This window comes from Halosolutus gelatinilyticus (genome assembly GCF_023028105.1).
GTDB lineage: Archaea > Halobacteriota > Halobacteria > Halobacteriales > Natrialbaceae > Halosolutus > Halosolutus gelatinilyticus.
This window is the reverse complement of record NZ_CP095491.1, coordinates 1,786,184-1,843,037: the sequence shown is the minus strand read 5'-3', so window position 1 is coordinate 1,843,037 and position 56,854 is coordinate 1,786,184. Positions and strand designations below refer to the sequence as shown.

General features: G+C 62.6%; 51 protein-coding genes and 2 tRNA genes (1 of these 53 only partly in view). 17 read left to right on the top strand and 36 right to left on the bottom strand.

The annotated features are described in order from the left end of the window. The 5 genes from MUH00_RS09140 to MUH00_RS09120 form a co-directional block, all read right to left on the bottom strand. A protein-coding gene (locus tag MUH00_RS09140) for a cation:proton antiporter domain-containing protein (protein WP_247003785.1) crosses the window boundary here: on the bottom strand, window positions 1-891 show its start. Its footprint begins 984 nt before the window's first position; only the first 891 of its 1,875 coding nucleotides appear in the window; it begins with the start codon at window positions 889-891; the stop codon falls past the left edge of the window. Between the two features lie 246 nt (window positions 892-1,137). Then, entirely contained in the window at window positions 1,138-3,117 is a 1,980-nt protein-coding gene (locus MUH00_RS09135) for an AMP-dependent synthetase/ligase (protein WP_247003784.1), read from the bottom strand. Between the two features lie 136 nt (window positions 3,118-3,253). After that, window positions 3,254-5,209 carry an AMP-dependent synthetase/ligase gene (locus MUH00_RS09130; protein ID WP_247003783.1) on the bottom strand — a complete coding sequence of 652 codons (1,956 nt, stop codon included), beginning with the start codon at window positions 5,207-5,209 and terminating at the stop codon, window positions 3,254-3,256. 95 nt (window positions 5,210-5,304) lie between these two features. After that, window positions 5,305-6,237 carry an MBL fold metallo-hydrolase gene (locus MUH00_RS09125; protein WP_247003782.1) on the bottom strand — a complete coding sequence of 311 codons (933 nt, stop codon included), beginning with the start codon at window positions 6,235-6,237 and terminating at the stop codon, window positions 5,305-5,307. 147 nt (window positions 6,238-6,384) lie between these two features. Next, entirely contained in the window at window positions 6,385-7,308 is a 924-nt protein-coding gene (locus MUH00_RS09120) for a cation diffusion facilitator family transporter (RefSeq protein WP_247003781.1), read from the bottom strand. A 238-nt stretch (window positions 7,309-7,546) separates the two neighbouring features. Between MUH00_RS09120 and MUH00_RS09115 the strand changes: the two genes are divergently transcribed. The 3 genes from MUH00_RS09115 (at window position 7,547) to MUH00_RS09105 (ending at window position 8,820) form a co-directional block, all read left to right on the top strand. Further along, entirely contained in the window at window positions 7,547-7,960 is a 414-nt protein-coding gene (locus tag MUH00_RS09115; protein ID WP_247003780.1) for a fluoride efflux transporter FluC, read from the top strand. Continuing rightward, on the top strand, window positions 7,957-8,361 hold the full coding sequence (locus MUH00_RS09110) for a fluoride efflux transporter FluC (RefSeq protein WP_425603049.1): 405 nt from the start codon (window positions 7,957-7,959) through the stop codon (window positions 8,359-8,361). The genes MUH00_RS09115 and MUH00_RS09110 overlap by 4 nt, the downstream gene beginning before the upstream one ends. Before the next feature lie 78 nt (window positions 8,362-8,439). Next, the gene (locus MUH00_RS09105; RefSeq protein WP_247003779.1) at window positions 8,440-8,820 is read left to right on the top strand and encodes a hypothetical protein; all 381 of its coding nucleotides are present in this window, start codon (window positions 8,440-8,442) and stop codon (window positions 8,818-8,820) included. Between the two features lie 161 nt (window positions 8,821-8,981). Here the strand turns inward: MUH00_RS09105 and MUH00_RS09100 are convergent, their stop codons facing one another. From MUH00_RS09100 to MUH00_RS09080, 5 genes are all read right to left on the bottom strand, one after another. Further along, complete coding sequence (locus MUH00_RS09100) at window positions 8,982-9,437, bottom strand: response regulator (RefSeq protein ID WP_247003778.1); 456 nt, start codon at window positions 9,435-9,437, stop codon at window positions 8,982-8,984. A gap of 423 nt (window positions 9,438-9,860) precedes the next feature. Beyond that, window positions 9,861-10,331, bottom strand: coding sequence for an Lrp/AsnC family transcriptional regulator (locus MUH00_RS09095; protein ID WP_247003777.1), 471 nt, complete (start codon window positions 10,329-10,331; stop codon window positions 9,861-9,863). A 178-nt stretch (window positions 10,332-10,509) separates the two neighbouring features. Further along, window positions 10,510-11,613, bottom strand: coding sequence for an SDR family oxidoreductase (locus MUH00_RS09090; protein WP_247003776.1), 1,104 nt, complete (start codon window positions 11,611-11,613; stop codon window positions 10,510-10,512). A gap of 270 nt (window positions 11,614-11,883) precedes the next feature. After that, window positions 11,884-12,810 carry a hypothetical protein gene (locus MUH00_RS09085; protein ID WP_247003775.1) on the bottom strand — a complete coding sequence of 309 codons (927 nt, stop codon included), beginning with the start codon at window positions 12,808-12,810 and terminating at the stop codon, window positions 11,884-11,886. Between the two features lie 159 nt (window positions 12,811-12,969). Continuing rightward, the gene (locus MUH00_RS09080) at window positions 12,970-14,175 is read right to left on the bottom strand and encodes a potassium channel family protein (protein ID WP_247003774.1); all 1,206 of its coding nucleotides are present in this window, start codon (window positions 14,173-14,175) and stop codon (window positions 12,970-12,972) included. Between the two features lie 236 nt (window positions 14,176-14,411). On the opposite strand from MUH00_RS09080, the gene serS reads away from it, so the two are divergent. The 3 genes from serS (at window position 14,412) to MUH00_RS09065 (ending at window position 16,707) form a co-directional block, all read left to right on the top strand. Beyond that, on the top strand, window positions 14,412-15,791 hold the full coding sequence (gene serS / locus MUH00_RS09075) for a serine--tRNA ligase (protein WP_247003773.1): 1,380 nt from the start codon (window positions 14,412-14,414) through the stop codon (window positions 15,789-15,791). Between the two features lie 158 nt (window positions 15,792-15,949). Continuing rightward, the gene (locus MUH00_RS09070; protein ID WP_247003772.1) at window positions 15,950-16,096 is read left to right on the top strand and encodes a hypothetical protein; all 147 of its coding nucleotides are present in this window, start codon (window positions 15,950-15,952) and stop codon (window positions 16,094-16,096) included. Between the two features lie 161 nt (window positions 16,097-16,257). Next, window positions 16,258-16,707 (top strand): MaoC family dehydratase, encoded by a 450-nt coding sequence (locus MUH00_RS09065; protein WP_247003771.1) that lies wholly within the window; start codon window positions 16,258-16,260, stop codon window positions 16,705-16,707. A 138-nt stretch (window positions 16,708-16,845) separates the two neighbouring features. On the opposite strand, the gene MUH00_RS09060 is transcribed toward MUH00_RS09065, so the two are convergent. Then, window positions 16,846-19,032, bottom strand: a complete 2,187-nt coding sequence (locus MUH00_RS09060; protein ID WP_247003770.1) for an elongation factor EF-2 — start codon at window positions 19,030-19,032, stop codon at window positions 16,846-16,848. 343 nt (window positions 19,033-19,375) lie between these two features. Between MUH00_RS09060 and MUH00_RS09055 the strand changes: the two genes are divergently transcribed. From MUH00_RS09055 to MUH00_RS09045, 3 genes are all read left to right on the top strand, one after another. Then, complete coding sequence (locus MUH00_RS09055; RefSeq protein ID WP_247003769.1) at window positions 19,376-20,131, top strand: DUF5781 family protein; 756 nt, start codon at window positions 19,376-19,378, stop codon at window positions 20,129-20,131. A 171-nt stretch (window positions 20,132-20,302) separates the two neighbouring features. Further along, window positions 20,303-21,001, top strand: coding sequence for a DUF7504 family protein (locus MUH00_RS09050; RefSeq protein WP_247003768.1), 699 nt, complete (start codon window positions 20,303-20,305; stop codon window positions 20,999-21,001). A 286-nt stretch (window positions 21,002-21,287) separates the two neighbouring features. Continuing rightward, the gene (locus tag MUH00_RS09045) at window positions 21,288-23,159 is read left to right on the top strand and encodes a hypothetical protein (protein WP_247003767.1); all 1,872 of its coding nucleotides are present in this window, start codon (window positions 21,288-21,290) and stop codon (window positions 23,157-23,159) included. On the opposite strand, the gene MUH00_RS23180 is transcribed toward MUH00_RS09045, so the two are convergent. Both MUH00_RS23180 and MUH00_RS09040 read right to left on the bottom strand, forming a co-directional pair. Then, window positions 23,146-23,235: a DUF7503 family protein gene (locus tag MUH00_RS23180; RefSeq protein WP_425603051.1), complete on the bottom strand. Its 90-nt coding sequence runs from the start codon at window positions 23,233-23,235 to the stop codon at window positions 23,146-23,148. The genes MUH00_RS09045 and MUH00_RS23180 overlap by 14 nt on opposite strands. Window positions 23,236-23,441: 206 nt before the next feature. Beyond that, window positions 23,442-23,951 carry a response regulator transcription factor gene (locus MUH00_RS09040; RefSeq protein ID WP_247003766.1) on the bottom strand — a complete coding sequence of 170 codons (510 nt, stop codon included), beginning with the start codon at window positions 23,949-23,951 and terminating at the stop codon, window positions 23,442-23,444. A 375-nt stretch (window positions 23,952-24,326) separates the two neighbouring features. Here MUH00_RS09040 and MUH00_RS09035 point away from each other — a divergent pair, with 375 nt between their 5' ends. Next, the gene (locus MUH00_RS09035; RefSeq protein WP_247003765.1) at window positions 24,327-26,345 is read left to right on the top strand and encodes a hypothetical protein; all 2,019 of its coding nucleotides are present in this window, start codon (window positions 24,327-24,329) and stop codon (window positions 26,343-26,345) included. A gap of 22 nt (window positions 26,346-26,367) precedes the next feature. Here MUH00_RS09035 and MUH00_RS09030 read toward each other — a convergent pair whose 3' ends face one another. Next, window positions 26,368-26,976: a 30S ribosomal protein S7 gene (locus tag MUH00_RS09030; protein ID WP_247003764.1), complete on the bottom strand. Its 609-nt coding sequence runs from the start codon at window positions 26,974-26,976 to the stop codon at window positions 26,368-26,370. Between the two features lie 2 nt (window positions 26,977-26,978). Next, window positions 26,979-27,407, bottom strand: a complete 429-nt coding sequence (locus MUH00_RS09025) for a 30S ribosomal protein S12 (protein ID WP_247003763.1) — start codon at window positions 27,405-27,407, stop codon at window positions 26,979-26,981. Between the two features lie 328 nt (window positions 27,408-27,735). Here MUH00_RS09025 and MUH00_RS09020 point away from each other — a divergent pair, with 328 nt between their 5' ends. Further along, window positions 27,736-28,389 (top strand): hypothetical protein, encoded by a 654-nt coding sequence (locus MUH00_RS09020; protein ID WP_247003762.1) that lies wholly within the window; start codon window positions 27,736-27,738, stop codon window positions 28,387-28,389. A 79-nt stretch (window positions 28,390-28,468) separates the two neighbouring features. Here the strand turns inward: MUH00_RS09020 and MUH00_RS09015 are convergent, their stop codons facing one another. After that, on the bottom strand, window positions 28,469-29,980 hold the full coding sequence (locus MUH00_RS09015) for an aldehyde dehydrogenase family protein (protein WP_247003761.1): 1,512 nt from the start codon (window positions 29,978-29,980) through the stop codon (window positions 28,469-28,471). Window positions 29,981-30,273: 293 nt separating this feature from the next. On the opposite strand from MUH00_RS09015, the gene MUH00_RS23330 reads away from it, so the two are divergent. Beyond that, window positions 30,274-30,546, top strand: coding sequence for a DUF8011 family protein (locus MUH00_RS23330; protein WP_486606282.1), 273 nt, complete (start codon window positions 30,274-30,276; stop codon window positions 30,544-30,546). Window positions 30,547-30,619: 73 nt separating this feature from the next. Here MUH00_RS23330 and MUH00_RS09010 read toward each other — a convergent pair whose 3' ends face one another. The 6 genes from MUH00_RS09010 to MUH00_RS08985 are packed head-to-tail and all read right to left on the bottom strand — an operon-like array spanning window position 30,620 to window position 38,808. Then, window positions 30,620-31,051, bottom strand: a complete 432-nt coding sequence (locus MUH00_RS09010; protein WP_247003760.1) for a NusA-like transcription termination signal-binding factor — start codon at window positions 31,049-31,051, stop codon at window positions 30,620-30,622. A gap of 3 nt (window positions 31,052-31,054) precedes the next feature. Beyond that, window positions 31,055-32,242, bottom strand: coding sequence for a DNA-directed RNA polymerase subunit A'' (gene rpoA2, locus MUH00_RS09005; RefSeq protein ID WP_247003759.1), 1,188 nt, complete (start codon window positions 32,240-32,242; stop codon window positions 31,055-31,057). Further along, entirely contained in the window at window positions 32,235-35,165 is a 2,931-nt protein-coding gene (locus MUH00_RS09000) for a DNA-directed RNA polymerase subunit A' (RefSeq protein WP_247003758.1), read from the bottom strand. The genes rpoA2 and MUH00_RS09000 overlap by 8 nt, the downstream gene beginning before the upstream one ends. 4 nt (window positions 35,166-35,169) lie before the next feature. Further along, complete coding sequence (rpoB, locus tag MUH00_RS08995) at window positions 35,170-36,999, bottom strand: DNA-directed RNA polymerase subunit B (RefSeq protein ID WP_247003757.1); 1,830 nt, start codon at window positions 36,997-36,999, stop codon at window positions 35,170-35,172. A 6-nt stretch (window positions 37,000-37,005) separates the two neighbouring features. Further along, the gene (locus MUH00_RS08990) at window positions 37,006-38,580 is read right to left on the bottom strand and encodes a DNA-directed RNA polymerase subunit B'' (RefSeq protein WP_247003756.1); all 1,575 of its coding nucleotides are present in this window, start codon (window positions 38,578-38,580) and stop codon (window positions 37,006-37,008) included. Beyond that, window positions 38,581-38,808, bottom strand: coding sequence for a DNA-directed RNA polymerase subunit H (locus tag MUH00_RS08985; RefSeq protein ID WP_247003755.1), 228 nt, complete (start codon window positions 38,806-38,808; stop codon window positions 38,581-38,583). A 300-nt stretch (window positions 38,809-39,108) separates the two neighbouring features. Here MUH00_RS08985 and MUH00_RS08980 point away from each other — a divergent pair. Both MUH00_RS08980 and MUH00_RS08975 read left to right on the top strand, forming a co-directional pair. Continuing rightward, window positions 39,109-39,181 (top strand) — tRNA-Asp (locus MUH00_RS08980). 430 nt (window positions 39,182-39,611) lie between these two features. Continuing rightward, window positions 39,612-39,684: transfer RNA gene (locus MUH00_RS08975), tRNA-Asp, on the top strand. 144 nt (window positions 39,685-39,828) lie between these two features. On the opposite strand, the gene MUH00_RS08970 is transcribed toward MUH00_RS08975, so the two are convergent. Further along, window positions 39,829-40,140: a hypothetical protein gene (locus MUH00_RS08970; RefSeq protein WP_247003754.1), complete on the bottom strand. Its 312-nt coding sequence runs from the start codon at window positions 40,138-40,140 to the stop codon at window positions 39,829-39,831. A 96-nt stretch (window positions 40,141-40,236) separates the two neighbouring features. Further along, on the bottom strand, window positions 40,237-40,398 hold the full coding sequence (locus MUH00_RS08965) for a hypothetical protein (RefSeq protein WP_247003753.1): 162 nt from the start codon (window positions 40,396-40,398) through the stop codon (window positions 40,237-40,239). A gap of 286 nt (window positions 40,399-40,684) precedes the next feature. Here MUH00_RS08965 and MUH00_RS08960 point away from each other — a divergent pair, with 286 nt between their 5' ends. After that, window positions 40,685-42,796: a bacterio-opsin activator domain-containing protein gene (locus MUH00_RS08960; RefSeq protein ID WP_247003752.1), complete on the top strand. Its 2,112-nt coding sequence runs from the start codon at window positions 40,685-40,687 to the stop codon at window positions 42,794-42,796. 258 nt (window positions 42,797-43,054) lie between these two features. Here MUH00_RS08960 and MUH00_RS08955 read toward each other — a convergent pair whose 3' ends face one another. The 9 genes from MUH00_RS08955 to gap form a co-directional block, all read right to left on the bottom strand. Further along, window positions 43,055-43,810: a protein-L-isoaspartate O-methyltransferase family protein gene (locus tag MUH00_RS08955; protein WP_247003751.1), complete on the bottom strand. Its 756-nt coding sequence runs from the start codon at window positions 43,808-43,810 to the stop codon at window positions 43,055-43,057. 104 nt (window positions 43,811-43,914) lie between these two features. Continuing rightward, entirely contained in the window at window positions 43,915-45,405 is a 1,491-nt protein-coding gene (locus MUH00_RS08950; protein WP_247003750.1) for a fluoroquinolone export ABC transporter permease subunit, read from the bottom strand. A gap of 25 nt (window positions 45,406-45,430) precedes the next feature. Next, on the bottom strand, window positions 45,431-46,285 hold the full coding sequence (locus MUH00_RS08945; RefSeq protein ID WP_247003749.1) for an ABC transporter ATP-binding protein: 855 nt from the start codon (window positions 46,283-46,285) through the stop codon (window positions 45,431-45,433). A 61-nt stretch (window positions 46,286-46,346) separates the two neighbouring features. Further along, on the bottom strand, window positions 46,347-47,000 hold the full coding sequence (locus MUH00_RS08940) for a protein-L-isoaspartate(D-aspartate) O-methyltransferase (RefSeq protein ID WP_247003934.1): 654 nt from the start codon (window positions 46,998-47,000) through the stop codon (window positions 46,347-46,349). A 614-nt stretch (window positions 47,001-47,614) separates the two neighbouring features. Further along, complete coding sequence (locus MUH00_RS08935) at window positions 47,615-48,268, bottom strand: HVO_0476 family zinc finger protein (RefSeq protein WP_247003748.1); 654 nt, start codon at window positions 48,266-48,268, stop codon at window positions 47,615-47,617. A 44-nt stretch (window positions 48,269-48,312) separates the two neighbouring features. Continuing rightward, entirely contained in the window at window positions 48,313-48,894 is a 582-nt protein-coding gene (locus MUH00_RS08930) for an LURP-one-related/scramblase family protein (protein ID WP_247003747.1), read from the bottom strand. A gap of 289 nt (window positions 48,895-49,183) precedes the next feature. Further along, entirely contained in the window at window positions 49,184-50,134 is a 951-nt protein-coding gene (locus tag MUH00_RS08925; RefSeq protein WP_247003746.1) for an aminopeptidase, read from the bottom strand. Window positions 50,135-50,253: 119 nt separating this feature from the next. After that, complete coding sequence (locus tag MUH00_RS08920) at window positions 50,254-51,471, bottom strand: phosphoglycerate kinase (RefSeq protein WP_247003745.1); 1,218 nt, start codon at window positions 51,469-51,471, stop codon at window positions 50,254-50,256. Window positions 51,472-51,520: 49 nt separating this feature from the next. Next, on the bottom strand, window positions 51,521-52,594 hold the full coding sequence (gene gap / locus MUH00_RS08915) for a type I glyceraldehyde-3-phosphate dehydrogenase (protein WP_247003744.1): 1,074 nt from the start codon (window positions 52,592-52,594) through the stop codon (window positions 51,521-51,523). 288 nt (window positions 52,595-52,882) lie between these two features. On the opposite strand from gap, the gene MUH00_RS08910 reads away from it, so the two are divergent. After that, window positions 52,883-53,950, top strand: coding sequence for a type II glyceraldehyde-3-phosphate dehydrogenase (locus MUH00_RS08910; protein WP_247003743.1), 1,068 nt, complete (start codon window positions 52,883-52,885; stop codon window positions 53,948-53,950). Between the two features lie 116 nt (window positions 53,951-54,066). After that, on the top strand, window positions 54,067-54,465 hold the full coding sequence (locus MUH00_RS08905) for an Hsp20/alpha crystallin family protein (RefSeq protein WP_247003742.1): 399 nt from the start codon (window positions 54,067-54,069) through the stop codon (window positions 54,463-54,465). A gap of 45 nt (window positions 54,466-54,510) precedes the next feature. Here MUH00_RS08905 and MUH00_RS08900 read toward each other — a convergent pair whose 3' ends face one another. From MUH00_RS08900 to MUH00_RS08890, 3 genes are all read right to left on the bottom strand, one after another. Then, complete coding sequence (locus MUH00_RS08900) at window positions 54,511-55,383, bottom strand: ATP-grasp domain-containing protein (RefSeq protein WP_247003741.1); 873 nt, start codon at window positions 55,381-55,383, stop codon at window positions 54,511-54,513. A gap of 277 nt (window positions 55,384-55,660) precedes the next feature. Beyond that, entirely contained in the window at window positions 55,661-56,191 is a 531-nt protein-coding gene (locus MUH00_RS08895; protein WP_247003740.1) for a 50S ribosomal protein L16, read from the bottom strand. Window positions 56,192-56,375: 184 nt separating this feature from the next. Continuing rightward, a complete protein-coding gene (locus tag MUH00_RS08890; protein WP_247003739.1) occupies window positions 56,376-56,606 on the bottom strand; it encodes a MarR family transcriptional regulator in 231 nt (76 codons plus the stop codon). Window positions 56,607-56,854 lie beyond the last annotated feature (248 nt).

The following is a 56,854-nucleotide window of genomic DNA, read 5'->3' as shown; positions in this document are numbered from 1 at the left end:
GTCGAAATCGAGCAACGCCGCGAGCGCGATGAACACGAACGAGAGAACGATCAACGTCACGTCGCCTTTGAACGCCTCGATCTCCTCCTCGTAGGGGAGACCGGCGTTCCCCAGCACGAGGCCGGCGGTCGCGGCCGCGGCCACCCCCGCTTCCGAGTACACCCAGTCAGCCGCACCGAAGGCGACGACGGCGCCGGCCAGGGTCAACAGTCGAGCGTTCTGCGGCGCGTCGTCCGGCGACATATCCACGTACTGCAGGACGGCCCAGACGATCGCCGCGACGACGACGCCGACGAATAACCCGACACCCAGGCGACTGACGAAGTCCTGGACGTACGTATCGACGTGGATCTCTGCCGACGCCAGCGCCTTGAACACGACGATGGCCGCGATCGCCGCGGTGACGTCGTTGACGATCCCTTCCGTTTCGAGGGCGGCTGCCACCCGATCCCTGACGGGGACGACGGCCAGGATCGGCGTGACCACGGTCGGTCCCGTCGCGACGAGGAGCGCACCGATCAACAGCGAGATGCCCCAGTCCGCGCCGATCAGGTAGTGGGTGGCGACCGCCGTCCCGACGAACGCGATCGCCGCGCCGAGGGTGATCAGCCGGATCACCGCCGACGGCGCCTGGCGAAGCTTATCGATTTTGAGGTGAAACGCCCCCTCGAAGACGATGATCGCGACGCTCACGCCGACGATCGTCGAGAGCGCGTCGATCCCGCCGAGGTTCTCGAGGGTAACCACGCCCAGTCCTTCGGGACCCAGCACGATGCCCGCGGTGATGAGAAAGAGGACGCTCGGGACGCGAAAGCGAGCCGCGAGTAACTGGGCGCTGACGCCGAGACCGATAATCGCGGCGACGACGAGGAGGAAGTCGGTACTAGCCATCGCGCTTCCCTTGTGACTCGCCCTCGCGGGCGCGGTGGCGACCGATCGTCAGTTCGGCTAGCGGCATCCGTTAGTTGAACGATCGTCTCCAGTCGGTTAAGCGCACCTTTTTGTGCGGGCGAGAAGCGAAGCGTCTTGCGATCGTCGGTGTCCGCTTCCGCCTCGGCCGTCCTCGTCGTCCAACCCCGGCGACGCGAATCGCCGCGTCGGCCGCCGTCTCGGGGCGCAGTCGATCGATCGAGGGCGTCAGTCCGCGACGTCCGCACTCGCTTCGTCGACCGATCGCTCGTCGTAGACGTCCGCGACCTCGTCCGCGTACGCCTCCAGGATGACCCGCCGCTTCTTCTTCAGCGTCGGCGTGAGCATGCCGTTCTCCTCGGTGAACTCATCGGGGACGAGGCGAAACTCCTTGATCGTCTCGTGAGCTTCGAAGCCGTCGTTGACCGCGACGACCGCCTCGCCGATTCGATCGCGCGCCCACTCGTGGTCGCAGACGGCTTCCGGATCGTCGGGCAAGTCGACCCCCGCCTCGGCGGCTCGTCGTTGGAGCGTCCCGACGTTGGGGACGACGAGCGCGCTGACGAACTTCTCGCCGTCGCCGACGACCATCGCCTGCTCGACGACGTCGCTCGCGGCGAATGCGTCCTCGATCGGCGCGGGCGCGACGTTCTTCCCCGTCGAGAGGACCAACAGTTGTTTGGATCGCTCGTGGAAGGTCAGATAGCCGTCGGGCCGAACGGTGACGATGTCGCCGGTGCGAAACCATCCGTCCTCCGTGAACGCATCGGCCGTGGCCTCCGGGTTCTCCCAGTACCCGTCGGTCGCGTTCGGCCCCTTCACGAGGAGTTCGCCCGTCTCGCCGAGCGTATCTACCGTCGACCCCTCCGGAACCACCGTCTCGTCGACCCGGATCTCGCAGTCGACGATGGGCGGTCCGATCGTGCCGACCTTCGGCTCCTCGGGCGGGTTCGTCGTGACAACCGGCGAGGTCTCGGTGAGGCCGTAGCCCTCGTAGATCGGCAGCCCCATCCCGTGATAGAGCGTACAGAGCTCCTTCGAGAGCGTCCCGCCGCCGCTGACGAGGAACTCGACGTTGCCGCCGAGCGCATCCTTGACGGTGCTGAACACGAGCGCGTTCGCGATCGAGTGCTTGACAGCGAGCGCCACCCCAGGTCGCTTCGATCGGTGGTACTCCCGGCCGACGTCGGTCGCCCACTCGAAGATGCGCTCCTTGATCGGAGACTCGCTCGCCTGCTCGCGGATCGCGTCGTAGATCTTCTCGTAGACGCGGGGCACGCTCGTCGCGGTGGTCGGCTGTACGAGGCTGAAGTCCTCCTGGAGCGTGTCGACGCTCTCGGCGTACCCGACGGTGCTCCCCGCGGCGAACATCACGAAGTGGCCGCACGTGCGCTCCATGACGTGGGCGAGCGGCAGGTACGAGACGCTCGTCGTGTTCTCGTCGATCGAGGGCACGCCGGCGGCCTTGTCCGGCCGCGGCCCGTACCGTCGGTAGATCTGGTTGACGTTCGACCGGAAGTTGCGGTGGGTGAGCCGGACGCCCTTCGGCTGGCCCGTGGTCCCGCTCGTGTAGATAATGCTCGCGAGGTCGTCCGCGTCGATCTCGTCGAGTAGCGCCTCGTAGCGCTCCGGATCGAACGCCGCCGCGCCTCGCTCGTAGACCTCCTCGAGCGTCAGCACGTCCTCGCGATCGGCGTAGCCGTCGAGGTCGTCCATCGAGACGACGAACTCGAGGTCGAGGTCGTCCTCGACCTCCAGTACGCGTTCGACGAGATCTGCGTTTTCGACGATCACGCCCGTTGCGCCGGGATCGTCGAGCAGGTACCGCACCTGGTCGGGCGAGGAACTCTTGTACACCGTCGTCACGACGGCACCAATCGAGAGCAGCGCGAAGTCACACTGCGCCCACTCCATCCGGGTATCCGCGAACACCCCCACTCGATCGCCCCGGTCGACGCCGAGGTCGCGAAAGCCCGCCGAGAGCGCGCGGACGATCTCACCCGTCTCCCGGTAGGTCACGCTCGCGTACGCGCCGTCCGGCGCCGGGTCGAACGCCGTCCCCGCGAGCGTCCGATCGTAGACGCCGCCCTTGTACCGTTGGGCGACCGATTCGGCGTTTCGCTCGACCGTCGTCGCGAACATCCGTCCGAGCGATTCCATTCGCAGCACCTCGTTCGAGAACTCCCGTTCGGCCTGTTCCCATCCCATGGCTTGACGTACCATGGGACGCGCGGATTATGAATGGATGGGATCTATCACGATCGATGGCGAAGAAACGGACGGCGTCCGTTTCTTCGCGCCTCGGCGATCAACGGTCGATTCTTGTACCTCGGCGATCGCAGCCCTACGCGTCCGCGTAAATCCGATCGACGCGGTCCTCGAACCGATCGAGGATGACCCGGCGTTTCTTCTTCATCGTCGGCGTGAGCATCTCGTTCTCCTCGGTGAACTCCTGTGGGACGAGTTCGAACCGCTTGATCGTCTCGTGGCTCTCGAAGTTCTCGTTGACGCGATCGACCTCCTCCTCGACGTACTCGCGGACGGTGTCGTCGTCGCACATCGCCTCGGGGTCGGTCGGCACGTCGATTCCGTTTTCGGCGGCCCAGTTACGGATGCGCTCGGTGTTCGGGACCAGCAGGGCGCCGACGAACTTCTCGCCGTCGCCGACGACCATCGCCTGCTCGACGACGTCGCTCGCGGCGAATGCGTCCTCGATCGGACCGGGCGCGACGTTCTTCCCCGTCGAGAGGACGAGGATCTGTTTAGCCCGATCGCGGAACTCGACGTAGCCGTCCGGGCGCAGGTGGACGATGTCGCCGGTGCGGAACCACCGGCCCGACTCGTCCGCCGTGAACGCGCCCTCGGTCGCGCCGGGCCTGTTCCAGTAGCCCTCGGTCACGTTCGGTCCTCGCACGAGCAGTTCGCCCACCTTGCCGGGGTCGTCGAACGCGTCCTGGTCGGCGACGGACTCGTCGATCCGCACCTCGACGCCGGGAAGCGCCGGCCCGATCGTGCCGACCGTCGGCTCCTCGGGCGGGTTGACGGTGACGACCGGCGAGGTCTCGGTGAGGCCGTAGCCCTCGTAGATCGGCAGCCCCATCGCGTGGTAGAGCGTGCAGAGCTCCTTCGAGAGGCTGCCGCCGCCGCTGATCAGGAGGTCGACGTTGCCGCCCAGGGCCTCCCGAACGGTCGAAAAGACGAGTTTGTCCGCGAGCGATCGCTTCGCCTCCAGAATCGGTCCCGGATCGTCGGCCCGCTGGTACTCGACGCCGACGTCGGTCGCCCACTCGAAGATGCGCTCTTTGATCGCGGATTCGCCCGCCTGCTCGCGGATCGCGTCGTAGATCTTCTCGTAGACGCGGGGCACGCTGGTTGCCGTGTTCGGTTCGACCGCGCCGAAGTCCTCCTTCAGCGTCTCCGTGTTCTCGGCGTAGGCGACGCAGGCGCCGCTCGCGAAGATCAGGAAGTGCCCCGACGTCCGCTCGAAGACGTGCGCCAGCGGCAGGTAGGAGACGGTCTGCGTGGTCTCGTCGATCGCCGGCACGTCTTCGGGCTTGTCGGGTCGCGGGCCGTACCGCTTGCGGATCTGGTTGACGTTCGACCGAAAGTTGCGGTGGGTAAGCCGGACGCCCTTCGGCTGGCCCGTCGTCCCGCTCGTGTAGATCAGACTCGCCAGATCGTCCATCTCGGGGGCGTCGACGCGCTCCAGGTAGGCGTCGAGGTCGAACGTCTCGTCGCCCCGATCGTACACCTCGTCGAGCGTCAGCACGCCCTCGCGATCGTCGTACTCGTCGCCGAGGTCGTCCATCGAAACGACGAACTCGAGGTCGAGGTCGTCCTCGACCGCAAGGACTCGCTCGAGGAGGTCCTCGTTCTCGACGACGACCCCCGACGCGTCCGGATCGTCGAGGAGGTACCGCACTTGATCCGGCGAGGAACTCTTGTAGACGGTCGTCACGGCGGCGCCAGCCGAGAGCAGCGCGAAGTCACACTGCGCCCACTCCATCCGGGTGCTGGCGAAGATCCCCACCCGCTCGCCCCGGTCGACGCCGAGATCGCGAAATCCCGCGGAGAGCCTTCGGGCGATATCGCGCATCTCGGCGTACGAGATCGTCCGGAACTCCCCCGGCGACGCCGCCGGCAGCACCGAGTCGGTCAGCGATCGATCGTAGACGCCGCCCTTGTACTTCTGCGCCGGCCGGTTCGGATGACGCTCGGCCGCGTCCTCGAACATGCGCCCGAGCGTCGTCTCCCCGATCACCTCGTCCTCGTACTCTCGTTCGGCGTCCCGCCAGTCCATATCCGTGTGGCAGTAGCTCCCGTGCGATAAAACGTGATGAAACTGGTTTCATTGATAATCAGGTTTACTGCGCCTCTCGACGGATCGAGCGCCGGTTACGTCGCGTTCCGAGGCTCCCGATCGAGATATCCGAGAACGCCGCGAGTGTTTAGCACCGCCTCCGCGCGGGCCTTGCGCTCGCCCCAGACGTCGATCAGGTCGGCGTTCTCGGCGAAGTGCTCGATCACCGCGTCGTCGTCCTGGAGTTCGTCTCGCGCTTCTTCGACCGCGTCGACCCACTCGGAGAGCACCGTCGCGTACTCCTCGAGGGCGCGATCGAGGTCGTCGCCAACCTCCCGGGGTCCGAAGTGCGTGTAGAGAAGGACGTCGGGGTCGATCTTCCCCAGCGTCTCGAGGTCCGCCAGACACTGCTCGAGGTCGAAGTTCGACGGCGGTGACGTCTCTCGGATCTCCTCGGTCTCGGGAACCCAGATCCCCGCCGCGTCGCCGGTGAAGACGGCGTCGTTCGCCGGGTCGTAGAAGACGACCTGGTGGAACGCGTGACCCGGCGCCTCGTGGACGCGCAGTTCGTGCTCCCCCAGGTCGATCGCGTCGCCGTCCTCGATCTCGACGACGCGCTCCTCGGGCAGAGGCTTCGGTTCCACGTAGAACGCCCACTGGTCGCCGACGGCGGCTTTCGTCCCTGCGACCAGTCGCTCCGGGTCGATCAGCAGGCCCGCACCCGGCGCCGGGACGTGGATCTCCGCGTTCGGACACGCCTCGGCGAGGAAGCCCGCGCCGCCGGCGTGGTCGAGGTGGATGTGCGTGACCGCGATGACCTCGAGTTCGTCCCGATCGATGCCGAGGTCCTCCAGCGCCTCGAGAATGTATTCATAGTTGGTCCCGATGCCGGTCTCGACGACGGCCGGTCGATCGTCGTCGAGCACGTAGGCCGCGCCGTACTCGCCCGTGTCGTACATCCCGGTATCGACGTAGTACAGGTCCGAACAGTCACCGGCCGTCACCTCGCGGACGTCTCCGAGTTCCATACCCGTAGGCACTCGCGCGACGAGATAAAAGGTGTGTCCGGTCGCCCGCTCCGGATCGACCCTCGCGGTCGAGGGGTGACTCGCCGTCGACTTCCCGTCGCGATCGCGCCGTCGCCGTCCGCCGAGTTGCTATCGCCGGTCGAGTCGTTACCGCTCGTCGGGTCGATCGGACTGGTCCTTCCACTCGCCGATACCCGAGGGATCGAGGTGAACGTGCGCGTCGCCGACGTCGTCGAGTGCGCGAAGGCGACTCACCAGTTCGGACTCGAGGTCGTGGGCCCGCCGGAAGGGCATGTCGCCGTCGACCTCGACGTGCACCTCGACCTCCAGGCTGGTGCCGTCGTAGAAGACCGCCAGATCGTGGACGCCCTGGACCCGGGGATGCTCGCGGAGGACCGCCGTGACCTCCGCTCGTTTTCGCTCGGGCGGCGCGGCGCCGATGAGGTAGGCGACGTTCTCGCGGCCGATCTCGACCCCCTGGTAGACGACGAGCAGGCTGACGAGGCCGCCGGCGATCGGGTCGAGTAGCGGCTGGCCGAGCAGGACACCGATGATCCCGACGACGGCCGCGAAGGAGGTGTAGATATCGTTCAGGCAGTCGGCCGCGAGCGCCTTGAGCGCGGTCGATCCGACCGTCTCGTTGACCCGGATCGTGTACCGGTAGACCGCGTACATGTCGACGATCGCGAACGCGAGTGCCCCGAGCAACAGGGGGCTGAAGACGACGTCAACGCCGTAGACGATGCCGCTGGCGGACTCGTACAGGAGATTCAGCCCCAACAGCGCGATCACCGCGCCGACGAACAGCGCCGTCAGGGGCTCGATTCGCTCGTGGCCGTGAGGATGGGTGTCGTCGGGCTCGTCGTAGGAACTCCGGCCCCAAACGAGGACGACGATGCTCGCGATCAGGTCCGCGATCGAGTGGGCCGCGTCCGCGAGGAGGGCGACGCTCCCGAACGCGAGGCCCGCGACGCCCTCGACGACGATTTTGGCGACGTTCCCGACGACGTTGACCCACGAGGCTCTCGTGAACCCGTCTCGGCCCGCTCCCCCGGCCGCGGTGCCCGCCATTGCCAGGTTTAGATGGAGTCTAACCTTGGGTCTTTTCCTTTTTCGATCGTGCGCCGATCGGCAACGCGAAGGGTCGTGCCACGACATCGGATCGATCCGAAACGATAGCACGGGATGGCGAACGCTTCGCAACCCTCATTGGGATCGGTTGCGAAGGCGACGATATCCGGGCGATGGGGCCCGCCCGACCCAACCGTCGGCGCCGCGGCCGGCTGACGGTCCCTGTCCTGAGACAGCCATGGCAGCCGACCACCCCCTCGTTCGACTGGAAACGCTCGCACTGATCGGCATCGGCGGCTTCGCCGGGTCGAATCTGCGCTACTTCGCGACCGGCGTCCTCGCCGACGTGCCGGCGGTACTGCTCGTCAACGTCCTCGGGAGCGTCGTCCTGGGCTTTCTCGTCTACGAGGCCCAGTACACCGGGATCGTCGATCGAAAGTCCCGGCTCGTCCTCACAACTGGTTTCCTCTCCTCGCTGACGACCTACAGCACGTTCGCGGTCCAGACCGCGCTGGCGGCGGAGCCGCTGTTGCTCGTCGCGATCGTCGTCGGGAACTACGGCCTCGGGTTCGCGGGCGTCGTCGCGAGCCGCGGGCTGGCCAGACGGGTCAGCGGTTGGGGGCCGACGCCGACCGGAGGTGAGACGGCGTGATCGCTCCGGCTGCGGCGGTGCTCGCGATTGTCGCCGAAACCGCCGCGTTCGACCCCGAGCCGGCCCACGTGGTCGGCACCGGCGGCGCGATCGGCGCCGTCTGCCGCCACTGGGTCTACCGGCAGTTCTCGAGCGAGGGGTATCCGTGGCCGACGCTCGCGGTAAACGCGATCGGCAGTTTCGTCCTGAGCGCTGCGATCTTCGCCGGCCTGAGCGGCTCGTCGCTCCAGTTGCTCGGCGTCGGCGCCTGCGGCTCGTTCACGACGTTCTCGTCGTTTTCGGTCGAAACCGTCCAGTTGTACGAACGCGGCGATCGGCGCCTCGCGATCCTGAATGCGGCGGGCAATCTCTGCCTGTCGCTCGCGGCGATCGGAGTCGCGTGGATCGCGATTGGGTCCTGACCCGCGCCCGACGATCGGCGCGGACGTTCCGTGCTACCTTGCCCCAAATATTAAATCTTCGATATTGTATGACGACCCATGGCAGATCGTGCCCCCTCAACGCCAGAACAGGCCGTCGATAGATGGGATACTGTGTTCGACGCGCTACGAGCCGAGCCCCGACGACGGCTCGTCGACGCACTGCTCGAGGTGGCACCCGACGAACCGGTTCGCCTGCCGGAGGCCGCAGTCAGTCCGATCCGACCCGTCGACCCCGACGCGCTGTGGATCCAGTTGCACCACCACCACCTGCCGCTATTAGCCGACGCGAAGTACGTCCGCTGGGAGTCGGCGCCGCTGCGCGCGTACCGCGGTCCCCGATTCACCGAGGTCGCGTTCGTCTTCGAGTCCATTCACGAAAACGCCGATCAGGTCCCCCAGCAGTTGGACGGCGGGAGCCCGATCCCCGACGGGTACTGACGAGTCGGGCCGTCCGCAGCCGCTGCGAAGGGAGCCGACCGCCCGTACGCCGGTACGCTTCCGGTACGTTCGCGGGAATGTTCCCGGAGGCTGCGGGCCGCACCGCGACGTGCGTCAGGAGCGGCTTCCGGGCGAGCGATCGCTCGCAGAAGAACGGACCCTCATCGCGGAATCGAGGGAAGCTGCACCGAATGGAACCAGAACTGTTCGATCCCCTCAACCAGCGAGACGAACTCGCCCGGGTCTGTCGGTTTCGTGACATAGGCGTTCGCGTGCGCGTCGTAACAGCGGGCGATATCCCGCTCGTCGTCCGAGCCCGTGAGCATGATCACGGGAAGCCGCCGCAGTTGCGGATCGTCCCTGATCGCTTCGAGGACGTCGCACCCGTCTTTCCCCGGCAGATCCAGATCGACGAGGGCGAGGTCAGGAAGGGGCGGCGACTCCACCGTACTTCGACGCTTCAAGAAGTAGAGGGCCTCGTACCCGTCGGCGACCGTGTGGAGCACGGCCTCGCAGTCGATCATCTCGAAGGACTCTTCGATGAGGCGGACGTCGCCAGGATTGTCTTCGGCGATGAGGACGTGGACCGGGTCAGCGGAACGCTGTAGGTGGGACATTTCAGGTATCAACCGTGCGATTGTCGGCGATGTGATCTGCCGCTGCGCCGTCCCCACCACCGACACCGAGCGCTCGACAGGTTCGGAACCAAAACGAGGGGACCGACGATCCGACGGGTACTCCGATCGCCCGGTGCGGGAAGACGGGCTCGATTCCATCGGACAGCGGCGGAGGGGCCGTCGATCGGGTACCGACTTCCGGATCGACCACAGTCACCAGGGATACTGTCCAACTATCCCCGCCCCTTCTCATGTGTCTCTTCATTAAGACGCTGTTGTGAAAGGCTGCGTCCCATATAAGATATCACCCTAATCATCTAGTATACACTCACTGAATCGAGACAATATTGCGCCATTCTTCATCCTATGGAGTGAACATTACCGCAAGTAACTCGATGAAATATCTTCAGAACGGGAGACAATTTATTGTCCGTCGACTTCCTCGGCCCCGAAGTGATTGAACGGTTTTACGGAGGTGTTTCTGAGGAACCACTCGTCGCTGATGTCACACCCGGTCGCTTCGAGTTCGCTCGCGATGGCCGTGATAGCCTCGCTATCGCTACCGACGACCTCGACGGCCAGGTTTTCGCGTCCTGAAAGGATTTCGTTCACTCGGATGACCCCTTCGGTATCGAGCGCGGCGTCGGCGAACTCGCGCCGATCGGAGATCGGGACCGAGCACACGAAGATGACGTGGAGTTGATAGCCCGCCCGTTCGTAGTCGATGTGCGGGTAGTAGCCGTCTATCACGCCGCGTTCTTCGAGGCGTTCGATGCGATTCCGGACGGTGTTCGGCGCGACCCCCACCTCGTCGGCGATAACCGCGGCGCTGTTGTTCCGAGCGTCGTCCTGGAGCATATGGAGAATTCCCCGATCGACGTCGTCGAGTTCCATACTACACCCAGCGACGTGATACCGATAAAAGAAGTTGGTTATGCGTCTCAACAGGCGTTCCGTCACCGCCCGGCGTGCGACCAGTCTGATTCCGTTCGGGTTCGGGGCGTCGATGGCCCGGATCCGCGGAGCTCCCGACAGCACGTCCCCCGAACGGTTCGCGCCCCGCCGAGACCGGTTACGTCCGGATCTGCCGGGCGATCCGTCGATCGTCCGACCGGGAATCTGCATCGTCCGCTTCGTCGCCGTTCCTGAGCATCCTGTATCCCGCGTACGCCGCCGTCGCCGCGAGCCCCACGCCGAGGGCGACCGATCGCGGCACCTCCCGGCGCTGTCGAAGGCTGGTGTAGAGGCTCGACTCGGCGACGCGGCCGTCGTAGCCGCCGCGTTCCCGAAGTTCGCCGGCCGGTTCGTCGAGGCCGCTTCGATCGGCGATATCGCGCGGCGGCTCGTCCTTTCGCTGCTCGCGGTAGAAGACGGTCTCCATGAGTTTGTCCATCAGCCGCGAGGCGGCCTCGCCGAGGACCGTCATCTGCTTCCCGCCGGCGCCGACGGTCACCTCGCGCTGGGGGTGTTCCGCGGCGTGGAGAATCGCCCGGGCGACCGTCTCCGGCGCGTAGACCGGCGCCGGAAGGGTCGCCGCCTCGTCCATGTGGTTTTTGGCGTGCTCCGGGAACGGCGTGTCGATCGCGCTCGGTTTGACGAGCGTCACCGACACCGGCGCGTCCTCCCGCTCGAGTTCCATCCTGAGGGCCTCGGTGAAGCCCTTGACGGCGTGTTTCGACGCCGAGTAGCTCCCCTGCAGGAGGATCGCGCGCTCGGAGACGATGCTCCCGATGTTGATGATGGCTCCGCCGCGGTCCGGCTCTCGGTCGCGGTCACGCAGGTGCTCGGCGGCCTCCAGCGACCCGTACAGCAGACCCCACACGTTGACGTCGAACTGATCGCGCATCTCCTCGATCGGAACGTCGTCGAGCCTGCCGTAGATGGAGACGGCCGCCCCGTTAACCCACGTGTCGAAGCCGCCGAACTCCTCCTCGGCGACCCGCGCGATCTCGCGTACGTCGTCGCGATCCCGAACGTCGGCGACCACGTGCGTCGCTTCGCCGCCCTCGGCGGCGAGTTCGTCGGTCAACTTCCGCAACGCGTCCTCGCTCCGAGCGGCGGCGACCACCGTCGCGCCGCGATCGGCGGCCATCCGCGCGGTCGCCAGTCCGATGCCCGACGACGCGCCGGTAATCACGATCACCTGTTCGTCGAGGGGCTTCAGTTCGTCGGTCATGGTTCGTCACCTCGCTACGACCACGACGGGCTTGCGTTCGACGCCTGTATGCGCGTGGCTCGGAAGCGAGAAAGCACCGCGAAAGCGTCGGCAGAAATCGTCGCCGCGAGACGATCGTCGAGTTCGACTTCGATACCCGGTCAGGCCTGGCCAGTTCCTCGAACGACGCGGCGGCCGTCCGGGTTCCCCTTCGAGATGAGCGCGTCGCCGCCTTGAATCTCGGCGTCGGCGTCGCCGACCAGCAGCCAGCCCTCCCTCAACGCGACGCCGTCAGTGAAACGACGGCGGTGCGTTGAGTTCCGCCACGTACTCGCTACCGTCGTATCGGACGACCCACTCCCCGTATCCGTCCTCCCGGTCGATCGCGGGTTCCGAGAGAAGTCGTTCGCACAACGATACGAATGCGTCGTCGCTCTCGCTCCCGGCGTACCTGTGTTCCGCGATCGCCTCGTCGACGACGTCCCGCTCAGTCTCCGACAGTCCGCGCAACTCGTATCGGTACCGGTCTCGGAGCCACCGCAAGAATTCGTCGTCCGTCGATGCGACGCGGTCGGCCTCGTAGTGGTAGGTGTACCCCCGTCGGTCCGTGACACCGGTGACGTCGATCGAGTACCGTCGGCCGTTTCGAACGATCGCGTCGTAGTCGGGTTCCGAAACGAGCATCGACGCGTTCGCCTCTCGTTCGTCGTAGAGGATGTGAACCGACACGTTATCCCGCTCCCCGGTCTCCGTCGGGAGTTCGTCGGCGAGGTTCGCTCCGTCTACCGCGGGAAGTCCGTCGTATTCGACCGCGTTGGCGCTATCGTTGGACGACGTCTCCGCCGATCCGATCAGGACCTCGACCGCCGTCAGCGTCCGTTCGACGGTCTTCGTCAGCAGGAGCTTATAGTAGGTTCCCTCGTACTCGATCGGCGGTCCGACCAGCGGGGCGACGACCGGCTGTGCAGGTTCCACGACCGGGCGCGGAAAACGACTGTGGAAGTCTGCCGTCCCGTTTTCGATCGTCTCGACGATCGGTCGAAACCTGTCGGACGTGGCGCCGGACGGGATCGACCTGACCGTTCCGGAGAGCAGGTCGGAATCGGTCGCCTCCCGCATCTCCAGCGACGGGCCGTGCCACCCGCAACCGGCCAGCGTTGCAGAAACGACGGCGGCAACGCCGCCGAGCACCTGTCTTCGTCGTAGCGACGGCCCCATTTGATAGACCGCACGTGATCGGCCACGTACAAGTGTTTTCTGTCTGAACTGGTCCGGCAGAAACGTCGCCGGGCGCGGCATCTCACAGGTGCCAACCGATCGGCCGGGGCGATCGGAATCGGGCGTCGGTGTGCCCATCGAAGACGGTGTTCCGGAGCCTCAGACCTGCGCCAGTTCCTCGAACGCCGCGGCCGCCGTCCTCGTCCCCTTGGAGATCAGCACGTCGCCGCCCTGGATCTCCGCGTCGGCGTCGCCGACCAACAGCCAGCCGTCCTCCGGTCGACGGATCGCGATCACCGACATCGTCGTGTCGGTATCCGGCAGGCCGTCGACGATCGCGACGCCGTCTAAGTCGCTGCCCGACTCGACCGCGACGCGGGTGATGATCTCGTCGCTCTCCTCGACGGCCATCCCGACGACGGGGTGGACCTCGATGTCCCGGAGGACCCCCTCGCTGATGTCGACCGCCGCGTCGCTGATGACCTCCGTCGAACTGCCGAGGTGGATCAGCCCGCGGAGGGTAACCGGATCCGCGGCGTCGGCGGCCGCCCGGAGCGTCCACGCCTCGAACCGCGATTCGAGCGCGTCGACCTCGACCTCCAGATTGCGGACCTCCTCGGCGAGCGCCTCGCTGTCGAACAGGACGGCGCTGTAGGCCAGGTCGACCGCCAGCTCCGAGAGGTTCTTCATGTGGACGATCGTGTCCACCGCTCGTTCCAGGTCCTCGATGTCGGGCGCGGCCGCGGTCGGCGGTTCGTACTCCGAACCCGTCAGCGTCTCGTAGACGTCCGGTATCGAAACGTCGGGCCCCCGAAGCAGCGCCACGTCCTCCGATCGGATGACAGTCTTCGGACCGGGGTTCAACAGCCAGTCGTCGCCCCGGCGGAGCGCGATCACGCGCACCCCGGTCTCCGATTCGAGGTCGATATCCTGGAGCGTCCGATCGGCGTACGGCGAGTCGGCGGCGACGACGCCGCGAACGAGCGTTTCGACGGCGTCCGGCAGCGCCGCCCGCATCGCCTCCGGCAGACCGATGTCTTCGAGGACGACCTTCGCGATGTCGCCGGCGGCGTCGCTGATTCCGTCCGCGGCGGCGACGATGCCGAGTACCGGCGCGAGCCGTTCGGCGTCGTCCGGGCTCCGAGTCGCCATCATCAGTCCCATCCGCGCTCGCATCTCGAGGACGTCCATCTGCTCTTCGAGCCGGAGCACCTCCGCGGCGATGTCCTCGCTCGAGTGGAGCACAGCCGAGTAGGAGAGGTCGATCAGCAGCTCCGCCGTGTCCTTCATCTCGACGAGCACGTCCTTGACGTTGACGGGCTCGTACTCGATCGGTACCGACGCCTCGCCCTCGAGCGGGTCCATACCCTAACAGAGCCATGCTCGGCAAAAAAGCGTTTCCCGCCCTGATTGCAAGTAGCAGGACGTGGGACCGCCGGTTCGATCTCGTTCAGAGACGATCGGCGGATAGCGAGCGGTGTTCGTAACGCTCGCAAGAGACACGGACCCCCTCACTCGCGATCAACCGACCGACGGGCGCCGATTTACTGCGACGATAGCTTCCGACACGGTTTTGGACGGGCGCAAAGAACGCACGAGCAATGATCGATCGGACCTATCTGCGCGAGAACACCGAGGTACTTCGAGACGCCCTCGAGAACCGAGGTGCCGACGTCGACCTCGACGAACTCATCGATCTGGACGAGCGCTGGCGGGAACTGAAAGCCCGCGGCGACGAACTGCGCCACGATCGCAACCAGGTCACCAAGCGGATCGGAAAACTGGTCGCCGCGGGGAAAGACGAGGAGCGCCAGGAGGCAATCGAGCGATCGAAGGACCTGAAATCGGAGATCGAGGACGTCGAGAGCGAGGCCGCCGAACTGAAGGCGGAACTGGATCAGCGCATGCTCGAGATCCCCCAGATCCCTCACGAAAGCGTTCCGCTGGGGATCGACGAACGCCACAACGTCGAGGATCGCCGCTGGGGCTTCGACGACCTGCGGGAGCTGCCGGCGGCGGTCACCCCGCACTACGATCTGGGGGAAGAACTAGACATCATCGACGAGGCCCGCGGCGCGAAGACGACCGGAGCCGGCTTCTACTTCCTGAAAGGCGACGGTGCGCGCCTCGAACACGCCCTGATCCAGTTCATGATGGACATCCACCGCGAGCAGGGCTACGTCGACCTCTTCCCGCCGGTGCCCGTCAAGAGCGAAGCCATGCGGGGCACGGGGCAGTTCCCGAAATTCACCGACGACGCCTACCGCCTGGGCGGGAGCAACGACGAGGAGTACGAGGACGACGACCTCTGGCTCTGTCCCACCGCCGAGGTGCCCGTCACCAACATGTACGCCGACGACATCCTCCTCAAGGAGGATCTCCCGCTGAAACACCAGGCCTACACTCCGAACTTCCGGCGCGAGGCCGGCGAGCACGGCACCGAAACCCGGGGCATCGTCCGCGTCCACCAGTTCAACAAGGTCGAACTCGTCAACTTCGTCGAACCCGAGGAGAGCTACGATCGACTCGAAGGACTCCTCGACGAAGCCGAGGTGGTCCTGCGCCGGCTCGGCCTTCCCTACCGCATCCTCGAACTCTGTACCGGCGATCTCGGCTTTACGGCGGCGAAGACCTACGACATCGAAGTCTGGGCGCCCGCCGACGACATGGACGACGGCCCCGAGGAGGGCGGCCGCTGGCTCGAGGTCTCGTCGGCCTCGAACTTCGAGGACTTCCAGGCCCGCCGCGCCGGCCTGCGCTACCGTCCCGAACGCCACGAGAGCGCCGAATACCTCCACACGCTGAATGCGTCGGGGCTCGCGCTGCCGCGCGTGATGGTGGCCATCCTCGAGTACTACCAGAACGAAGACGGCACGATCACGATCCCCGAGGCCCTGCGGCCGTACATGAGCGGCCAAGAAGTCATCGAGGGCCACGAGAAGGTCGGCGAGGCCGCGCTCGGATCGGGCGATCGGGACTAACGGCCCCGCGATCGCGGACTCGAAGCGGGGTCTTCGGAACGCGCCTGGTCGAGCGATCGCCGGAATCGAACCGCGCGTCGGACACCGGCCGAACCGCAAGAGCGTCCCCTCGTAGAATCCGCCGAAAGCGTTACGTATTCTTACTCTGTACCTCGATCATGTATCTCAGTATCCGGCAGAAACTAACCGCCTCGAGCATCGGACTGCTGTTCGCTATCGGCGTCCTGCATCTGTTTCCGTATTGGCTCGCGCTGGTCGCGTTCGGAGCGATGATTCCGTTTTTCACCAGGGTGCTCGCGGCCTGAGCCGCTCGCGGTCGGGGCGGCATGCAAGCGGCGGCCGCCGGCGATCGGCAGCCGATCCGCGGTCGACGGGGCGATCGTTCGATCCGGCCCTCGCGAGTTAGAAACGTGCGGTCGACGCCGAACCCGCAAGAGGTTATACGAAGCCGCGACCCTCATCGACTATGACCCGCTACTACGAGGACGTCGAAGTCGGAGAGACGATCGACTGCGGGAGCTACGAGGTCACGAAGGAGGAGATCGTCGAATTCGCCGAGAAGTACGACCCCCAGCCGTTTCACCTGGACGAGGAGGCCGCGAAGGACTCCTTTCTGGGCGGACTCGTCGCCAGCGGCTGGCAGACCGCCTGCCTCTGCATGCGACAGAACGTCGACCACATGCGCGATCGGCGGTTCGCCGGCGCGCGCGGCGTCGACGACCTCCGGTGGATCCGGCCGCTTCGACCGGGCGATACGCTCTCCGTCGAGACCGAATTCGTCGCGAAAGAGCCGAACGAGACGTACCCCGCGATCGGGAACGTGACGCTGGAGACGATCGGGCGAAACCAGCGCGACGAACCCGTCATCTCCTACCGCGCGCTGGGGATGATGGAGCGGCGAGAACCGATCGAGTGACGGACTGGCAGCGGTTACGGGTATTGGCGGTGAGAAATACGGTGACATACACCGTTTGCATCCGCGAGCGTCGAAGACGCGAACGGTCTTTTTTGCTCGAGTGGTCAGCCGAAGGCTGACCCGAGAGAAAAAAGGTCGTTAGATGTAGTCGATCGACGGCGGCAGTTCGAGCTTCATGCCCTTGCGCTCGCGGATCTCCATGATCTTCTCGCGCTGGAGCGAGTCGGCCATGACCTCGAAGCCGGCGTTCTCAGTGTTCCAGGACGCGCGACCCTCCGTCGCGGAGCGGATGTCGGAGGCGAAGCCGATCATCTCGTCGACGGGCGCGATACCCTCGACGACCATGAGGTCACCCTCCTGGTACATGTCGTCGACGCGGCCCCGTCGACCCTGGATCTCGCCGGAGGCGGCGCCCATGTGGTCGTTCGGCACGTCGATACGGACGTCCTGCATCGGCTCGAGCAGCTTGATCTGGCCGTCGATCAGCGACTTGTGGACGGCCTCGCGGGTCGCGGGAATGACCTGCGCCGGACCGCGGTGGATGGTGTCCTCGTGGAGCCTGGCGTCGTGCAGGCGGATGAGCGATCCCTGGACCGGCTCGTTCGCGAGCGGGCCGTTGTCGAGGGCCTCCTCGAGCCCCTCGATCACGAGTTCCATCGTCTCGTTCAGATGCTGGATACCCTTCGTGTCGTCGACGAGGATGTTCGTCCCGTGGATGTGTTCGACGTTCTGGGACGTATCTTTGTCCATGCCGGCTTCCTGCAGGGCCTCGCGGCGTTCCTGCTCGGGCATGTCCATCGAGGCCTCGCCGAGTTTAATGGTGTTGACGAGTTCGTCCGTCATCGGCTCGACGGAGATGTAGAACCGGTTGTGGCGGTTGGGCGAGATGCCCTCGACCTCGTCGCTCGCCGTCTGGGGCTGCTCGCGGTAGACGACGATCGGCTCACCCGTGTTCACGGGGATGCCCTGGTTCTTCTCGATACGCTGGGTGATGACTTCGAGGTGGAGTTCGCCCTGCCCGGAGATGAGGTGCTCGCCGGTGTCCTCGTTGATCTCGATCTGGATCGTCGGGTCCTCCTTGGACACTTGTCGGAGGGTCTCGATGAGCTTCGGCAGGTCGTCCATGTTCTGGGCCTCGACGGCCTTCGTGATGACCGGCTCGGAGATGTGCTCGATCGACTCGAACGGCGTCATCTCGACGCTGGAAACGGTGGAGCCGGCGATGGCGTCCTTGAGGCCGGTAACGGCGGCGATGTTCCCGGCCGGCACCTCTTCGACTTCCTCGCGCTCGCCGCCCATGTAGATGCCGACGGACTGGACGCGGTTCTTGCCCGCGGTGCCCGAGACGTAGAGTTCCTGTCCTTTCTCGAGCGAACCCGAGAAGACGCGGCCGCTGGCGATCTCGCCGGCGTGGGGGTCCATCGAGATGTCCGTGACCATGAAGACGACCTCGCCGTTTTCGTCGACGAGGCGCATCGCCTCTGCGAGGTCGGAGTCGTCGTCGCCACGCCAGATGCGCGGAATACGGCGGGGCTGTGCGTCGACCGGGTTCGGGAAGTGCTCACAGACCATGTCGAGTACGACGTCCGACAGCGGGGTCTGCTCGTGGAGTTCCTGGCGCTGGTCGTTGCGCTCCATCTCCATGATGTCGCCGAAGTCCATCCCGGTGCGCTGCATCGAGGGCATCGAGACGCCCCACTTGTACAGCGCGGAGCCGAAGCCGACGGTGCCGTCTTCGACGGAGACGGTCCAGTCGCCGACATCGTCCATGTCCTCGGTCATGCCGCGAATGAGTTCGTTGACGTCGCGAATGACGGCGAGGAGTCGGTCCTGCATCTCCTGGGGGCCTTCCTGGAGCTCGGAGATGAGGCGGTCGACCTTGTTGATGAACAGCGTCGGCTTGACGCCCTCGCGAAGCGCCTGGCGGAGAACCGTCTCGGTCTGGGGCATGGCACCCTCGACGGCGTCGACGACGACCAGCGCACCGTCGACGGCGCGCATCGCACGGGTCACGTCGCCTCCGAAGTCGACGTGGCCCGGCGTGTCGATGAGGTTGATGAGGTGGTTGGTCCCGTCGTACTCGTGGGTCATCGACACGTTCGCCGCGTCGATCGTGATCCCGCGCTCCTGTTCGTCTTCCTCCGTGTCCATCGCGAGCTGCTGGCCGGCCGTCTCGTCGGAGATCATGCCGGCGCCGGCGAGGAGATTGTCAGAAAGGGTGGTTTTTCCGTGGTCGACGTGAGCGGCGATGGCGATGTTCCGGATATTCTCCGGTTCGTCCATCAGCCGTTCACACTCTTGGACGATCTTCTTGCGTCGGCCCATATACCCCCCATTACCGGTACCGGGGTCAAAAGGGTAGTGTTTCGTCCCCACCGGAAACGGGCCGGAGACCCCGATCGACGGGCTGAATGTCCAGTTTACGTGAGTGAATGACACGCAGTTTTCCTGCGTCGTCGCCGCCGTGATCAGACGGCCCAGCTGCGAACGTATTCACCGACTGACACAGTTCAGTCCGCGAGTATATCGTTCCGACAGACGGACGAGACGAGAGACAGTACGGAGCCGATCGAGCGGGCCATCCGCGACCGATCGCCCGCCCACGAACCCGACGAAACCGATAATCGCCGTCACAGTGATGGCCTTCGAGCACGTGGTACCGATAACCATGGATCTCCACGTCCAGGGCCCCGGTCCCACCTCCCCTTTCCTCAGCGCCCGGGACCTCTTCGAAACCGAACACGATCTCTCGCTCCCGGTCCACGTCCGGTTGCGGGACGATCCCGACGAGCGAACCTGGGCCGGCCACTACGACGACCGCCACGTCCTGAACATTTCGCAGCATGTCGCTTCCTCGGCGATGGCCCGCGAGTTAGCGCTCCACGAGTTCGCTCACATGGCCAGATACGAACAGGAACACCCCTCGCACGTCCAGTCGACCGAAGAGGCGCTGTACCTCGCGTTCGCCGGCAAGTCCGTCGAACGGCGCAAACTCGCCCACTGCTATCAGATCGCGAACCACATGAAGGACATCTACGCCGACGACATCACCCTCTCGGTGGGGCCGGGCGAGAAACTGCTGTCGTTTCTCGAATCGAGTCTCGCCGCCGCGGTCGCCGATCGACCCGAGACCCCGCCACGGCCGGGACTCGAACGCATCTCGACGAGTGCGGACCCGGACATCACCGCCGTGAACGCGGCGTTCGCGCTGGCGCTCGCGGAACGACACGCCCTCATCGACGAGGATCACCGGCTGTACGATATCGCACACGCGGCCGCGATGGACGCTCCGCACGTCCCGATCGGCGAGTTCAAACGCCGGTTCCGGGAGCTCGCACGCGAACCCGATTCGAGTAGCTACCGACAGGAACTCGTCGAGACGACCCGATCCTACGTCAGCGGAAAGGGACACGCAGCCGACTAGCACTGCGCGGGTTGCACCTTCGATCGCCGGCAGGCGAGTTCGTCGGAATCGACTCCGCCGATCGGGTTCCGCGCGCCGGACGTGTTGCCGTCGTTATTGGGAATTACCCGTGCGATCGATCGACCCGAACGTTTAATATTCGACGCGAACAACGGATGAAACATACAATTGATGTTCTCGGCAAAGGATCGCAAACAGGGATCGACCGACGCGTCGTTCACCGACGCGTTATCGCGGCTGAAACAGCACGGTGCGAGCGTCCTCGTCCTCGGCTCCGTCCATCCCGACCAGCAGTGGGCGCTCTCCCGGCGTTTGCTGGGACACGCAACCGATCAGCTTCGTCGCCGCGTATTCGTCTCGACCGCTAACGGCGATGCCCTGTTGCACGAATTATCTCCGGCGGAGACGATTCGAGTCGTCCGCTACGAGAGCCAGACGCGCTGTACCGTTGCAGAGGCGCCGACTACCGACGGGTCCGCCACGCCGTCGATCGACGACCAGCCCACCGCCGAAACGCTCGGCGACCTCGGGATCGCGATCTCGAGTGCGATCGAGGCGTTCGAAAGCGAGAGCGAGTTCGAGCCGAGCGAACTCCGGGTTGGCGTCGATTCGTTACTCCCACTGCTCGAAGACTACGACACCGAACAAGTGTTCAAATTCATCCACCTGACTAACGGACGCGTGAAAGCCGCCGACGGGATGATCCACTACCGGCTCCCGATCGAGCGAGACGCCACTGTGGTGCCGGTCCTGAAACCGTTGTTCGACGTGCTCGTCGAACTCCGCGAGCAAAACGGCATCGTTCAGGAGCGATGGACGCTCCCGCGTACGGACCACAGTTCAGGATGGATCAGTCCACCAGATTCATAACGGTAGGAGCGCCAGCAGCCGAGAGCCACCCGTGGCTTCGTGATCGCAGCACATTTGTAAATCATTTGAAATGAAACCAACTTTCGAACCGATCGAAGACGGACTCGAAATTATCGACCCGATCGAGCGGCATCGATACCGGCTAACGACGCATACCGAGGTGGATCCCACACCAGTCGATTGCGAAACGATTCAGTACCCGATCGATGCAGCCGTCGAGATTACGACGGATATGCTTACGTTGCCGACAAAAGATACTATCTACATCTATGGAAGAGATAGATCGATGATAGCGGAGGTTCGGCCAAATGAACAACAGTCTTTTCCATCAGGAATATACACTATTGATCTCTCGTCAGCTCTAAAATTATATGTGCATGTTAATGACGAAATAAATGTGTATTCGGATTCTGACCGCACCTATGTTTATTTCGGTGGCTTTCCGGATGTCATTATAGGCGCACGATCTTATCATACACGCCCAGCAGCAACGATTACTACGCCAGCAGATCCAAACGACGTGATGAAGGCAATATCAGCATTTGGATCTGCCTTAAAGACGAAGACGGCTGACCGAGCCTTCCCAACCCTTCGAGGGCATCCGCCAGCAATTAAACTTGGTGAGAATCTATCCATTCCAGAGAATATTAATGAAAGTAAAACAGGTATACAAATTGGTATCCCTCCGACATTACGGCATATATTTGTTATAACACCTCTTGCATACTATCTCGGAGCAGATCTAGTACCAAGTTCAACACCTCGTCTTACCACTCAATCTGGATATTCCTATTCACTTGATGATCGTTTTGAGCCAACAGTCGATCAAATTTTAAAGCAAATTTTCTTCTTAGATTGCATTGTTCGAACAGAAGGTATAATACCACTATCTTTACATGAACGAGAATTAATTGAGCCTGTTCTCAAATTTGACATTGAAGAAGTATATAAACTCCCAATTCATGAGCAAATAGAAAAATATTTGGAAGTTCCATCGGAGGCTATAGAGGCCTACCTCACAAAATGGCATCTAAAAGTGAATGTAAAACCTGTCCCAAAAATTATTGAGTTTCTTCCATATATTGCTGATCGCCTTGCTTCAGTGAAAGTAATGGATGAATTAAGCGATGCGAATTCGTCAACATCGTCACAAAGCCACACACAAGCCATCGAGCAATTCACAAGGAGCAATTCGATCCAAGAGAGAGGCCCTCAAGACGTAGATATTGTTTCAGACATATCTAATAAACTGTCAATTCCAACGATTCAGCAATCCTGGAATGGTACAACCTTTTCTAATATTAATAGTACTACTCCAATTTCATCATTCTATAATAGTATTGGAAGAACTCCAAGAGAAGGACCAATCACAATTAATCTTATATGTAATGATCCTACTATGAGCGAAGAAGCAGAACGCGTGAATAAAGTTTATGGGAACCATGCTGAACTCCTATTTGAGGTCATAGTACACTATAATACATCAAAGGACGAATTACAGGAAATTTTGTCACAAGAGGGTGATTTTTGTCATTATATTGGACATATAGATGAGAATGGATTCCAATGTTCAGACGGAAAACTTGACGCATCATCACTTGAAAATGTAGGCGTCAAAGCATTTTTACTTAATGCTTGTCAATCTCATTCACAAGGGATTTCTTTAATTGAAGCAGGTAGTAGCGGAGGGATCGTTACTTTCGGAGATGTCGTTAATGATGGTGCAATCAGTGTAGGAAACACAATTGCACGACTACTGAACCAAGGTTTCCCACTCTATGCTGCACTGGATATTGCTCGAGAAGACCATATCATTGCAGAACAATATCATATTGTTGGAGATGGGCTTACAACAATAGCGCAGCCAAAGATGGGAGTACCTAATGTATGTTCTGTAGACCACGATAGTGATTGTGTGAATGTGAGAATGAAAACATATCTGTCATCAGGGAATAGAAAAGGAAGCTTATTTACCCCGCACTTAGAGTCAGCTGATTGCCATTATTTACATCCTGGCGAGACTAACAAAATAAATTCCACTAGAGAAGAGTTCGAGGAATTTTTGGATCTAAATGACACGCCCATAATATGGAATGGTGAAGTCGATTGGAGTAGAGACATCCTAAGAGATGGACTCAAAAAACTTATGGACCGCTGACTCCAGAACTATTTTTTGCTGCGACAGCCCCAGTTTTCGATAGTATCATCACAATTGTAAACAGCACACCGATCATTCGTGGGTGGTTCTTCAGGTATCCGGTTAGGTCTGTCATAGTACATCTTCTACTTGGAGGATGCCCCTAATGAATTTATTTTAATATATCTGATGTAGTAATCATAGTATTATTCTATAGTTTTATTGGGAGAAATTTGCGGAATAGTAGAACAGACTCTAGTATTATCATTAATCAATTCCAGTAACAGAACATAAGTATATCGTTCAATCATCAAGCAGTTGTCGCAGAACCCGATCAAACTCATCGTCTGGAAGCGCTGATTGAATCGTAGCTATCCGCTCACGACATTTCATCATCTCTTGAACAACAGTCAAATACTGGTTTGTCACATTAATATCCGACTCCAATTCCGTCTGTAGCAAGGCTCGCTCGGTTGCCAATCGGAAAAATTCGTCCATCAACTGTTCGTATTCTTTTTGAAAAGCTAGCCATTCAATTGTATCAGATAACGTTCTATCAGAGACCGGCTCAACAAGGAACTCATCCGCGCCCCGGTCGATCGGGTCTACTGTTGGGGTGTTATCGGTTAAAGCTAAAATTTGTGTATTCGGGGCGCGCTGCCGCATTGTATCAACTATCCCTTTTGCACTAGGTGCATCAAGAGTCCAATCAAGGATCAGCAAATCGTACGCATTATTGATTTGCTCAATAATCGTTCTACTGAAGTCTGCGTAGGAAATATTGAAGGCTAAGCAGCAATCAGTGGTCTCCATGTTATCCAGAGATAGTCCTGGATACACGATGAATAGACTTACAGTAGATTCCAATGGTACGGATTATATCGATACTGTTGGGTAGGCCTTATTAAATATGATTAGAGCACGTGAGTTCTCAAGACCCTTGTTAAACGCAGCTGAAATAAGAATGGATCTTGTTTAGAATATTGAAAGTGGTTATGAACGATCGTGTTGATAACCTTCCAGCAAAGTAGTGAGGGAACTATTCTAATGTCCCGTAGGTATATTAAATAGTATTAGGAGAAGAAGAGATGAAATCGATAGAGTGATTATCACTCTGAATAGGAATTAGTAGCGAAAAACGGACGCATGGATATCCTATAAAAATCCGAAAGTAGTTAACATAATTTCATGAGTGGTAATTCAGTAAGTCCGAAATTCAAATCTGAAGGTAATGGGATCGAAATTATCGATCCGATTGAACGATGTAGATATCAGTTACAAATTTCTAATCACTCAACACCTGTTCAAGTAGAAAAAGATCAGGTTGGATATTCTGTTGACTCAGCTGTGGAGATTACTACCAGTTCAATAACAGTACCGGATAGTAAGGCAATATATGTATTAAACCACGATGAGAAGGCGTTAGATGAAGTGATAGTTAATAATAGTACATACTTGTCATATGGGGAATATACTATCGATTTGTCGAGACAGATAAAGGTTTACATATTATTTGAATCATCTGTGAAAATAATATCGGACAGAAACCAGAAGTGTTTATGTTTTGATGACCCAACAAGGATAACAATAGGCGCTCGGTCGTTTCACACGCGTCCTGCAGATACAATCACAACGACTTCATCGCCAAGAGATGTGATGCGGGCTGTATCAACGTTCGGATCTGCTTTAAAAACAACAACTCCGGAGCAATCTTTTCCTACTTTACGTGGTCATCCACCAACCCTCAAACTTGGCAATGAATTAACCGTTCCAGATAAGTTTAGTTTACCAGACAATGGAGTGAGAATTGAAATAGAACCAACTCTTGATCAGGTGTTCACAGTCGCACCTCTTGCCTACTATCTCGGAGCCGAAGTAGTGCCAGGCTCAGAACCGAAGCTACTTACCGAAAAGGGATATAAATACTCATTCAGTTATGAAGGAAGATTTGAATCAACAGTAGAACGTACACTCAAACAAGTGTTTTTCTTAGATTGTATAGTTCGCACAGAAGGTGGATGGCCGGGTCCACTATATGAGCGTAAAACGACCAAACCAATTCTTGGTTTTGATATTTCTTCCACATATAAACAGTCCCTTGCTGACCGGATTAAGACATATCTAGAGATCCCATATTCAACGATCGAACCATATCTTCATGATTGGCAGCTTAAAGTACAGATTAGCCCAGATGAACCAAGCGTTGAATTTCTGCCGTTTTTAGCGTATGATCTCGCGATTGTATCTACTAAAATTGATCAAAATAGTTGTCTGAACCACCCTCAAATTGAGCACGATATTACAAAGAGTCAGCCTATTTCTTCGTCACCAGCTATCAATCAATATTGGAAGTGTCGAGAAAGTTCAAAAACAAAAAGTACAGTTCCTCTATCAGGATTATATAATAGAATCGAACGATCACCAAGAATAGATCCTCTTGATATTAATGTCATTTGTAATGACCAGAAGATGACTGAAGAACTTATCAATGTTTATGGTTCCTATCGAGAGCAAGAATCTTTGTTAAATGTAAATGTGTATAAATCATTGGACAGGAAGTCACTAAGAGAAGTTCTAAAAAAAGAAAGTGACTTCGTTCATTACATTGGTCACATTGATGCAGATGGATTTCGCTGTATAGATGGTAACCTATGTGCATCTTCGCTTGATATGGTCGGAACAAAGGCATTCTTTCTTAACGCTTGTCGATCTTTCACACAAGGTATTTATTTAATAGAAGCAGGAAGTATAGGAGGGATTGTTACCTCAGATGATATTGTTAACATGGAAGCAATTCATATTGGAAACACAGTATCACGATTTTTGGACAATGGCCATCCATTATATGTTGCTGTAGAAGCTGTACGGAATATGTCCAAATTCGGACATTTATACCAGTTAGTTGGAGATGGTACATCAATTATATCACAGTCCGAAGATAGCGTTTCTAAAGTTTGTTCGATTAAACGCGATAGTACTGGTTTCACAATAAAACTAAAACTCCATCAAGGAATTACAAAATCGAAAGGAGGTATCTATCGCCCAGATCTTCAATTCTGTGAGCATTATCATTTAGTGCCAGGGGAGGTTATCAAGAACAACATTTCGAAGCCACAACTTGTCCAATTCCTTGATAGAGAAAAAATGCCAGTGGTATTGGATGGTGAGCTACGATGGAGCGACGAAATTAAAATAAGCGAATTGTGACTTCGCTTTAAAGAAATCTGCGTTAGCGTGCGGCCGCCGCGACGCGCTCTTTCTCTTCTTTCTGCCCGATCGCGTACGTCTGGACGTCGTAGTTGGCAGCGCCGATGAGCTGGCTGGCGATCGCTTCGTCGACCGACGTCGGGGTCTTGAACGAGTCGTTGTTGACGCCGTCGGCGAGGAACTTCAACGCCTGGTCGACACGGCGTTGTGGCGCGACGTCGACGGCCTTGGGGACGGAGATGCCACCGTACTTCAGGCGGACGGTCTCCTCGCGCGGGGCTGCGTTCTCGACGGCCGATACGAGCACCTGAACGGGGTTCTCGTCGGTGCGCTCGTGGACGAGCTCGAACGCGTCACGGACGTGGTTGAGCGTCTGCTGCTTTTTACCCGTGTTCTCCTCAGTCTGCATCAAGCGGTTGATGAAGCGCTCGACGATCGAGACCTGGGATTTCTTGAACTGCTTGCTGGCGTGACGACCGGCGGTGTGGGCGATCGGTGTCACCGTGATGTAGCGTTCGGTCGACGGATCGGCGTACTCGATCTCGACGATCTCCCACGTGCCGAATAGCTTGGCGGAGACGTCGGCGCCGCCGGCCGGTGCGTCGGGTTCTGGTTGATCTTCGGCCGCCATGGTTATCGCACCGGTTTCTCCGCGTTGCCGCGAACCAGTTCGAGCAGGGAAACGCCGTTTACCTTCTCGACCTTGTAGTTGACGCCGGAAAGGTCGCCCATCGCACGACCCTTCGCGCCACCGATCCCGGCGATGGTGACTTCGTCGTGTTCGTCGATGAACGAGATGGCGCCGTCACCGGGACAGAACGCGGTGACCTGTTTGCCGTTCTTGATCAGCTGGACTCGGACGCACTTTCGGATCGCCGAGTTGGGCTGTTTCGCTTCGATGCCGACTTTCTCGAGGACGATACCGCGGCCCTGTGGCGCTCCCTCGAGAGGATCGGACTTCTCGCGGAGGCCCCGTGCGCGGCGCGCGTAGTCCGAGTCGGACCACCGCTGTTCTTGGCGGTCCTTCTTGAGCTTGCGCGCGGCGTATTTGCCGTTTGCCATAGTACCCGTCGCTATCCGTCGAAGGCACTTAAGCGACCCGTTTCGAACTGACGTTACGGCTCGAGAGCGCTCGATCGGGGTCGATGAAGGAATCTGAGCGCGTTTCGGCACCGAGTAGCGGCTCTCGGGCTGTCCGCGACGGATTCGACGCGCGATCTCCGGCGCAGCCGATTCGAGACGGAGCTCGGACCGACAAACGCCGACGTCGTCGGTAGTACGGTGACGATTATCGCCATCGGACGACAGAGTCGAGCGATTCGACTCTCGCTATCAGATGTTATAATTAACTAGAAGTTATTAGTTATCTGGGTCATATCTCGCACTCGTTATGGCTCCACTCAGCACGGTTTTCGCCACCACGTCCTGGTTCAAGCGACTCCTCGGTCTTTCCAACGGAAACACCCAATCCGCCGACGAATCGCCGGTAGTAGACGGTCGAATCGGATTCGACGGGTCACTCGAGGACGCGGAAGTAATCGGGCGGAGCCCCCTATCGTATATCGCTGCGGGCGAATCCGTCTCGTCGTTCGTGGGGAATCAGATCTCCAATAAACTCGCTGAATACGGGCTCGAGGACATCGATCCCGACGAATGGTACCCGCTCACAATTCCGCTGGCTATGCTGTACGACATGCGCGACGAGTACGGCGGCGTCAGAATGCGGAATATGGGGCAGAACATCCCCGAGCACGTCGAATTCCCCCCGGACATCACCGACGTCGATAACGCGTTACGGTCGATCGATACGGCGTATCACGCGAACCACCGCGGCAGCGAGATCGGGTTTTATGAGTTCCAAGAAGAGGGACCGAACGAGGGGATCATGGTCTGTGAGAACCCGTACCCGTGTGAATTCGACAAAGGACTCATCAGGGGCGTTGCGAGAAAGTTTGCCAACAACCCCGTCGAAGTCGAGGAGGTCGGCGATCAGTGCCGATCGGACGGCGGCCACCGCTGCGAGTACCGCGTCGAGTGGCTGTGATTACGGCCGCGCCGTGACCGGTCCGCGGCTGGCGGTATAGACGCTCGAAACGAGTTCTGCGTCGAACGCACACCCGATATCAGTACGGGTACTGTCGAGGCTCGCGCTGGATCGAGATCCACTTCACCGTCGTCAAGGTGTCGAGGATCCACTCGTCGTTGTACCGACCCATCCCCGACGCACCGACGCCCCCGAACGCGACGTGCGGTTCGTCGTTCAACGGCTGGTCGTTGATGTGGACCATGCCGGTCTCCATCGCGTCGGCCACGTCGCGCGCCCGAGCCACGTCCGGCGAGTGAACCGATCCCGATAGGCCGTACTGGGTGTCATTGGCGATCCGGACCGCCTCCTCGTCGGTCTCGAAGGGAATGACCGGCGCGATCGGCCCGAAGTGCTCGTTGCGGGCGATCGGCATGTCGTTGGTGACGCCCGACAGCACCGTGGGCTCGACGAACAGGCCGTCGTGGCCGCCGCCGGCCTCGACTGTCGCGCCGCGTGCGATCGACTCCTCGACGAACCCGACGATCTTGTCGCGCTGGCGCTCGTTGATGACCGGTCCGACGAGGGCGCCCTCTTCGAGCGGATCGCCGATGGGGAGTTGCGCTGCGCGGTCGGCCAGCCCCGCCACGTACTCGTCGTACAGCGATTCGTGGACGAGATGGCGGTTGATCGAGATACACTCCTGACCCTGATGGGTGAACGACCCGAACGCTCCGGCGGCGATCGCGCGCTCCAAGTCGGCGTCCGGCAACACGATGTGTGCGTTATTCCCGCCGAGTTCGAGCGCGGGTTCCGTGTACGATCCGACGGCGCGCCGGCCGACGCGGCGGCCGACCTCCGAGGAGCCGGTAAACGACATCACCGACGGAACCGGGTGCGCCGAGAAGTGATCGCCGATCTCGGGGCCGTAGCCGGGGACGACGTTCAAGACGCCGCCCGGGAGGCCGGCCTCCTCGAAGACCTTCGCGAGCACGAGCCCGCCCGTCAGCGGGGTGTGCTCATCGGGCTTTAACGCCACGCTGTTGCCCAGCGCGATGGCGGGCGCGACGACTCGACTGGAGAGGTACAGCGGGAAGTTCCACGGCGTGATGACGCCGACGACGCCGGCCGGTTCGCGCACGAGCAAATTCTCCTTGCCGGGCGTGATCGAATCCTTTCGACGGCCGCCGTCGCGCATCGCCAGGCCGGCACCGACCTCCATCGTCCCCTGTGCGAGTTGCGTCTCGAAACCGGCTTTCAGCTGAACACCGCCGCACTCGACGGCGAACAGCGTCTCGAGGTCGTCGGCGTACTCGCCCAGCAGCCTGCGGGCCTCGGATACGATCGCGGCACGCTCTTGGGGCGGTCGCTGGGCCCACTCCGGCTGGGCCCGTTCCGCGATCGCGTACGCCTCGTCGACGTCGTCGGCCGTCCCCGAGGGAACCGTCGTCAGGGTCGCCCGCGTCGAGGGATTTTCGACGTCGATCAGATCTCGATCGCCGGCGGGGAGCCACTCACCGTCGAGGTACAGGGCGTTCCACCCGTTCTCCGGCGCGATATCGAGTTCGTCCACGTCGATCCCTTCGGCGGATGATTTGCTCGTATCCGTCATACGAATCCCCCTCTCGATGGAATCCGCTTATTGGTTTGGTTATGACATTCTCGATCGAATACGTATTTCCGAAGTCATCACGGATCGCATCAAGGACCGAACGCGCTACGTTCATTCATCGCCGACCGTACCGTTTGCTGGCGCTATTCGACACGTTCACGAGATGATCCGCCTGATCGACGGCTGACCTGGCGTTCGCGTGGCTCCGAGTTCGGAACAGACTCTACAAAATAATCTCCTCCGAACGGGAGTATCGACAAAAACGTTGTATGTGATCGTACCGATAGCACAGTGTGGCACTACCGAAGTCGATAGTAATCGAGCCCAGAGGAGGGCGATGTGCGTGGGCTCCGATCGCTGGAGGGATCTTCCCCCTCGCATACGGGATCGTCGCGGTCAATACGGCGAGGCCAGCAGGATTTCAGTCGATCTTTCTCGGACTCTCCCTCGTGATGATAGGGATAGCAGAGTCACTCCCCGCTAATCGCGTGAGAGTCGCTACAGTAGTTCGAGCGAGTAGCGTCGTGGGACTGCTCCTCTTTTTTGCCGCCGCGATATCTCTCTGAACGGTGGCTCGAGCGCCGCGATGCCGAGAAGGCCGCTGGCGCAAACCGGATTCAGTAGAACGAGCAGATTCGGTCAGATCAACTGCACGTCGTCGATCGCGAAGTGGCGATTGGCGAGCGTCCGCGCGGCGTCGATCGTCTCGCCGTTCGATCCGATCGCGACCCCGCGATCCTCCTCGGCGACCTCGACGTAGGCGACGGTATCTCCGTTCTCGCTGACGGTGACGTTGTAGACGGCCGCCGGGGCGAGCGCGTTCGCGACGAACTCGGCGGGGTCGTCGGCGTCTTCGACGAGGCGGACACGGGCGTCGACCCGATCCTCGAACTGCCGGACCGTTCGTCCGCCGGGGCCGATCGCGTCGCCCATCTGGCCGCTCGCGACGACGACGAGCAGTCGATTCTCGTCGTTGGTATCGTCGATGAGACAGTCCGTCCCGGTTGCGCCCGTCACGTCCTCGAACAGGGCGAGGTACTGGCGAGCGTCGTCGGTGAGCCGGACCGCCATCGATCAGTCGGCCCGTCCGGTGGTAGAGCCCATCCGAAGGTCGACGTCGCCGGTGCCGAGCTTGATCGGCTTGCCGACGATGACGTTCTCGGTGACGCCGTCGAGATCGTCGACCTCGCCGTGGATCGCGGCGTTGAGCAGGTGGTTGACCGTCACCTCGAACGCCGCGCGGGCGAGCACGGACTCCTTCGAGCCGGAGATACCGTGGCGACCGATCGACTCGATCTCGCCGCGGTTAGTCATGATGTCCGCGACGAGCATCAGGTGGCGGACGTTCACGTCGTCCAGCCCCTGTTCGGCGAGCGTGTTGTTCGTCTCCTCGATGATCGCCTCGCGGGCGGCCTCGATGCCGAGGTTGCGGTGGATCTCGTGGATGTTGTTACACGTCGTCCGAGAGGCGTCGACGCCCTCGATCTCCAAGACGTCGCCGAAGGCCGACCCTTCGGTGTAGAGGACGAACTCCTCGCTGCCGTCGTCCATTTCCTCGCGGCGGATGACGACCCGAGAGACCTCCTCGATCCCCTTGAACGTGATCTCGCGCAGCTCCTCGACGAGCTGAAGCAGGTCCCGGTAGGACGGTTCCTCGGGACCGAACTCGATCTGGGTGCCCTGCTGGACCGTGCTGACGCCGAGGTGATCCTCGATCGTCTCGGCGACCTCCTCGGGCGTGATCATCCGCTCCTCGAGGGTGTCCCGATTCAGCGAGATCTGGACCCGCATGTCCGCGACATTGGTCGAGACGTCGCCCAGCGCGAGGATCTTGGTCGCCTCGATATTCCAGACGACCTCGTGGGCCTTCTCGCGCTCGGTGGCGTACTCGTCCTCCAGGTGGACGGTCATCATCGGTGTGTCTGGGGTCTTCCGGGCGTCGACCAGTTCGATCAGCCGCGGCAGCCCCTGCGTCACGTCGATCTCCGCGACGCCCGCGTAGTGGAACGTGTTCATCGTCAGCTGCGTCCCGGGTTCGCCGATCGACTGCGCCGAAACGGTACCGACGGGGTCGAGCGGATCGACGCGGGTGTCCACGTAGCGGGCTTCGACGGCCTTCGCGAGCTGGTTGGCGTCTTCGACGGTCGCGCCGCCGCGATCCTCGATCGTCTCGTAGACGTCGTCCTTCAGCCGGCGCGGGAGGTCCGTGTCCTCGACGACCGCGATCACGTCGTCGTCGACGTCGTACTCGACTTCAGTCATCGGAGGTCACCTCCGTTTCACCGTAGAAGAGACTGTCGTCCGCCTTCTCGGAGAGGTTCGTCGGTTCGCGTTTCGTCCCGAGGAACTCGGCTCGCTCCTCCTCGGAGTCGAACTCCGCGTCGAGCACCTGGTCGGCGATCTGTGCGACGTCGATCTCGTTGTCATCGCCGGAGGAGACCTTCACCGGCGAGGTGCCGTCCTCGCCGAACTCGAACTGAACGATCGTGTCCGAGGTGTCCCGGACGGTGCCGTCGTACTGGGTTTCGAGTTCGGAGAGCGCGTTGATGAGCCGGCGCTGCAGGTAGCCGGACTTCGAGGTCCGGACTGCAGTGTCGACCAGCCCCTCGCGGCCGCCCATCGCGTGGAAGAAGAACTCCCGCGGGGTGAGCCCGCCGGTGTAGGAGTTCTCGACGAAGCCGTGGGCCTCCGCGGAGAGGTCGTTGGGCTTGTAGTGACTGAGGGTTCGGTCCTCGTAGCCGCGGTTGATCCGCTCGCCCCGAACCGCTTGCTGGCCGACGCAGCCGGCCATCTGGGTCAGGTTGAGCATCGATCCGCGCGCACCGGAGGAGGCCATGACGACCGCCGGGTTGTCCTCGGTGAAGTGCTCCTCCGCGATGTTACCCGCGTTGTCTCGGGCGCGCGAGAGCGTCTGCATGATCTTCATCTCGAGGGTCTCGTCGATCGTCCGGCCCGGGAGGCTCTCGAGTTCGCCGCGCTCGTAGGCCTCGATCAGCTCCTCGACGCGATCGTTGGCGTCCTCGATCGTCTCCTGGATGCGGGCTTCCGCTTCCTCGGGGATGGTCTCGTCGTCGATGCCGATCGAGAACCCGAAGTGCATGATCGCCCGCATCGCGAGCGTCGAGACCTCGTTGATGAAGATCCGAGCGCGGGTGTTGCCGTACACCTTGGTGATCGTGTCGACGATCTCGCCGCCGAACTCGCCGACCTCGTCCTCGGCGATGGTTCCCTCGACGAGTTGGCCGTCCTCAATCACGACGTCGTCGCCGACGGTGCCCGTGAACTCGAGGTTCATGTCGTCGGGCAGCAGTTCGGAGAAGACGTCGCGGCCGGTCCAGAACGGCTCGCCCTCGTCGTCGATGCCGCTGGGTTCGGGCAGTTCGTCGATCCGGGTCGCCCGCAGCAGGTCGAGCGCCTGCGTCTCGTTGAACCGCGGGTTGTCGTGGGTCAGCAGGTAGGTTCCGGAGATGTGGTCCTGAATCGCCCCGATGATGTTCTCGCCGAACCGCGGGGAGAGGATCTGCTCCTGGACGCGCATCAGGACGCGCGCCTCGGCGCGGGCCTCCTCGTTCTGGAGGGCGTGCATGTTCATCTCGTCGCCGTCGAAGTCGGCGTTGTACGGCGGACAGACGACGGTGTTCAGCCGGAAGGTCTTGTACGGCATGACCACGACCTCGTGGGCCATGATAGACATCCGGTGCAGCGACGGCTGCCGGTTGAAGATGACGATGTCCCCGTCGATCAGGTGGCGGTTGACCTCCCAGCCGGCGTCGACCTTCTCCGCGAGCGCCTCGCAGTTCTTCTCGGTCACCTTCAGCCGGCGACCGTCGGGCCGGCGCACGTAGTTCGCGCCCGGATGGCCCTCGGGGCCGTTCGCGACGAACCGCCGCGCGTCCTCGACGTTGCGTTCGGTGACGTTCATCGTCTGGGTCATCTCCTTTGCGACGCGATCCGGGACGCCGACTTCGTTGAGCGAGAGGGTCGGGTCCGGCGAGATGACGGTTCGCGCGGAGAAGTTGACGCGCTTCCCGGACAGCGAGCCGCGGAAGCGTCCCTCCTTGCCCTTCAGCCGCTGGGAGAGGGTCTTGAGCGGCCGGCCCGATCGGTGGCGGGCCGGCGGCGTCCCCGAGATCTCGTTGTCCATGAACGTCGTCACGTGGTACTGCAACAGCTCCCACAGGTCCTCGATGATCAGCTGCGGAGCGCCGGCTTCGCGGTTCTCCATGAACCGCTGGTTGATGCGGATGATGTCGACCAGCTTGTGCGTGAGATCGTCCTCGGAGCGCTGGCCGTTGTCCAGCGTGATCGACGGCCGCGCGGTGACCGGGGGCACGGGGAGGACGGTGAGGATCATCCACTCCGGTCGGGAGCGTTCGGGATCGATTCCCAGGACCTCGATGTCCTCATCCGGGATGTCCTCGAACCAGTCCCGGATGTCCGAGGGCATCAGCTTGTTCGTGTCCTCCTCGGTGAGGTCGATATCTAACGCCTTCTCGATCGCCTTGCGCTGGTTCTCGCGCGGACGGAACGAACCCGAGAGGATCTCGTTGATCCGCGTGAGTTCGATTCCGGTTTCCTCGGCGAGTTCGTCCGGCGTCGTCCGCTCGACGCCAGCCTCCTCGTCGCCCTGCATCGCGCCAGCGATGCGCTGGGAGTACTCACTGGTGAGGACCTGCTGGACCTCGTAGTAGGTGGTCGGCTTCTCGTGATCGATGTCGTACTGGATCTCGCCACAGAACGGACAACGGTCCTTCTTTCTGGCCTGCCGGATCGCGGCCTTAGTCACGTCGTTCAGGTCGCGGCCGAGCTTGCGAGACTCCGTGATCTGGTCGCGGAACTCCTCGCGCTCGTCTTCCGTCAGCAGGAGCCTAGAACACTCGCGGCAGGTCCCTCGCAGGAGTCGCCGGATAAGTTTCGTAAAGCCGACGTGAATGACCGGCGCGGCGAGTTCGATGTGGCCGAAGTGGCCGTTACACGACCCCGAGTGCTTCCCGCAGGTCTTGCACTCCAGCCCGGGGTCGATGACGCCCAGCCGGGGGTCCATCAGCCCCATGTCGATCGGGAAGCCGTCGTCGTCGTAGGTGTCGGCGGTGATGATCTTCGTCGCGCTCATCTCCCGGTACTCCTCGGGCTCCATGAGCCCGAAGTTGATCGCTCCGATGTCTTTTGGTGTCCCGTTTTGCATGGTTTTAGACGGCGTCCTCCAGTTCGAGTCGCGGCGCGATGCCGAGCGCCTTCATCTCGTCGAGCAGAAGCTTGAACGCGTAGCTCATCTCGATCTCGTGGATGTCGGTCTCCTCGTCGCAGTTCGGACAGTAGACCCGTCGTTGTTCGACGTTCTCGACCGCGCTCATCCCGCAGTTACCGCAGACGTGGATGAACTCGCGGTCCGACTCGTCGAGGAGTCGTTCCTTCAGCGTCATGGCCGCCCCGTGGCCGATGAACACGTCGCGCTCCATCTCCCCGATACGGAGCCCGCCCTCGCGGGCGCGACCCTCCGTGGGCTGGCGGGTGAGCACCTGCACCGGCCCGCGCGATCGGGCGTGCAGCTTGTTCGAGACCATGTGGTAGAGCTTCTGGTAGAAGATCACGCCCATGAAGATCTCGGCCTCGATCTTCTCGCCCGTGACGCCGGAGTACATGGTCTCCTTGCCGGCGGAGTTGAAGCCGGCCTCCTCGAGGCCGTTCCGGAGGGCCTCCTCCTCCTCGCCGAGGAACGGCGTGCCGTCGACGCGACGGCCCTCCATCGCGCCGAGTTTGCCGCCGATCATCTCGAGGATGTGCCCGACGGTCATCCGCGACGGCAGCGCGTGCGGGTTGACCACGAGGTCGGGCACGACGCCCTCCTCGGTGAAGGGCATGTCCTCTTGGGGCGCGAGGTGGCCGACGACCCCCTTCTGGCCGTGTCGCGACGCGAACTTGTCCCCGAGTTCCGGGATCCGCTCGTCGCGCACCGACACCTTCGAGAGCTTGGAGCCGTCCTCGCCTTCCATCAGCGTGACCGTGTCGACGACGCCCGACTCGCCGGATCGCATCGTCACGGACGTTTCGCGGCGCTTCTGGGGCGAGAGGCCGCCCATGTCGTCCGGTTCCTCCAGGAACCGCGGCGGACTCGTCTTGCCCAGCAGCACCGAGTTCTCGTCGACCTTCGTCTCGGGGTTGACGAGACCGTCCTCGTCGAGGTGCGCGTAGGCCTCCTCGCCGCGAGCCCCGCGGACGTCCTGGGAGGGGATCTCGAAGCGGTCCTCCTGGCCGCCGGGGTAGCGGCGCTCCTCGCCCTCGTAGGTGCGGAAGAAGTGCGATCGGGCCAGTGCGCGCTCGACGGAGGCCCGGTTCATGACGAGGGCGTCCTCGATGTTGAACCCCTCGTAGCTCATCACGGCGACGACGAAGTTCTGGGCGGCAGGTCGGTCGTCGTATCCGATCTGGTCCGTCGTCTGGGTTTTCACCATCGAAAGCTGCGGGTAGTGCAGCAGGTGCTGGCGCGTGTCCGGCCGGATGCGGTAGTTCGCGCTCGGCAACCCGAGCGACTGCTTGATCATCCCCGCTCCCATCGTAATCCGGGGCGACGCGTTGTGCTCGGGGTACGGGATCATCCCCGCGCCGATCGAGAAGATCAGTGACGGGTCGATCTCGAGGTGCGTGTGCTCGTCGGTGAGGTCGTCCTCGTCGACGGCGACGTAGATGTCCTCTTCCTCCTCGGCGTCGATGAACTCGATGTAGCCGTGGTCGACCAGGTCGTCGAAGTCGAGGTCGCCGTCGCGGAGGGCCTCGATCTCCTGTTCGGCGATGCGCGGTTTGCCGTCCTCGACGACCAGCAGCGGCCGGCGAGCGCGGCCCGCGTCGGCGTTGATGATCACTTCGCGAGTGCGCTGTTTCACCGAGACGTTGACCATCTCGCTGACGTCGCCGATGCGTCGCGCTTCTCGGATCTGTTCCGCCAGTTCGTTCGGGTTCGGGTGCGTCCCCACCAGCGACCCGTTGACGTATACCTTGGCTTCTCGTTGTTGGCTGCTCATTATTGATCAGTCGTCCGCCGTCGATCGTTCGATCCCTTCGAGGCCGGGAATGCCCTGAACCCCCATCGATGCCAGTTCGCGTTTGAGCGCCTGTTCGTCCTCGATGTTCTGGGAGAGCTCCACCGCCTGGGCGAAGTTCTTCACCAGCCCACAGTTCGGTCCCTCAGGCGTTTCGGAGGGTCCGATTCGGCCCCACTGCGTCGCGTGCAGGTCGCGCGCTTCGAAGTGCGGCTGACTTCGCGAGAGCGGGCTCCGCAGTCGGCGCAGGTGTGAGAGCACACCCATGTAGTTGGTCCGATCGACCAGCTGGGAGACGCCCGAACGGCCGCCGACCCAGTTGCCCGTCGCGATCGGGTGCTCGAGTCGCTCGGTCAGGACGTCCGATCGGACGACCGTGTTCACTGAGAGGTTCCGGTTGCGCATGTTCGCGCGCTCGAGCTGGTATTTCACGTCCCGGGCCAGCTTGTTCAGCGCCGTCCGGAACAGATCCTTCATCAGGTCGCCGCTGACCTTCAGCCGCTTGTTCGCGTAGTGGTCCTTGTCGTCGGCGTCGCGGCGACCGAGCGCGAGTTCGAAACAGGCCTCGGCCATCCGACAGAGGTAGTGAGCCTTGTTGATCCGGACGTCTTCTTCCTCGACGCCGTCCTCGTGGAGGTGCGGCAGGAGGTAGCGGTCGATGACGTAGTTCGCGCGCTTGAGCTGGTAGTTCTTCCCCTGACCCGAGGCGACGCGTTTCCCGAGCGCTTCGATCGCCTCCTCCTCGGTTTGGACCTCCGCCTCTTCCAGGTTTTCGAGCATGTACTTGACGACCTCGGGGTCGTTCGAGACCTTGTGGACGATCTCCTCGTCCGATTCGAGGCCGAGCGCGCGAACGAGCGTGACGAAGTTGATCGATCCCGAAACCGAGGGGAACGAGACCTCGAGCAGCCCGTTTCGCGTCCGTTCACAGAGGACCAGCGCGCGGTAGCCGCGACGCTGCGAGAAGGTTTTTGCAACCTGGATCTCGTCGCCGTACTTGGTGTCGTACTCCGCGAGGATCTTGTTCGGCGCGAGGTCCTCGCTGGTCATCAGCACCCGCTCGGAGCCGTTGACGATGAAGTAGCCGCCGGGATCGGCGGGGTCCTCGCCGATCTCGATCAGTTCCTCGTCGGAGAAGCCGGCGATGTTACACTTCTCGGAGCCGACCATGATCGGCATCCGTCCGATCTTCGTCTCGGTCGAGTCGACGACCCGCCGATCGCCTTCCTCGCCCTTGACGATCGACATCTCCATGAACACCGGCGCGGAGTAGGTGATGTTGCGAAGGCGCGCCTCCTGGGGGTAGAGCAGTTCCTCGGAGCCGTCGGCCTCCCGAACGCGGGGTGTGACGACGCGAACGTCGCCGAGCTCGACGTGAACCGGTTCCTCGCCCTCCTTGTCGCCGATGTCGGTATCGATCGTCGCCTTCTCGTCGACGACCTCCTGCATGCCGCGGTTGAGGAAGGCGTTGAACGACCGGTAGTGGTGTTCGGCGAGCCGGTCCCTCGAGAAGTATTCGCGCGAGATGTCCCGTCGTTTCGATCGATCGAGTTCCATTGCCATTTATTCCACCACGAGTCGGTATACGACTGCTTGATCGGTTGTGCGTGAGTTGCGGACGATTTTGATGACGTCGCCGATCTCCGCCTCGTCCGGCAGGGCGGGGTCGTTGCGCTTGATCTTCGGCAGGTCTGTGCGGTCGATGTCGTACTCGGAGAGCACCTCCTCGAGGGTGTCCTCCTCGAGAACCGTGTGCTCCGGCACGAGTTCGTGTTGGCTTACGTCTACCATGTGTTGGTGTGCGTGTGGGCTATCGGGAGAGAAGCGGCTGTCACGAGATACTACAGGCACGTAGCGGTGGCAGGCAGTTAAGGGTTACTAACTCGGGTCAGAAGCGCAGCTATCCGGCCGGGCAGACCTGACCGGAATCGACGATCACGTACGAAGATAGCCGGTTATCAGTTATATTCCTTGTGGGCCATGCGATACAGTGACACGGTGCAGGCTCCGGCTGAGTGTCGCGCTTGTCCGTACCACACGGTATTCGATTGGAAAGTCTTAATACTGCCACCCGGCAACGAGGAATTGCAAGCCCGGGTGGTGTAGTGGCCCATCATACGACCCTGTCACGGTCGTGACGCGGGTTCAAATCCCGCCTCGGGCGCTTTTCGAGGAACCGATCGACGAGCGAAGCGAGTCGCTGTTCCTCGAAAACGTAGACACGCGGATTTGAACTACACCGAGGTTCTGCGAACGAAGTGAGCCCGCAGCCCGGAACGTCTCTGCCGGGTTTAAATTCCGCCTCGGACGTCGTCTCAAACTCGTCTCGCACGAGCAACCAGTGTACCGTGTTGCAATCGACCGATCGAATTTTCGACTCCCGTTCACGAGTACCCGTTTCCGCGATCGCCGCCGGGCCGAGATCGTCCCGTTCGGATCGCGGAGAGAAGCGCGTCGCTTTCGATCGGGGTCCGCGCTCGGTCGGAGCGGACGATCGCACGGCGTCCCGCCCGAAAAATCGATGAGAGACGCAATACCACGGCGAGGTGAGAACACAACCCTTAATATTCCGACCCGGAAACGGTGAGTTGCGAGCCCGGGTGGTGTAGTGGCCCATCATACGACCCTGTCACGGTCGTGACGCGGGTTCAAATCCCGCCTCGGGCGTCTTCTTCCGCGAACAACTCCGACGAGCACCGCGAAGCGTGTGCTCGGCATCCATGAGCGGAGAATGCCCCACAGAGGGATTTGAATCAGGGAGCGGCTTCGCTGCGACCGTGGTTCAAATCCCGCCTCGGGCGTTTTCTGATCTCAACTCGCAAGCAATCGGCTCGCTGCGGTACGAACGCGGAGCGAACCGCCGTTCCTTGACGCGTCCGATTCCGAACGTCGATCGTCGGCGTCGATGACGTGCTGGATGCCCTCGCGGTGTTCGGCGATGATCTCGGGATCGAACGCGTCGCGCGTTTCGAGCAGCGTTTCTTCGGTGAGCCAGTTTCCGTGCAAGAGCAACAACGGGTCGTCCCGATCGACGTTGTGCTCCGCTAGCGCCTCGTAGAACGCCGGCGGGTGGAGCGTGTACGTCCGCAGGACGTTCGCGTTCATCTCCGAAATATCGTCCAACCATCGGCTGTACTCCGATTTCGTTATCGCCGCTTCGCCGGGGAATCGTCCCGGCTTCCCCATGCCGAGATTCACGCCGTGAACGAGGAAGTCCCGTCACCGTCCCCCGTTTCGTCTCGTCTGAAACCGGTCGTCGGTAACCCGGGTCTCGATGTCCTGCGGTTCGGGCGACGGAAGGAGATCGATGTCGCCGCACCCCGCGACGACCGAACCCAGCGCCGCCGTCCCGATCATCTGTAAGTATTCCCGACGGGTCACGGAACCGAGATCTAGGAAACGATCGGGCATAAATCCGGCATATAGCCGAATGTGAGAAACATCGTTTCGGGATTGTTACACAGAGAACGGGAGGCGGTCGGAGCCTCGGTCGGCGAGGAGTCGGCGTCGGCGATCGTCTCGACGGAGAACGTGACGATCCATGTAATCGGTTAGTATCGATAGTCACGGGATCCTAATCTATTAGTACATTCGAACGCCCGTATAGTGAATGCGATTGGCGACGACCGGCGCAGGGGTCGGGCGTGGCCAGCTGGCGTGAAAACAAATGACTCAGCCGATCACCGTTCTCGTCGTCGACAACGAACCCGGGTTCGCGGACCTCGCGGGAACGATGCTCGAACGCGAGCACGACGCGATCGAGTCCGTCGCCGCGACGAGCGCCGAAGAAGCACTGTCGATACTCGAACAGCAGGGCGTCGACTGTATCGTCAGCGATTACGAGATGCCGACGATCACCGGTCTCGAGTTGCTCGAGCGGGTCAGAGACGACGACCCGGATCTGCCGTTCATCCTGTACACGGGCCGCGGATCGGAAGAACTCGCGAGCGAGGCGATCGCGGCGGGAGTGACGCAGTACTTCCAGAAGGAACCGGGCGAGGAGCGGTACGCGTTGCTGGCAAACCAGATCACGAACGCGGTCACCCAGTACCGCACGGAGACGGAGCTCCGCGAGAGCGAGCGGCGGTACGAGCGGACGCTGACGACGCTCCACGAGACGACGCGGGATCTGATGCGGGCCGAGACGAAAGACGACATCTATCAGTCTGCCGTCGACACCGCGGGCGAGATCCTCGACGTGCCGGTCGCGGCGGCCTACGCGTTCGAGCCGACGGCGGGGACGCTCGAACACGCCGCCTCGATGCGCGACTCCCGCGAACTGGTGGATCCCGAGCTGTCGTTCGAACGCGGCGAGGGGCTCGTCTGGAAGGTGTTCTCCGAGGGCGAGAGCGCGTACTACGAGGACGTTCAGCGCGCGGGCGTCGAGCACTCCCAGACGCTGTGTCGGAGCGAGCTGATCGTCCCGCTCGGGACGCACGGCGTGTTGGTGGCGGGCACCGAGGACGTCGACGGGTTCGACGAGACGATGACCGAACTGCTGTACATCCTCGCGGCGAACACCGAAGCGGCGCTCGATCGGGCCGAGCGCGAGCAGTTGCTCCGGGAACACGATCGAACGTTGACCCAGCAAAACGAGGAGCTGACGCGGCTCAACCACACGAACGAGATCGTTCGCAAGATCAATCACGGCGTCGCGCAGGCGTCGACGCGCGACGAGATCGAGACGACGGTCTGCGATCGGCTCGCCGACACCGATCGATACCTGTTCGCGTGGATCGCGGCGACCGACGAGGAGACGCCGGTGCCGACGACGTGGGCGGGCGTCGACGCGGCCTACATCGATCGCGTCCGTGACGATGACGACCGCGCGCCCGAGGTCGATCTGGTGCGGGAGACGCTCGCGTCCGAACGGGTCCAGGTCGTGCGGAACGTGCTCGAGGCCGACGACTGGGATCGGCGACGAAAGGACGCGCTCACCTACGGCTACCAGACGGTGCTGTCGGTGCCGCTTCGCGACGACGAACGCCGCTACGGGGCGTTACTCGTCCACGTTCCGGGCGTCGATTCGATCACCGACAGCGAACGCGAGGTGCTCGGCGAACTCGGGGAGACGATCGGCCACGCGATCCGGTCGGTCGAGCAGACGCGGGCGATGCTCACCGACAGTCGCGTCGAACTCGAGTTAACGTGTCGCGACGAGCGACTACTGTTTAACCGGCTGTCCGATCGGATCGACGGCCTCGCCACGTTAGAGGGCGTGATCGATCGGGGTAACGACGTCGTCGTGTTCGTGAGCGTTCCCGCGGGGACCGAACTCGGGGCGGCCGTCGGCGAGTGGGCGTCGGTCGAGAGCGCGACAGTCGTCTCCGACGGGGACGACGAGACGCTGTTCGAGTTGACCTTCTCGTCGACGCCGATTCTGGACGTTTTGCGGACGTACGACGTCCAGTTGCGGGCTGCGACGACCGAAAACGGGACGACGACCTTCGTCCTCGAAGTGCCCCAGCGGGTCGAGACGCGATCGTTAATCGAGGCGATACGGCACAACTATCCGGAGACCTCGCTCGACGCCCGGCGGGAAACGACGGCGACGGTGTCGGCCCGACAACTCGATACGCACCTGGAGGAACGACTCACGGAAAAACAGTTCGAAGCCCTGCAGGCGGCCCATTACAGCGGGTTTTTCGACTGGCCCCGCGAGAGCACCGGCGAGGATCTCGCCGAGGCGCTCGACGTCTCGCCGCCGACCTACCACTATCACCTTCGGGCGGCCCAGCGAAAGCTGGTCACGCTGGCATTCGACGGGACCTCTAGTTAATTAGTGCCCGATGTCAGAGATTCCAAAACAGTTAGAGATTATATTTAACCCACATCAGTCCATACGAGTATCTGGCGATCTGAGATAGACTGTCGCCACCCCCAATCCCCCACCCCCATTTCCCTACTCTAACGATTTCGAGAGACGTCACCGCGACTTCCGTACCGGAGCCGCCTCGATCGTTTCAGTGAACTCGACGATTAGCGGAGCGGTCCGCTCTCGAGTCCGTCTCGGTCCCGCTTTCGGGCCGATCGGCTCTCACCGCGATCGCGAGCCGACCGTCTCGTCCCACTCGATCCACTCCTGCTCCCAGCCGCGGCGGGATTCGGCGCGTCGACGGGCGTGTTCCCGGTCCTCGCGTGCCGTTCGATTTCGTTCGACGGCCCCCGACTGTTCGCCCTCGACCAGCAGGGGATCGAACGAAACTGCGGCGAACGTCTCCGTCTCGCCCGTCGGCGACACCGCCGCCAGCCGCTGGCAGTTCGTCCCGCGGGGAAAGACGAGTCGTCCGTCGTCGGTCAACTGATCGAGCAGCGCTCGCGGGGGTTCGACCGCGGCGGCTTCGAGCAGGATCCGATCGAACGGAGCGTACTCCGGGAGCCCGTTCGCCCCGTCGCGACAGTCGACCAGGACGCCCTCGTATCCCGCATCCGCGAGGTTGCGCCGCGCTTCGATCACGAGCGGCCGGGAGATGTCGATGGCGTGGACGTTCGTTTCGCCGACCCGTTCGGCGACGACGGCGGCCGTGTAGCCGACTCCGGCGCCGACGATCAGCACCGTTTCGTCGCCCTCGATCGAGAGCGCTTCGAGAAGTTGCGCGGCCGTACTCGGGGACAGGACGCGCGTCCCGAGAACTTCGTGCTCGCGATCGGCGTAGGCCGTTCGCTCGTCGCCGACAAACTCGTGGCGAGGGACGTCGCGCATCGCCACTGCGAGGGCCTCGTCCGCGAGGACTTCCTTCGGCGGGGATTCGAGCCCGTCGACCATGTCCTCGCGCAGTACCGCGGGATCCATACCTGGGATATCCCGTCGGACGTATTCAAACACGCGCTTGCGCTCCACCAGGTGTGCATTCGCCGACCCCGCGTCGATCCTCGCGAGCGGATCCGCCCGTTCGGTCACTCGGCTCGCCGGACGAACGCCCGATCGAGGACGGCGAGCACGATCAGGTACGAGCCGGCGCCGACGAGCAGATACAGCGGCCACTCGGACGCCCCGGCCGCGCCGGCGACGAACGCCTTCACCGGCCAGTAGGCGGGGACGGCTCCCGCGACGAACTGGAGCGGAGTCGGGACGACCGCGACGGCGACGACGGGTGCGAGCACGAGCAGATTGAGGAGTTTGCTGAGCGCGACCCCCTCGACGGTGTTCGACGCGATGGCCCCGAACGCCAGGGCGATCGCCGGACCGCCGAGCGCGGCGACGGCGGCCGTACCGACCAGGACCGTTGGCGACGCCGACACCAGCCCGACCGCGGCCAGGGCCGGAGCGGTCGCGGCGAGGCTCAGGACGTACGCCGTCGCCCCGCGGTACAGCAGATAACCGCGAGGCGAGAGCGGGCTGACGCGGTAGGCGGCGAGCACCCCCTGCTCGCGGTCCTCGAGGACGAACATGCCGACGACGAAGCCGTAGATCGACGGGCCGAAGACGGCGAGCGAGCCGGCGATCGCGGGATAGTACGGTTCGAGGGCGATCGTCGGCGCGGCCAGTTCGGCGACGGTCGGCGCAGCCGCTCGAATCACTATCGCGAGCGCGAACGGGCCGGTCGCCGCGACGACCAGCATCGGATCCCGGAACCAGTTGCGGAGGTCCGCGAGCGCCAGCGCGACCGCCGGAGCGCGGTCGTCGGTCGCGGCTCGATCGCGCTCCATCCGTCGTTCCCGGACCTCGCCGCGTCCGAGTTGGACTCCCGGATCGCCGCCGCGAACGATGTGCCGGCGGAACGCGCGCCGCGCCCACTGGTAGGCGACGACGTTCGCGGACAGGAGGTAGGCGAGGGCGTACGCGAACTGCCACGCCGGCAACGATCGAAAGCCGCCCTCGACGAGGAGCAGCGTCGGCTGGGCCGGCAGCAGGTAGAACAGGCGCGTCTCGAACAGGCCGACGGCGCCGAACAGCGGCAGGAACGCGACCGTCCCCCAACCGACGGCGCTGATGAAGTACTCGTTCACCGAGTCGAACCGGGCGACCGCCACGAACCCGAGGAGGACGAACAGCGACGCCGAGAGCGCGACGCCGCCGAGCAGCGCGGTCGGATTCGACACCGAGCCGTGGCCGACGATCGCGACGGTCGTCGCGGCGGCGGTCGCGAGAAGCGAGAGCGTGAGGACCTTCGAAAGGAGGTAGCCGCGATCGCCCAACGGGGAGGTCACCAGCGCGTCCAGGACGCCGTCGTCCTTCTCGAACAGGACGAGCGACGCAATGAAGTAGAAGCCGAGCACCGTCGGGTCGGTCACGATCAGTAGGATCGCGGCGTCGGTCCGGAGGGGCGGGCCGATCGCCCGGAGGCCGACGACGAACGCGACGGTCAAGATCGCGTAGACCGCGTAGAACCCGTACCGGTACTGCAGGCGGACGTCCCACGCCAGCATCGCCCGGAGCGCGCTCACGGCGCGCCCTCCGGGGACCGCGGGATCACGCCAGTTCCGCCCCCGTCACGTCGATGAACACGTCCTCGAGGGTGGCCTCCTCGGTGTGAACGGTCTCGACCGTCCGCCGTCGCAGCAGGTCGTGGAACGCCTCGTCGTCGCCCAGTTCGGACAGGGGAAACCGCTCGCGTTCGAGCCGGCCGTTCGCCCGATACTCGACGCGGACGGTCGGCTCGCCGTGTTCGAGCTTCAGCGCCCGCGGCTGACCGACGACGGGGACGCGACCGTCCACGATGAACGCCACCCGATCGCACAGCCGATCCGCGACGGTCATGTCGTGGGTCGTCAGCACGACGGTCGTCCCCGCGTCGCGGCACTCGTCGACCAGCGAGGTCACCGCGCGGGCGGTCCCCGGGTCGATGCCGGCGGTCGGCTCGTCGAGGAAGACCAGGGGCGGATCGTGCAGCAGCGCCCGAACGACGTTCAGTCGCAGCTGCATACCCTTCGAGTAGGTGCCGACACGTTGGTCGGCCGCGTTCGCCAGTCCGACGCGCTCGAGCAACGCGTCGGGATCGCGGACCGCGCCGCCGTAGAGGGACGCGAACAGCTCGAGGTTCTCCCGCCCGGTCAGCTTCCGGTAGTGGTTCGGCGTCTCGGCGGAGACGCCGATGCGCTCGTACAGCTCGCGACCCCACTCGGGGACGGGACGATCGAACACGCGAACGTCGCCCGCGTAGTCGTCCAACAGCCCGGTCAGCACCTTCAGGGTCGTGCTCTTGCCGGCCCCGCTCGGGCCGAGAAAGCCGAAGATCTCGCCGCCCGAGACGTCGAAGTCGACCCCGCGGAGCGCCGGCTCGTCCGCTCCGGCGTACGTATACCGGAGGTCCCGGACGCGGATCATGGCCGATCGGTACGCAACTCGGCCTGAAATACGTGGCGGCGAAGCCTCGCGAACTGGGGCGCTATCGCATTCTGACGAACCGAACGCCGCCGTGTTCGGTCCGCTCGATCGATCCGTCCGCTCGTTTGTCGGCCTGGACGAGCGTCTGGAGGCCGGTTCCGATCGGCGCGAGCAGCCGACCGCCCGGCCGAACCTGCTCGACGACCGGGTCGGGAAATTCGGGCGCCGCGCAGGTGAAGTACGCGGCGTCGTACGGGGCGTGCTCGGGCCATCCCTCGCTGCCGTCGCCGGTTCGCACGGACACCTCGTCGTACCCCGTCTCCGCGAGCGTCTCGCGGGCGTCCGCCGCGAGTTCCGGACTGTACTCGACGGTGGAGACGCGCCCCGCCCCGACGAGTTCGGCCGTGACCGCGGCGTGATAGCCCCGGCCCGTCCCGATTTCGAGCACCTCGTTGCCGGGGTTGAGATCCAGTTCGTCGGCCATGATCGCGACCATGTGCGGCGCGCTGATCGTCTGCTCGTCTCCGATCGGCAGCGGGCGATCCGCGTAGGCGGCGTCCTGTCGCTCCGCCGGGACGAACTCGTGGCGCGGCACCGCTTCGAGCGCGTCGAGCACCCGATCGTCCTCCACGCGCGGGGCGACGGTCCGCACCATCCGCTCGCGGGCCTCCTCGTAGTCGTCGGGGCCGGAATCGGAGCCGAAGCGATCGAACACCATGATTGCGCCTCACTACTCCGTCGCACGCAATAGGCTGTTGGGCGCGAGTGCCGGCTAGTCGGTAGCCGTGCGATCGAAATTCGGATCTGTCCCTTCGTGAATACTCCACGAAAGCTCCTGGCGGACACGATCTGAATTATCGAGGGAGGACCGCTCAGCGCCGGCGTCGATCGCCGGATCGCGGATCGATTCTCTGCGAGGCCGAGGACGGTCAGATCCCAGTTTTCGAGCTCACAGGGAGTGACGCGCACCGCGATCTCCGCGGTTCCGATCCGCACGCGAAAAATATCGATCGCGCGATTCCCAGTCGCTGGGAGCGAGTTCGCCGATTAATGTGAACAGCGGTCTCACACTCTAATTGTCGCGTGCACCCCGGCGCGCGACCGAGACACGTACCTCAGGCCAGCTCAATCATTCATCACCCCACACCCCACCGCTGCACCGATTGACCCTGAGGCCCTCAGCCCACATCCATCTACCCCTCTGCGGCGTTCTTTCTTTCGTTCGTCTCATCGAATCCGATCGAGCGCGGCTGCGGTCGGACGCTCGCAGACCGACGCGGAACGTCCGCGTCACAAGCCGAAAAAAGCGGCCGAAAACGAATTTCGCGGCTACCAGGCCGACCAGGCGCTGCTCGTCTGATCGTAGGCGTAGACCCGTTTGGCGTCCTTCGCGACGATCGAGTCGCCGTCCATCTCGTAGCGATCGCGATCGTAACCGGTGGCGTCGCCGCGGACGACGAAGGCGTCGATCTCGAACTCGTCGTCGCCGAACGTCTCGGTGTCGCCGACCTCGAACTCGTAGTCGCCGGGGACGTACACGGTGACGCTCCGGCTGTCGTCGCGGGAGCCGTCCTTCGGGTGGACGGTGACGTTGACCGCGACGTTGTCGACCTCGCGGGTCCAGACGGTCTCGATCTCGTCGGCGGGCGCGGCCTCGGTTCGGCGGTGGCCGTCGAGTTCGAGGCTCGTCACGCGAACCGTCGAGAGCACCTCCTCGGTTTCCAGGATGAACTCGTCGCCGACCTCGACGACCTCGTCTTCGGGCGTGGTGACGTTCGCCGTGAACGATTCGCCCTCCTGGGAGACGACCACGTCGAGGGTGACCTCGCGACGGGTCTCGGGCTGGATCTTGTGGACGTGGCCGCACTCGCTGCAGCGAACGGTGAGCGCCCCGCCACCCTCCGTCAGCACCTCGTGGACCGTTTCGAGGTCCGGCGAGCACGACGGACAGGGCGTCGGAACGCGGTCCGGAATGTCGTTCATAGCACGTCGTAACGGCTACACACCTAAAAGGCGATTGAACCGGACTAGTTCCCCTGGATCGCGTCGATGACCATCGCCGCGGCCACGATGGGTTCTTTCGGGACGGTACTGGCGTCGTCGATGACGATCTCGTACCGATCCCGCAGGGAGAACTGACCGCTGATCGAGCCGACGTGACCGCCTTCCCGATCGGTGATCTCGTACTTGTGCGGGATCCAACCGCCGAACGGGACGACGTTCCGGGCCAGCGTCACCACCGCACCACGGGAGTTGATCTCGGCCAGTTTCTCCTCGGTGGTCGCATCGCGGACGATCCATGTGTCCTGAAAGAACGAGAAGTCGTTATCCAGGACGACGAGATCCTCCCCGGTCTGGGCGTCCGAGAGCACGTAGTTCCCGGCGACGTCGATGATGCCGCCCGCCTTCACGGTGAACACCTCGTTGCCGTCGCCGTCGACGAACGGGAACTCCTCTTTCATCTTGAACATCTTCTGTTTTCCTTGCAGAACGACGTCTCCCACGGCGTCGAGCGCCCGGTACTTGTTTCGGATGAGGCTCTGTTCGACCGTGTACCGATCGTCGGTGAGTTCGATCCCCTGAATGTCGTAGGCTCGCGTATCGCTCATCGCCCGGAACTCACACCAGCACTACTTGAAACCACTAGATTCCCACATGTCTATCGACGATCAAATCCCGCCGGGCTACGTCTCCGCCCCGAGAGCGAATCGCCCGTGTGGCTGTCAAGCGGGTGCGGTAGTTCTGACACCTCTCGAAACCGGCCGCGAGGTCGATCGGCGCCGGCCGGGCAGTTTCGCGCTGATCACGCTCGCGGAGGGTCCGCTTCCGCGCCTGCTTTCGGTTTCACCGCTCGCTCCACGGGGGATCGTAGATCTCTCCGGTTCGCGGCTTCGCCGCTCACTCTACACGCGGAAGTTCCACTTCCGCGCCGTCCGCATACACCGTCGGCTCTCTGACGATTCCGTCGAGGTGGATCGGCGCCTCGACGTCGCCGCCGATTCCCGCGTCGTCGCCGATCGCGATGTGAACGGTTCCGCCGGCTTTCTCGTCCAGCAGGACGGAGCCGACGAGTTCCGTGACGGCGACGTTGGTTCCGATTCCCAGTTCCGCGAGGTTGTAGGCTGCGTCGCCGACCTCCTCGGCCGCGTTCTCGATCGTCTCGCGGATGTCGTCGTCCGAGACGTCGGTGACGAGCCCGTCTTCGACCTGGAAGGAGAGCGTTTCGCCTTCGTCGAGTAATCCGTGGGGCATCATCGTCCCGTCGACGACGAACGTACCGGCGGCCGATTCGGGACTGACGAACACCTCGCCCGCGGGGAGGTTCGACATCACCCCCGACTCGTGGACGATTCCGGTGTCCGAGAGCCAGTCTCGATCGGCGACCGCGAAGGTGATGTCCGTCCCCGCGGGCGCCGTCACACGAACCTCCGCCGCGCCCTCGACCTGTTCGACGACGTCGCGGCAGTGAGCCGCGATCGACTCGTAGTCGGCGTCCAGCCCCGTCGTAAAGACGTCCTCGGTGATTCCCGGGAGCGTGGCGACGCGGGCACCCGCCTCGTTCGCCTCGGTTCGCGCGCGCGTGTGACTCAGGCTCTTCGACGTCGGCGCGAGGACGACGTCCGCGCCGGCCATCGCCGCCGCGACCGGCGCCGGCGGCTCTTCGCCGTGCGTGTTGCCCGGCGGGTACCGGACCACGACGGCGTCGTCCGTGATCTCGCTCGCGACCTCGTACAGCGCCTCGCCGATCGGCTCGCGCTCGTCGTCGGTTACGATCGCGCACGACTCATCGGGCAGGAGGTTCAGACACTGACGAACGGCCGTCTCGGCGGCGGGTCGAAGTTCGGACATACACGTACTGTGGCCCCAGCAGTCCGAAATGGTTTGCCATCCAGCGGTCGGAGCGGGTGACCGCCGCCGGAACGAACGACTCGATCCGTCGGTCAATCACCGCCGGCGGACGGCTGACGTCAGTCGTCCCGTTCCAGCACTTCGACGCCGACGAGCGGATCGCCGGTGAGCGCGCGGACGTACGCGCCGCCGGCGATCGACACGTGGCCGAAGTCGTCCTCGTCGAGGCCGTACATCTCGATCGCCCGAGAGGTGTCGCCGCCGCCGACGACGGAGAAGCAGTCGGTGTCGGCGATCGCCGAGAGCACCTCGACGGTGCCGTCGGCGAACCGTTCGTCCTCGAAGACGCCGAGGGCGCCCTTGACGAAGACGGCTTCCGAGTCGCGGACGAGGTCGGCGTACCGATCGGCCGTGTCGGAGCCGACGTCGAGGTAGGACGTCTCCTTCTCGATGTCCTCGACGGCTTGCTCGGCGCGCTCGCCGTCGTCGGTCTCGTAGGCGAGGTCGTCGGCGAGGAGTAGGCGATCGCCGTACTCGTCGAGGACGCGCTCGATCGTCTCCCGGTGATCGTCCCACTGGTGGTCGAAGAACTCGGTGCCCTCGACATCGTAGCCGACGTCGTGGCCGGCCGCGCGCAAGAAGAGTTCGCCGACGATGCCGCCGAGGCAGAACCGATCGACGGTGTCGTCGACCTTCTCGATGACCGGAATGAGGTCCTCTGCTTTCGTGCCGCCGAGGGCCATGGTAACGGTGCCGTCGAACTCGCGGTTCTGGATCGCCGAGTTCGCGGTGTACTCGGCTTCCATCACGCGACCCGCGTAGGCGTCCATAACCAGCGGGAAGCCGACGAGCGAGGCGTGCGATCGGTGGGCCGCCGAGTAGGCGTCGTTGACGTAGGCGTCGAACGCCGGCGCGAGCGCCTGTACGAACTCGGTCTCGGCTTTGACCTCGGGGTCCTCTTCGGGCAGTTCGTCGTCGCACATCCGGGTGTTTTCGAGGACCAGGACGTCGTCCGACTCGAGGTCGTCGATCGCCGCCAGGGCGTCCTCGCCGAACGTGTCGGCGACGAACCCGACGTCCCGATCGAGGTGCTCGGCCAGGATGTCGGCGTGTTGTTCGAGCGAGACGAACGTCTCCCGGCCCGGCCGGCCCTGGTGGGCGAGCACGGCGATCGCGTGATCGTCGCCGAGCAGTTCGGCGATCGTCTCGGCGTGGCGGGCGAACCGGCGGTTGTTCTGGACGGCGCCGTCTTCGACGGGCGCGTTGATGTCGATGCGGACGAGCAGGCGCTGGCCCGGCTCGAGGTCGTCGATGGTCTTGAACGTCGGTGGTGACATGGATAAACGGGTGCTGCGGAGTCGGTTAAAGGTTAAAAGAGTGAACGGCTCAGCGGGCGACGGCTTCCTCGGCGTCGACGTCGTCGGCCTCGGCGGCGACGTACCGTGCGAGGTCGAGCATCCGGTTCGAGAAGCCGAACTCGTTGTCGTACCAGGTCAGGACTTTCACGAGGCCGCCCTCGAGGACCATCGTCGAGTTCAGGTCGACGTACGAGGAGAACGGCAGGCCGACGATGTCCCGGGAGACGATCTCCTCGTCGGTGTAGCCGAGCACGCCGGCGAGTTCGCCGTCGGCCGCGCTGCGGAAGGCCTCCTTGAGCTCGTCCGCCGTGGCGTCGGCTTCGAGGTCGACGGTGAGGTCGGTGATCGAGCCGTTCGGAACGGGGACGCGCATCGCCATCCCGTCGAGTTTCCCCTCGAGCTGGGGGAGCACCTCGGTGGTGGCGATCGCGGCGCCGGTCGAGGTCGGGATGATGTTCTCGGCGGCGGCGCGGCCGCGACGGCGCTTGCTGCTTGGGCCGTCGATCAGGTTCTGCGTCCCGGTGTAGGCGTGGACGGTCGTCAGCAGGCCCGACTCGATGCCGAACTCCTCGTCGAGCACCTTGACGACCGGCGCGACGGAGTTCGTGGTGCAGGAGGCGTTCGAGACGACGTCCTCACCCTCGTACTCCTCGTGGTTGACGCCGTAGACGATCGTCGTGACGTCCTTCTCGCCTTTCGGCGGCGCCGAGATGATCACCTTGTCGGCGCCGGCTTCGAGGTGCTGGGCGGCGTCGTCGTACGTTCGAAAGAGGCCGGTCGCCTCGAAGGCGACGTCGACGTCGAGTTCGTCCCAGGGAAGCGCGGTTGGATTGCGCTCCGAAAGGAGCTGCACTTCCCGGTCCCCGATCGTGAGCGTGCTGCCGTCGCGGGAGACGTCGTCGACGCGGCCGTGTACCGAGTCGTATTTGAGCAGGTATTCCATATCGTCGTCGTCCATCACGTCGTTGATGGCGACGACTTCGACGTTGTCGTAGGAAAGTGACGCGCGAAGAACGTTTCGGCCGATCCGACCGAATCCGTTTAACCCGATCCGGAGCGGCTCCTCAGACGTTGAGCCACCGTCGTAGGAATGTTCACTCATGTTTGAGTAGTCGGCCGCCAGCGTTAAAACGGTTTCTTCATGCAAAACATTGATGACCGATGCGGATCGATCGTGCGTACTTCGAGGAGATCTTCAACTTCTGGTCGCAAAAACCACCGATATCAGTGCGCATAAACTACCATACCACACACATATAACCATGGTTTCTGTTCCACTCGTTAACACACCCCTATGCTCCGTTTTCACCCCAAATAACTCAATTTCGAGTAAACATCTATCAATTTTTTGCAAAAAGGTTATGCGCGTCGGCGGTGGATAAGGAGTCGTATGCTACGGGTCGGAGTAAACGGGTACGGAACCATCGGCAAACGGGTTGCGGACGCGATTCGAGCACAACCCGACATGGCGGTCCACGGCGTCGCCAAGGTCAGTCCGGACTACGTCGCCATCGGGGCGGTCGAGAACGGGTACGACGTCTACGCCGTCGACGAGGACCGTATCGACGGATTCCGCGAGATCGGCATCGATCCTGCCGGGACGATCGACGACCTGGTCGCCGAGAGCGACGTGATGATCGATGCCGCGCCGTCGGGCGTCGGCGCCGACAATCGCCCGCTGTACGAACGCCACGAGACCCCGGCGATCTTCCAGGGCGGCGAGGACGCGACCGCCGCGGAAGTGAGTTTCAACGCCCGCGTGAACTACGATGAGGCCGCCGACGCCGACTACGTCCGTGTCGTCTCGTGCAACACGACCGGGCTCTCGCGCTTTCTCGCCCCGCTTCACGAAACCTACGGCGTCGAGAAGGCCCGAGTGACGCTCGTCAGACGCGGCGGCGACCCCGCCCAGACCGGTCGCGGGCCGATCAACGACGCGGTTCCGGACCCGGTTTCGATCCCCTCGCACCACGGGCCCGACGTCCAGACCGTCCTCCCCGAGATCGACATCGACACGATCGGCCTGAAGGTGCCGACGACGATGATGCACGTCCACTCCGTCAACGTGACCCTCGAGAAGACGCCCGAGGACGCCGCCGAGGTCCGGGACCTCCTTCGCGCAGAGGATCGACTCCTCATGATTCCCGACTACGCCGCGATCGACGGCGCCGGGACCCTCAAGGACTTCGCGCTCGACGCCGGTCGGTCCCGCGGCGACATCTGGGAGAACTGCATCTGGGAGGAGTCGGTCACGCTCGAGGGACGCGATCTGTACTGCATGCAGGCGATCCACCAGGAATCCGACGTCGTCCCGGAGAACGTCGACGCGCTCCGGGCGCTCACCGGGCACCTCACGGGACCCGAGAGTCGAGCCATCACGAACGAAACGCTCGGTATCGACTTCGGTGGCCTTTGCGGCCGGGACGACCTGACCGCAGATCGGCAGACCGCGGACTAGCCGGCGGCTGCCGGCGTCGATCCGCTGGGAGTCGCGGACGCCGATCGGCGGTGACCGTCGATCGGTCGCCGAGGAGTCGGGGAAAGTTTTTGCATCTCCCCTTCTTATGCTCACGCATGCGCCGAGACGACCGCGACGAACCCTTCGACGACCTGTTTCGCGAGATCGAACGGATGATGAACGAGATGATGAGCGGGGCCGACAACGTCGAGTTCGATTCGGCGAGCGGCGTCGACAACGGCTTCGGCATGGACACCCACGTCACGATCCACGAGACGGACGACGAGGTCCGGGTCGTCGCGGACCTCCCCGGCGTCGAGAAGGACAACATCGAACTCGAGTGTGACGGCAAGACCCTGACCATCTCCGCCCACAGCGAGCACCGCCAGTACGACGAACGCGTCTCGCTGCCCAAGCGCGTCAACGAACACACCGCCTCCGCGACCTACAACAACGGCGTCCTCGAGGTCGTCTTCGAATCCGCGGAGCAGTCCTCGGGTATCAGCCTCGAGTAAGGAGTTGCGTCGCGGTCGAGGCCGACACCGTTCCCGTTTTGTCTCTCACCGATCCGTAGCCGCGCGTATCGCTGCCGCCAGCCGATCGTAGAAGTCCGGTTCGTACTTCGTCGCCTCGTCGATCGTCGGCCGCGCGTTCGTCTCGTTGACCACCGCGCGACCGTCGGTCACGAGCAGGTCGACGCCGAGGAAGGGAACATCGAGTTCCGCGGCGACAGATTCGGCCAGGTCGCGGTGCGCCGAAGGGAGGTCGACGCCCGTCGCCTCGGCGCCGCGGTGGACGTTGTGCTTCCACTGCCCGCTGCGAACCGCGTCGTCGGGAAGGCGTCGCTCCACGGCGCCGACGTACTCGCCCTCGAGTACCATCACCCGGTAGTCGGTCGCGTCGGGAAGGTACTCCTGGACGAGGAACGATCGGTCGGCGGTCGCCCGGTAGTCGTGGACCAGCGAGAGATAGTCACAGATTCCGAGAAACGAGTCGCGGTCGTGGGCCTTCGCGACGCCGACGCCGCGAGTCGTCGAGTTCGGTTTGACCACGACCGGCGGGTCGAACCGATCGAAGACCTCGGTCAGTTCAGCCTCGCCGACGTCGTTCGAGACGTACACCGACTCCGGGATCGGGAGGTCGGCCCGTCCGAGTCGAGCCAGCACCTCGGCCTTGTTCCGCGAGGTCAGGACGGTCTCGTGGTCGTTGAGCCACGGAATATCGAGCAAGGCGTCGGCGACGCCGCCCTCCATCAGCCGCCCCGGGTAGACGAACCCCGCGTCGTACTCGTCGGTCGACCACGGCGCGTCCTCGCCGAGCGGCATCACGCGCTCGCTCACGGGCACGTGGTGAACTCGGATGCCCCGATCGGCGAGCGGATCGCGCATCCGCCGGAACGTCTCCTTCTTGTTCGCGACCGCGAGATCGATCATACTTGAGAGTCGGGAATAGACGGGCAAAAAGGTACGCGGGAGGCGGACGGCGATCGAGTATGCGATACCTCGATTTGCAGTCGAATCGATAGCCGGGAGCGCGTCTCGAGCAGGTACGAGGGACGCGCGACCCGGAGAGGGCTGGATCTCACCGAATGGTGTCGCGAGTGAGCGAAGCGAACGAGTGGGCCGACGATCGATGTAAACGAGTGAACGAGCGACGAGAAGCGACGCTCAAGTGCAAGAGAACGGGGGAAGAGTGCTTTTAAACGGGATTTTACGCGATCAGCTGCTCTTCGCCCTTCTCGACCACGACCCGGCACGGCGGCGTGATCTTGTTGTAGGCGCGGCGGAACGCCTCCTTGGCGTGGTCTGCGTCGTCGACGTCGCACCAGACCGTGAAGATGCGGTCGCCGGCGTCGATGCGCGCGGCGGTGCCGACGATCTTCCCGAACGCCTGGCGCATCCCGTCGGAGACGCGGTCCGCACCCGCGCCAGTCGCCTGCTTGTTCTCCCGGATGACGTGGTGGGGGAACTTGCGCAGGATCATCTTGTAGTTGTTCTCGCCAGCGTTTTTCAGCATGTAGCGGTTAGCCGAGAGGCGAGCGGCTTCGAGCGAACCGTGACGGATCTGGACTTCCTCCTCGGTGACGAGGCTGATCTGGACGGGGTAGTCGTCGGGCTCGGCGCTGATGTCGCCCATCTTGTGCTGTGCGATCTTCGAGCCGGGAATGCCAGTAATGTACTCGCGGCGCGTATAGGCCGGCTTACTGATTTCCCGGTACATTGAGGCGGGTTTGTCAGCCATGGTTATGATTACTTACGAAAACGGAAGCCTACCGTGCGGATAAAGCCTTCGAAGCGCCGCGTCGCCGTGCGGACGGCCCGCACGGATAAAATCGCGATCCCGAACCGGGCTCGATCAGTCGAACGGACCGCTCGGTCCAAACCGATCGTCGCATGCCGTCACCGCGGGACGGCCATCGAAGCCGTTACGCGATCGGAACGTACTCGTCGCCGTCGCGCTCGATCAGTTCCTGACTCGAGAGCGACCGGAGGACGCTCAGAATTGCGATCTTCCGCATCGACAGTGTCCCCTTCAGGTCTTCGAGGGTCGCACCGCCGGTCGCGTCGAGGTAGAGGTAGACGAGCTTCCCCTGCGGGGAGTCGAGTTCCGTCGGCAATCGAAAGCGGCGGTCGGGCGCGAACTGTTGTGTCATCATCGTGTACCGAACGACCACGAGCTACAATATAACTCTATGTTGCAGTGGCTGGATACTGATTCAACAGTATAATCGTGATAATATGTATTGGTTCGGTTTACCAAGGTACGTTGACATAACACGAGACGCCCTGTGAGGGTCCTATCACCGATATAAAACCATTAGGAAATGCTATTCCCGACGGTCGTATCGCACGAGGGCTATTGGATACCTCGGTTAGTCGAAACGGGTTATCGGGCAAAGATCGG

What these genes read in the sequence shown, in the direction of transcription:
- MUH00_RS09135 (WP_247003784.1), bottom strand. Translation starts at nt 3,117, where the DNA reads ATGGGATGGGAACAGGCCGAACGGGAGTTCTCGAACGAGGTGCTGCGA.
- MUH00_RS09130 (WP_247003783.1), bottom strand. Translation starts at nt 5,209, where the DNA reads ATGGACTGGCGGGACGCCGAACGAGAGTACGAGGACGAGGTGATCGGG.
- MUH00_RS09125 (WP_247003782.1), bottom strand. Translation starts at nt 6,237, where the DNA reads ATGGAACTCGGAGACGTCCGCGAGGTGACGGCCGGTGACTGTTCGGAC.
- MUH00_RS09120 (WP_247003781.1), bottom strand. Translation starts at nt 7,308, where the DNA reads ATGGCGGGCACCGCGGCCGGGGGAGCGGGCCGAGACGGGTTCACGAGA.
- MUH00_RS09115 (WP_247003780.1), top strand. Translation starts at nt 7,547, where the DNA reads ATGGCAGCCGACCACCCCCTCGTTCGACTGGAAACGCTCGCACTGATC.
- MUH00_RS09105 (WP_247003779.1), top strand. Translation starts at nt 8,440, where the DNA reads ATGGCAGATCGTGCCCCCTCAACGCCAGAACAGGCCGTCGATAGATGG.
- MUH00_RS09100 (WP_247003778.1), bottom strand. Translation starts at nt 9,437, where the DNA reads ATGTCCCACCTACAGCGTTCCGCTGACCCGGTCCACGTCCTCATCGCC.
- MUH00_RS09095 (WP_247003777.1), bottom strand. Translation starts at nt 10,331, where the DNA reads ATGGAACTCGACGACGTCGATCGGGGAATTCTCCATATGCTCCAGGAC.
- MUH00_RS09090 (WP_247003776.1), bottom strand. Translation starts at nt 11,613, where the DNA reads ATGACCGACGAACTGAAGCCCCTCGACGAACAGGTGATCGTGATTACC.
- MUH00_RS09085 (WP_247003775.1), bottom strand. Translation starts at nt 12,810, where the DNA reads ATGGGGCCGTCGCTACGACGAAGACAGGTGCTCGGCGGCGTTGCCGCC.
- MUH00_RS09080 (WP_247003774.1), bottom strand. Translation starts at nt 14,175, where the DNA reads ATGGACCCGCTCGAGGGCGAGGCGTCGGTACCGATCGAGTACGAGCCC.
- serS (WP_247003773.1), top strand. Translation starts at nt 14,412, where the DNA reads ATGATCGATCGGACCTATCTGCGCGAGAACACCGAGGTACTTCGAGAC.
- MUH00_RS09070 (WP_247003772.1), top strand. Translation starts at nt 15,950, where the DNA reads ATGTATCTCAGTATCCGGCAGAAACTAACCGCCTCGAGCATCGGACTG.
- MUH00_RS09065 (WP_247003771.1), top strand. Translation starts at nt 16,258, where the DNA reads ATGACCCGCTACTACGAGGACGTCGAAGTCGGAGAGACGATCGACTGC.
- MUH00_RS09060 (WP_247003770.1), bottom strand. Translation starts at nt 19,032, where the DNA reads ATGGGCCGACGCAAGAAGATCGTCCAAGAGTGTGAACGGCTGATGGAC.
- MUH00_RS09055 (WP_247003769.1), top strand. Translation starts at nt 19,376, where the DNA reads ATGGATCTCCACGTCCAGGGCCCCGGTCCCACCTCCCCTTTCCTCAGC.
- MUH00_RS09050 (WP_247003768.1), top strand. Translation starts at nt 20,303, where the DNA reads ATGTTCTCGGCAAAGGATCGCAAACAGGGATCGACCGACGCGTCGTTC.
- MUH00_RS09045 (WP_247003767.1), top strand. Translation starts at nt 21,288, where the DNA reads ATGATAGCGGAGGTTCGGCCAAATGAACAACAGTCTTTTCCATCAGGA.
- MUH00_RS23180 (WP_425603051.1), bottom strand. Translation starts at nt 23,235, where the DNA reads ATGATCGGTGTGCTGTTTACAATTGTGATGATACTATCGAAAACTGGG.
- MUH00_RS09040 (WP_247003766.1), bottom strand. Translation starts at nt 23,951, where the DNA reads ATGGAGACCACTGATTGCTGCTTAGCCTTCAATATTTCCTACGCAGAC.
- MUH00_RS09035 (WP_247003765.1), top strand. Translation starts at nt 24,327, where the DNA reads ATGAGTGGTAATTCAGTAAGTCCGAAATTCAAATCTGAAGGTAATGGG.
- MUH00_RS09030 (WP_247003764.1), bottom strand. Translation starts at nt 26,976, where the DNA reads ATGGCGGCCGAAGATCAACCAGAACCCGACGCACCGGCCGGCGGCGCC.
- MUH00_RS09025 (WP_247003763.1), bottom strand. Translation starts at nt 27,407, where the DNA reads ATGGCAAACGGCAAATACGCCGCGCGCAAGCTCAAGAAGGACCGCCAA.
- MUH00_RS09020 (WP_247003762.1), top strand. Translation starts at nt 27,736, where the DNA reads ATGGCTCCACTCAGCACGGTTTTCGCCACCACGTCCTGGTTCAAGCGA.
- MUH00_RS09015 (WP_247003761.1), bottom strand. Translation starts at nt 29,980, where the DNA reads ATGACGGATACGAGCAAATCATCCGCCGAAGGGATCGACGTGGACGAA.
- MUH00_RS09010 (WP_247003760.1), bottom strand. Translation starts at nt 31,051, where the DNA reads ATGGCGGTCCGGCTCACCGACGACGCTCGCCAGTACCTCGCCCTGTTC.
- rpoA2 (WP_247003759.1), bottom strand. Translation starts at nt 32,242, where the DNA reads ATGACTGAAGTCGAGTACGACGTCGACGACGACGTGATCGCGGTCGTC.
- MUH00_RS09000 (WP_247003758.1), bottom strand. Translation starts at nt 35,165, where the DNA reads ATGCAAAACGGGACACCAAAAGACATCGGAGCGATCAACTTCGGGCTC.
- rpoB (WP_247003757.1), bottom strand. Translation starts at nt 36,999, where the DNA reads ATGAGCAGCCAACAACGAGAAGCCAAGGTATACGTCAACGGGTCGCTG.
- MUH00_RS08990 (WP_247003756.1), bottom strand. Translation starts at nt 38,580, where the DNA reads ATGGCAATGGAACTCGATCGATCGAAACGACGGGACATCTCGCGCGAA.
- MUH00_RS08985 (WP_247003755.1), bottom strand. Translation starts at nt 38,808, where the DNA reads ATGGTAGACGTAAGCCAACACGAACTCGTGCCGGAGCACACGGTTCTC.
- MUH00_RS08960 (WP_247003752.1), top strand. Translation starts at nt 40,685, where the DNA reads ATGACTCAGCCGATCACCGTTCTCGTCGTCGACAACGAACCCGGGTTC.
- MUH00_RS08955 (WP_247003751.1), bottom strand. Translation starts at nt 43,810, where the DNA reads ATGGATCCCGCGGTACTGCGCGAGGACATGGTCGACGGGCTCGAATCC.
- MUH00_RS08945 (WP_247003749.1), bottom strand. Translation starts at nt 46,285, where the DNA reads ATGATCCGCGTCCGGGACCTCCGGTATACGTACGCCGGAGCGGACGAG.
- MUH00_RS08935 (WP_247003748.1), bottom strand. Translation starts at nt 48,268, where the DNA reads ATGAACGACATTCCGGACCGCGTTCCGACGCCCTGTCCGTCGTGCTCG.
- MUH00_RS08930 (WP_247003747.1), bottom strand. Translation starts at nt 48,894, where the DNA reads ATGAGCGATACGCGAGCCTACGACATTCAGGGGATCGAACTCACCGAC.
- MUH00_RS08925 (WP_247003746.1), bottom strand. Translation starts at nt 50,134, where the DNA reads ATGTCCGAACTTCGACCCGCCGCCGAGACGGCCGTTCGTCAGTGTCTG.
- MUH00_RS08920 (WP_247003745.1), bottom strand. Translation starts at nt 51,471, where the DNA reads ATGTCACCACCGACGTTCAAGACCATCGACGACCTCGAGCCGGGCCAG.
- gap (WP_247003744.1), bottom strand. Translation starts at nt 52,594, where the DNA reads ATGAGTGAACATTCCTACGACGGTGGCTCAACGTCTGAGGAGCCGCTC.
- MUH00_RS08910 (WP_247003743.1), top strand. Translation starts at nt 52,883, where the DNA reads ATGCTACGGGTCGGAGTAAACGGGTACGGAACCATCGGCAAACGGGTT.
- MUH00_RS08905 (WP_247003742.1), top strand. Translation starts at nt 54,067, where the DNA reads ATGCGCCGAGACGACCGCGACGAACCCTTCGACGACCTGTTTCGCGAG.
- MUH00_RS08900 (WP_247003741.1), bottom strand. Translation starts at nt 55,383, where the DNA reads ATGATCGATCTCGCGGTCGCGAACAAGAAGGAGACGTTCCGGCGGATG.
- MUH00_RS08895 (WP_247003740.1), bottom strand. Translation starts at nt 56,191, where the DNA reads ATGGCTGACAAACCCGCCTCAATGTACCGGGAAATCAGTAAGCCGGCC.
- MUH00_RS08890 (WP_247003739.1), bottom strand. Translation starts at nt 56,606, where the DNA reads ATGATGACACAACAGTTCGCGCCCGACCGCCGCTTTCGATTGCCGACG.